Origin of the sequence: Pseudomonas brassicacearum (assembly GCF_918698105.1) — a bacterium.
Taxonomy (GTDB): Bacteria; Pseudomonadota; Gammaproteobacteria; order Pseudomonadales; family Pseudomonadaceae; genus Aquipseudomonas; species Aquipseudomonas brassicacearum_F.
This window is the reverse complement of sequence record NZ_CAKKMI010000011.1, coordinates 55,836-98,089: the sequence shown is the minus strand read 5'-3', so window position 1 is coordinate 98,089 and position 42,254 is coordinate 55,836. Positions and strand designations below refer to the sequence as shown.

The window sequence follows — 42,254 nt, the reverse complement described above, 5'->3', positions numbered from 1 at the left end:
AGAAAGGCACAGCAAAGCCACGCACAACCTCGCCCAAAAGGCGGGTGAGGACATGTTCGATCCCTCGAGCGGAAAGTGACATCAAAATAGTGGCGCGATATTAATGAGCCATCATTTTGACGTCAACCAAATGTTCCGCCTTCAGGCTAACTTGCACAAACCATTCATCTGATCTCGACCAACCGCACTGCCTGTGATCCGTCCAGCGACAGGTGAATCACGGAGGCCCTGCTTGGGAAATTCGGCGCGTCCTCGTCGGTGTTCTCCATCACGGGAATGTCGATCAGGGTCTGCTCCCCGGTCGGATCGCTGACCAGCTTGGCATCGAGTTTGTCGATGGCACGCCAGCTGTCGCCACCGATGCGCATCACGTCCAACAGGCTGTAGTGCGGCACGCCTTCTTCATTCTCTTCGGGCGTAAAGGCCGCCAGGTATTGGCTGTAGTTGTTGCCCATACCGAAACCCTCGATGGTGAAGACCGCCAGGGTGACCTGGCTGTCCTCGCCGGTGTCCAGCGTCTGCACCAGCGTCGCTTCAGGATAGCCAGTGGCATAGCTGTCCTTGATGAGCGCTACCAGATGCCCGATCTGTTCTTCCAGGGCTTTCGGAACGGGTTTCGATTCAGCGGCGTGAGTCAGGGTGCAGGTGAAAAACAAGGCGGCGGTCAGCAGGCGCAATTTCATCAAAGTGAGGTCCGGGGTATTGGGAGATCAGCGTCCGATGGTAGCGGTTAGCTAGGGATTTGGTAGCCATTGTTGACCGGTTTGTGGCGGGGTGCACAACCCTGTCCTGCATCAGGCCGCCAAGCGAATGCGCTCGACCAAACGCGCCTGGAGTGCTTCCAGCTCCTGGGGATCGGCCTTGCCCCTGCCATGCACACCGGGCGCTTCACCTTCCCAACGAGGAATGATGTGCATGTGAATGTGATAGACCGTTTGCCCGGCCACCGCACCATTGAACTGCGCGACCTGGACCCCGTCCGGCTGCAATTCGTCCACGATGATCCGCGTCAGGCGCTGCACGGCAGACATCATCGCACCCAGGACGACGGGCTCGACCTCAAGGATATTTCGCGCCTGGGAGGTTTTGGGGATAACCAGGACATGGCCGCGCGATTGAGGGAAAAGATCCAGGAAGGCCAAGACATCGGCGTCTTCGTAAATCTTGTAGCACGGCGCATCGCCGCGAAGGATCAGCGCAAAAATGTTCTGCGGATCGTAATGACCGTGGAGACTCATGATCACTCCTTGGAGTTTGGGGAGGTTGGTTACCGGTAAGAGATTTAGCACAGTCAGAGGCCTACTTGAAGCCAAGGGCTGGGCTTGCTCGCGACGGTGTTGTATTCGTTGGCGATGAGATTGCCTGTGCCACCGTTATCGCGAGCAAGCTCGCTCCCACATTGGATCAGCGGTGGAGCTTGATTGAGTGACCACCGCAAATCCCTTGTGGGAGCGAGCTTGCTCGCGAAGGCGGCGGGTCAGTCGACATCGGTGCTGGCAGCCAAGCCGCTTTCGCGAGCCTCCGTCAGCGTAACGGCAATTTTCTGCTGCAGCTCACTTTGCGAAAACGGCTTGTGCAGGACCGGGCAGGCGGCGTATTCGGCTGGCAGCCCGCTGGCGCCGTATCCGGTGCTGAACAGGAAGGGAACATGGCGAGCGCGAAGGATCTCGGCCACCGGAAACACACGCTCGCCAGCCAGGTTGACGTCGAGGATGGCCAGGTCAACCTGCACCGAGCCGGCCATGTCACGTGCTGCAGCGAGCCGGGCGACTGAAGCCACCACCTCGCATCCCAACTCCTCGAGCATGTCCTCGATCAACAGGGCAACTGCCCCTTCGTCCTCGACGACCAGCACCTTGACGCCACCAAATGGGGTCATGCCCCGGTCACCCCAATCAGGAACGAAAAGCGGCAGCAAACGCCTTGCGCAGCGTAGGTAAGGTCAAACTTGCCGGCCAGGTCGCGCTCGATGCAACGCTGCATCAAGCGCGAACCCAGCCCTTCGCGTTCCGGCGGTGACACGGGTGGTCCTCCTTGTTCGCGCCAGTCGAGGGTCAGCAACGTTCCGTCCGCCTGGGCTTGCAGGTGCCAGGTGACGGCAAGCGTCCCGGTCTCGACCGACATCGCCCCATATTTCAGCGCGTTGATCGCCAATTCATTGAGGGTCATCGTGAGGTTGAGCGCCACGCGGGTGCCGACGTCTATAGAAGGGCCTTCAATCACGAGGCGGCCAGGCTCATGCCCAAACACCGGCTTGAGCACTTCGTGGGCCAGGGTATCGAGCGGCGTCTGGCCCCAATGCCGTTTCGTCAAGAGATCGTGTGCCCGTGACAACGCCAGGAGCCTTGCCTCGAAACGCCTGTAGCCGTCTTTGGCATCCTCTGCGTTGCGCGCCGTCTGGGCTGCCAGCGATTGCACCGTGGCCAGGGTGTTCTTGACCCGGTGATTGAGCTCATCGATCAGCGTTTTCTGGCGGTTTTCCGCCTGCTTTCGCTCGGAGATATCCACCAGCATGTTGATGGCGCCCACCAGGTTTCCATCAGCGTCATGCAAAGGCGTGGGAAAAGGCGTGAACGGAACACGGCTGCCGTCCGGCCGCTCTGCAACGGCCTCGACGCCGCGTATCGGCCGATTTTCCTTCAGGGCCACCGCCATTGGGCATTGGTCGTGGGGCAGGAAACTGCCGTCCGTGTTGAACAATTTCCAGGTCACGCACCACTGGTCGCCCAGCCGAGGTGTGCGCCCGGACAGTTCGACAGCGGCGCGATTGTAGAAGGTGATGCGGCCATCGGCGTCGGTGGTGTACACCGCGGCAGGCAACGCCTCGAGAAGATTGCGCATGTGCCGTTCGCTTTCGCGGACCTGGTTTTCCATTCGCCGCGCCAGGGTGACGTCCTGCAGCACTCGCACGCCATAACGAAACGTACCATTGGCGTCCCTCACCGAAGAACTGTGGATGTCGAGGTAAACGACCTCGCCATCAGGCTTCACGGCGCGCTTGCGAAGCACGTAGTTATCCAGTTCACCGGCCACCTGGCGGGCGTACAACTCCGCGTCCTGCGGGATGCAATCGGGGTGGGTATAGTCCAGGAATGTCATCGACAGGAGCTCTTCGCGCGAGCGACCCAGCATGTTGCACAGGGCATCGTTGACGCGCAGCAAGCGACCGTCGACGCCGGCCTCGGCAATGCCGATGGTCGCCGCCTCGTAGGTCGCCGAAAGCCGGTCATCGCTGTCCTGGCGCGCCGCCTCGGCCGCATGGACACCGCTCCTGTCGATGGTGAAGCAGCGCGTATTGAAGAGCTTTCCGTCTTCAAAGCGGCCATTGGACGTGATCATGACATGCTTGATCGAGCCGTCCTTTGCCCTCAGTCGCGCCGGATAGCTCTCCAGGCAGTCGCCGCTGCCCAGCTTGGTGAGGATGTCGCCAATGACCGGCTCGTCGACATGAAACTCGGTGATGTGGCGGCCAATGTACTCGTCGGCCGAATAGCCCAGCAGCGTCAGCTCCGCCTTGTTGGCGCGCAGGATGATGCCTTCGCCGCTGACGATATGAAGACCCACCGCGCTGTTATCAAAAAAGTCTTCCAGGTCGGCGCTCTTGCGCCGAAGCTCTTCGGCCATGGCGTGGTGCGCCGAGACGTCCTGGAAACAGTTGATCACCCCTTGGATGACACCCCGCCAATCCCTGAGGACGCGAATGTTCATCAGCGCCACGAACCGCGAGCCATCCGGGCGCTGGATGAGCACTTGCTGATTGCGCGAGGCAATGCCGGTACCGAGTGCCGAGGCTGTCGGGCAGTGTTCGAATGCCAGCGGCGTACCGTCAGTCAGGAACAGTCGATGGGCGCCGCAGAAACGGTCACCGTTCTCTCCAAGTGCCGGCGCCCTTCCCCACAGCTCGGCCGCCTCACTGTTGTACCTGACGAGCCAACCCTGGCGATCGCAGAGGTACACCGCACCAGGGATGGCATCAAGCGCGTTCGTCCCCATCGCGATCAAGCTTTCGTACTCGCTTGGCGCACGCGTGTCCATGGGTAGCTCTTCAATGTTCGACATCAATCATCCTCAAACCGCCTGGCTGAAACCTTTCACAGGGCATCAATGGAGTCTAGATCCCTATTCATCGGGCGAGTTCAGGAAAACTCAACGTCACAAGCCTCGCGCCTCAAAATCTGAATAATGCCTGGGGTGCCTGGACCATTAACGCACGCATCAGCGACGCCGAACACTCCAGCGCGCGCAACTGCTCCATGACCGTTTCGAAACCCACATGTGCTTCATGCTGGGTGTGCGGCCAGTCGCTGCCCCACACCAGGCGCTCAGGGCCGAAGTGGTGTTCCAACAGCGTCAACGAGGCGCGGGCGAACTCAAGATTGCGCGGGGCCGTTGCGCCCAATCGATAGATACCGGACACCTTCATCCATACCTGCCCACCCTGCCCCAGTTCCATCAATGGGGCAAAGCCAGGTTGATCCAGCCCCAAACGCGCATCCGGGCGACCGAAATGATCGACCACCAATTTGATGCCCAATGGCAATAGCTGCCCCACCAGCCCCGGTAAGTCCACCAGGTTGGCGTGCAACTCGACATGCCAATCCAGCGCCGCGATGTGGCCCAAAAAGCCTTTCCAGGTGGGGTCGCGAAAATCAGGCATGGCTGCGCCCATCAGGTTCAAGCGAACACCGACCACGCCCAAGCGGGCCATGTCGTCCAGCTCGGCTCGGCTGACGTCTCGGGCCACGACCACGACCCCGCGCAATTGCGCTGGCGCTTGCCGTAGCGCGGCCAGCAGGTAGCGGTTATCCGTGCCAAGAAAACTCGGCTGCACCAACACACCATGGCTCAAGCCGTGGGCGTGCAGGTGGCCCAGGTACTGGGCGAGCGTGGCGTCATAGTCGGGTGTGTAGCGCCGGACCGCGGCCAGCTCCAGCGCGCGGCTGAATACGTGGGCGTGACAGTCAATGCCGGTAATCGGCGTAGAACAGGTATCAACCATGGGTTTCATCTATCGAAATAAGGGAAATCAGGCTCGGGCGCCCTGGCTGTCACTCTCCACCGCAGGCGCCGATGCAGCAGCGTCTTCCAGGCTGCGGCCGCGGGTCTCCGGCAGGCAAAGCGCCGCGATCACCGCCACGCCGTAGGCAATCCCGGCGTCGATGCCAATGGCCGAGCCCAAGGACATGGCGTCGCTCATATGCCCGACCAGGAACGGGAACACCGCCGAGAGCACGCGACCGAAGTTGTAGCAGAACCCCACACCGGCACCGCGCACATCCGCCGGGTACAACTCGTTGAAAAACGCCCCGAGGCTCGCCGGAATACCGGCCGCGAAGAAGCCGAGCGGGAAGCCCAGGAACAGCATCTGGGTGTTGCTCAACGGCAGGAACACATAACACTGCACGGTCACCACGCAGCACAGCGCGAACAGCAGGATGTTTTTGCGCCGGCCAATGCGATCGATCAACAGGCCGCTGACCACGCAGCCGCACCAGAAGGCAAAGATGATCACCGCCAGGTAGCCGCCGGAGTTGAGCACCGACAGGTTGCGCTCGGTCTTGAGGAAGGTCGGCAGCCACGTCATCACCGCGTGGTAACCGCCGTGCGCCCCCAGCCCCAACAGCCCGCCAAACAAGGTCACGCGGATCAGCTCGGGGCGAAAGATGCCACCCAGGGATTTGAAGAAACTCTGCGGGATGACATTTTCTTTTTTCAGGCGCTGGAAACTGTCGGGTTCTTCAACGTTGCGCCGCACCCAGATGATCAGGAACGACGGCAGCAGGCCCACGATGAACATCACCCGCCAGGCCATGTCTTGCGGCACAAAGGAGTAGATCAGCGTGAAGACGCCGACCGCCAGCCCCCAACCCACCGCCCAGGCGCTTTGCACCGTACCCATGACTTTGCCGCGGTACTTGGGATTGATGGTCTCGGCCATCAGTACCGCACCGGCAGCCCACTCCCCGCCGATGCCGAAGCCCTGCAGCGCCTTGACGATCAACAGCGAGTGGAAGCCGGTGACGAACGCCGACAGGAAGGTAAAGAAGGAAAACCACAGGATCATCCACTGCAGCGTACGCACCCGCCCATAGCGGTCCGAGAGCGTGCCACCGACCCAACCACCAATGGCCGAAGTGACCAGGGTCACGCCGCTGATCAGCCCGGCATCGCCCTTGGTCAAGGCGAACGCGGCGATCAACGCCGGTATCGCCAGGCCGAACATCTGTACTTCCAGCGCGTCGAGCGACCATCCGCCGAAACAGGCCCAAAACGTTTTGCGCTCCCGCGCAGTGACTTGGCGATACCAACTGAACATGATTTTTATCCTTATGGGTGGAACGAAAGGCAGCCGAGAGCGAACCGCGCCGCTACAGGGCCAGTCATGGCAAACAAAACGATACGGGCTGCGGCGACCGACTCGCCGCTAGCCCGGTAGGGTCAGCGGATTTCCACGCGGTAGCGGAAATGCTCGGCATGCCCACGCGAGCGTCGCCACTCCAGGGGATGGCCGGCGTAGTCGCGCGCCAGACGCTCGATCACCACCACCGGGCTGTTGACCGGTACTTGCAGCAATCGCGCGTGGACCTCATTCACCGATTCGGCGGTGAGGGTTTCTTCGGCATAGGCGACCACCTGACCGCAGGTTTCTTCATAGATGGGATAAAGCAGCGGGCCCTTTTGATTCAGGTCGATTTCGAGCAAGGGTTGGAAACGGCTGCGGGGCAGCCAGATTTCTTCGGCGAGCACCGGCGCTACTTCCAGCAGACGCACCCGCACGATGCGAATCACCGGCGCATCCACCGGCAGCCCCAACGCCTGGGCCACCGCCGAAGGCGCGGCCACCGGCTCCACGGACAGGATCCGGCTATCGGGAACCCGGCGTTCGCCTGAAGCGCTTTGAAAGCGGAAAAAACGGAACAGCGACGATTGAAATTGCGGTCGGCGAATGAAAGTGCCGCGCCCCTGCTGACGCTCCAGCACACCCTCGCTGACCAACGCATCGATGGCCTTGCGCACCGTGCCGGTAGACAACTGATATTCGGCAGAGAGTGCCGCCTCAGTCGGGATCGCCTCCCCCGGACGCCAGCGGTTATTGGCGATCTGTTCAGCCAACTGGTCGCGCAGACGTTGATACAGCGGCAGGCGGACATCACTGGAGAGAGGGTTCATCGAGCTTATGCACCTTATTATCTAGTCATATATATGAATATGGGCGCGAGTATTTGCTCAAGGTCGATTGCTTGTCAAGAATGCCCAGGCTCGCTGGCTGACGAATGGCCGCCGGCAACGTTGGCAAGCGGTAGCCAGACCCGCACCTCGAACCCCTCCTGCCGGTCCTTTGCCGGGGACAACAGTTCGATTCGTCCATTGATCCCCTGCACGATCGTCTTGACGATCGCCAACCCCAATCCCGACCCACTGGTTTCGCTCTGGCCGCGCACGAACCGTTCGGTCAGCCGCTGCAGGACGGCCACCGGCACCACCGGTCCGCCGTTGATCACCCGCAGCAGGGCCTGGTCCGTGAGGGTGACTTCGATGGATTGATCCATCGCACCGTACTTCAATGCGTTCTCGATCAGATTGCGCAACAGGATCCCGAAGGCATCCGGGTCGACGGTCGAATACACCTGGGCCTGGACAGGAAGTTGCAGCGCGATCTGGCGGGTGCTGTTGCGCCGCCACTCATCCACCACGTGAGCCAACAATGGGACCAGGTCCTGGGGCGTTTGCGAGAGCAGTCCGCCCCCTTCCGCCTTGGCCAATTGCATGAGCTTTTCCGATAACCGGGCCAATTCGCGCAAAGCGCTTTCGATCTTTTTCGCACGCAACCGCAACGGACCTTCCGGGGCCTCCTGGTACAGCCGCTGGACATGCGCCAATGTCGCGGCCAAGGGTGTACGCAGCTCATGGGCGCTATTGGCGGTGAAGCTGCGCTCGGCCTCCAGGGCCTTGCGCAAGCGCTCCAGCAGGCGGTTGACCGCATCCGCCAGGGGGGCGATTTCTGCCGGCAGGCGCGACCCCTTGATCGGCGACAGATCACCCACGCCACGGGCCTCCACGGCATACCGATAGGCCAACACACTTTTCAGACTCATGCGCACCAATAGCCAGGTCCCCAACAGACTGATGGGGACCAGCGCCAATAACGGCCACAACAAGGTAAACACGGCCTGTCGTGCGGCCTCGCGGCGATGGCGCAACGGTTCGGCGACTTCGATGAATACCGTCTCACGTAGCGCACTGGCGCCATACAGACGGTACTTTCCAATCGTGGAGAACCCCTCGGCCGGGTGTTTGCTGAAGATCTGCGGGTTGGCATCGTGGGACTGCATCAGAACATTGCCTGCGGCATCGCGCACCAGATAAGTGAGGTGCTCCTTGTGCATCTTCAGGGTGGCAACCTGTTGCACCTCCCCGGGGTTTTCCCGGTTGCTGATTTCCAGCACGGCCAGGGGGAGGATGCGTTGGGCGGTCTCCTCAAGTGCGCTGTCAAAGGCCTCGTTCAACTCATGCCGTACCCCGCGCCAAGCGCCGACCGTCGCCACCAGCCAGAGCAAGGTCATGCCCAGCGTCAGGCCCAGGCCCAGACGTTTTTGCAGGCTGAAAGTCGTCTTCATGCCGACACCATCCGATACCCCATGCCCCGCACCGTTTCGATCAGGTCGCGCCCGAGTTTCTTGCGCAATCGACTGATATAGACCTCGATCGTGTTGCTTTCGATTTCGGCGCCGAAAGCGTACAGCCGATCTTCGAGTTGCCCCTTGGACAGCAGCGCGCCGGGACGCTGGATAAAGGCCTCCAACAGCGCCCATTCCCGGGCCGTGAGGTCCACGGCCACGTCGGCCCGATGCACCGTGCGGGCAGCCATGTCGACGTGCAGCTCACCGAGCCTGATCTGGGGATTGGGGTTGCCGCTGTAACGACGGGCCACCGCAGCCACGCGGGCCGACAGTTCAAACAGGTCGAAGGGTTTGACCAGATAGTCGTCGGCACCGGCATTGAGGCCGGCGATGCGATCGGATATCTGGTCCTGGGCCGTCAGGATGATCACCGCCGTCGCGTCGCCTTCGCTGCGTCGCTGACGCAGGAAGTCCAGCCCGCGGCCGTCCGGCAACATCAAGTCAAGCAGGATCAGGTCATAAACGGTCGTGCTCACACTGCTGCGTGCATGGGCCAGGTTCTGTACCCAATCAACGGCATGACCGTCATCGGCGATCTGCTCGCGCACCGCCTCCCCCAGCCTTGGCGAGTCCTCTACCAATAAAACCCGCATCGGGCAGCTCCTGTGATCGTGGTTGTGCCGCACCTTAGCGGCCTTACCTGACGTGAATCTGAAGATTCAGCTGGCTGTCAGGAATGCCCCGTAGGGTATGCCCACAACGAAGCCCCCGGCAGGAGACAGATCATGAAATCAGGTTTTATCGCCAGCACTGCGCTGATCAGTGTGCTGGCCAACGGTTACGCCTTGGCCGATGACGACTGCAGCGAACCGGTCAACGACTGGCAGCCACGGGAAACACTGCGCCAGCAGGTGCAACAGCGATATGGCTGGACGGTGCAGCGCATCAAGGTCGACGACGGCTGCTACAAGCTCAAGGGCCTGGACCGCCAGGGCAACGTCATCGAAGCCCGCTACACACCGGCGACGCTGCACCTGCGCGAGCTCGAGATCTACTTCCGGGACGATGACGACGCCAGCGCTTACCTCGCCCCCGCGCCCGCGCCGTGACACTTCGACGCATTGGCCCTGCCGTTCAGGTTGCTGTCAGCCAGCAGGTCCAGGCTTTCGCCCCAACGATCAAAAGGACAACCCCCATGAAAAAAATCATCGCTGCAACCTGCCTCGCCGGCGCCATCATCCTGCCGGGGCTGGCTCAGGCCCGTGAAGTAACCCTCACCACCCAGCTCAAGCGCTACAGCGGCAACGATGCGTACCTGGCGATCTACGTCACCGACGCCAGCGGCCAGTACCAGAAAACCCTCTGGGTGGCCGGCAAAAAGACCAAGTACTACAAGCACCTGGCCGACTGGGCCCGTGGAAGCAAGATGAGCCCGAGCGAGTACGACGGCGTCAGCGGTGCCAGCGTCGGCAGCGGCGACACCCTCAAAGTCAGCGTCGAGCTGGCCGACACGCTGATCGATGCCGGGTATCAGATCCGTATCGATAGCGCCGTCGAGGATAAGCGTGATGCCCGCGCCGACGTCAGCGTGCCACTGACCCGCGAAGGCGCAGGCAAGCCGGCGGCCGGTAATACCTACGTCGAATCCTTTACTTACGATTTGTAGCACCTACCTGTTCGGAGGCCGAACATGCTTCGCCAGCTCCACTCCCTGCCCGGTCTGATCGCCGCCCTGTTGGTCATGCTCTTGGCCATCAGCGGCGCGATGCTGTCTGTCGATCCGGCCCTTGAACGCCTGAACAACACGTCCACTGCGGCCGGGCAAGTCAATGTCGGCCAGTTGGCCGGACGCGTTGCCAGTCACTTTCCGGGCGTGGAACAGATCCAGCGCACAGCGTCCGGGACCGTCATCGTCTACTTCAATCAGGACGGCCGGGTCGGGGCCGAAAAGGTCGACCCACTGACCGGACAAGGCCTGGCCCCCTACGAACCCTCCGCTTTCTCGCGCTGGATGAAAGACCTGCACCGCTCGCTGTTCCTTGGCACACCGGGCCACGGGGTGTCAGGCGTCGGCGCGCTGTTCATGCTGATGCTGTCGGTGTCCGGGGCACTGCTGCTGGTTCGGCGGGTGGGTGGCTGGCGCAACCTGCTGCGGCCATTGCGGGGCAACTTCAGCCAGCGCTGGCACGCTGAGGTCGGTCGCTTCGCGTTGCTTGGGCTGCTGTTATCGGCACTGAGCGGGCTCTACATGTGCGCCACGACCTTTGAATTCATCGCCGATGGCAGTCAGAGCGAGCCTGCATTCCCCGACCACATCAGCGCAGGCTCGGCCTCGCCCGTGGCGAGCCTGCACGCGTTGCAGGCCACCGACCTGACTGACCTGCGCGAGCTCGTCTATCCCAGCCCGAATAATCCGCAAGACGTGTTTTCCCTGCGCACGGCCCAGGGTGACGGCTACGTGGACCCGGTCAGCGGGGCCCTGTTGTCCTATCAAGCTCACGACTCGATGCGCAATGTCTACGAGTTGATCTATCAATTGCACACCGGTGAAGGGCTCTGGTGGCTGGGCCTGTTGCTGGGCCTCTGTGCCCTCGGCGTGCCCGTGATGAGCGTCACCGGCATCCTGATCTGGTGGCGTCGCCGCAAGGCCGGGCCGAATATCCGCCACAACAGCGCAGCGCAATCCGCCGACACCGTAATCCTGGTAGGCAGCGAAACCAACAGCACCTGGGGCTTTGCCACTACGTTGCATGAAGCCTTGCATCAGGCCGGCCACCGCGTTCACAGCGCAGCAATGAACCAATACACCAACGACTACGGGAACGCTCAACGCGTGTTCATCCTCACCGCGACCCACGGTGACGGCAATGCCCCGGCCTCGGCTTCGCAGTTCCTGGCACGGCTGGCCGAAGCCGGCCTGAAACCGGGTCAGCCGTTTGCCGTGCTGGGTTTTGGCGACCGGCTGTTTGCGCAGTTCTGTCAGTTTGCCCACCAGGTTCAGGACGCCTTGTTGCAGGCCGGTGGCACGCCGTTGATCGGCCTGGAAACCATCAACCGCCAGTCGGCCCAGGAGTTTGCTCGCTGGGGCCACGCCGTGGGTGAAGTGCTGGGGCATGACCTGACGCTGGTCCACACCGCGCAGCCGCCCCGCACCCATCGACTGATCCTGGCCGAGCGCATTGTCTACGGTGAACAGGCCGGCGCTCCCACCCACGTATTGCGTTTCAAAGCGTCGGGGACATTACCCGCCTTTGAAGCCGGTGACTTGGTCGGCATCCTGCCGCCCGACAACCCCATCCCACGTTTCTATTCCCTGGCCAGTAGCTCACAAGACGGCGTGCTGGAGATCTGCGTGCGCAAACACAAAGGAGGTCTGTGCTCGTCATTCCTTCACAGCTTGGACATCGCGGCGCCCATCGACGCCTTTATCCAATCGAACCCACAATTTCGCCCGGCATCGGGCGCTCATCCGGTGATCCTGATCGGCGCCGGAACCGGTATCGGGCCGCTGGCCGGTTTTATCCGCAACAACAAGGCCCACCATCCCATGCACTTGTATTGGGGCGGGCGTAACCCGACCTCGGACTTCCTCTACGAAGCCGAACTCAACCATTACCTGGCAGACCGTCGCCTGACGGCATTGCACGCAGCCTTTTCCCAGATCACGGACCGTTCCTACGTGCAAGATCGGCTGATCAGCGACGCCCCGGTGTTGCGTCGGCTGATCGAAAAAGGCGCCCAGGTATTGGTGTGCGGCGGCCGCGAGATGGCCAAGGGCGTGATGCTGGCGCTGGACGAAGTGCTGGCCCCCCTCAACCTGAATGTGCTGACCCTCAAGGCACAGGGACGCTACCGTGAAGATGTCTACTGAATGGCGACGCTACAGCCTGAACGGCGAAACCATGGGCACGCGCTACACCGCCCTGTTCCATGCCCAGGGCGACCCCGATGTCCCCGCCATCAGCCACGCCTTGGCCAGCGCCGTGGCCCGGGTGGACCAGCAAATGTCGACCTGGAAACCCGATTCCGACCTCAACCGCCTCAACGCGGCGCCTTTGCACAGCTGGATACCGGTTCCTGATGAACTGGTCACGGTACTGGCAGCCGCATTGCGCGTCAGTCAGCAGTCCAACGGCGCTTTCGACATCACCGTCGGCGACCCGGTAGACGCCTGGGGGTTTGGTCCCGGCGAACGGTCCGTGACCACTATTGCCCCCACGGCGCTCGCGTCGCAAGTCCGGCTGTCGACCCGCGGAACGCTGATCATTGACCCAAGGCATCGGCAAGTACGCAAACGCGCGCCGTTCAAGCTCACGTTGAACGGCATCGCCAAGGGCTTTGGTGTCGATGAACTGGCCCGCTGCCTGGAAAGTTTTGGCATCACGCGCTACCTGGTGGGCATAGACGGCGAAATGCGTGCCGGTGGGCTTAAACCTGATGCAACACCTTGGGTCGTGGCCATTGAAAAACCCTGTCGGGGCGTGCGTGAAGTCATGGGTGTGATGGAGCTCAGTGACGCGGCCATCGCCACATCCGGGGACTACCGGCATTGGGTGGACATCGAGGGCCAGTCCTACAGCCACACCATGGACCCGAAAACCGGCGCGCCGCTGCGTAATCGACTCGCCGCCGTGACCGTGGTGTCATCCTCCTGCATGCTCGCCGACGCCTGGGCCACGGCGCTGATGGTACTGGGCGAAACCGAAGGCCCTCGCCTGGCGCAAGAGCGCGGGATGGACGCCTTGTTCGTCGTGCGCGACGGTGAGCAGTTCAAGGAAATTTCCATCGTCGGTGGACAGCTGCAGGCTCAGGTCCAAACGCTGACGCCGACGCTCGGAAGTTGAGGCCTCCAGCAGCAAGGCTACGCCTGGTTTAACAGCGCGAGCGATTGGATTTCACTCGATCATCGGCACCTTGGCTGCCCGTTGACAAGCCGCCATGTGCCAAATGAGTGCAGCGCACCGCGCCACACCTGAACGCAATTAACAACGTTTAACTCGCACGTTCGCGCCCCGCGTCCAAGAATAACGCCCCTCTGCCCAGACCTGTTTTCTCAAGCGGGAAGCTGCCAGCCCACCGTGCGGTGCGCCGGACATTTCCCACCTGGCTGCGCGTAATACCGCCCCTTCGCCCGCCCAATTTCACATGGAAATGAAGCATGTCGCCTGCACCACCCCACCCAACCGCCGCTCTGAAACCGCTCTGGCTGCTTGCCCTGCTCACCGGCAGCACCGCACCGGCGCTGGCAGCGGAACACGCGCAAAGCACACCTGGCTTTCTCGACGGGGCGACGCTGGAAGTTCTCAGCCGCAACTTCTACCTCAACAACGACTATCGCACCGCGGCCCCGGCAGGCAAAAGCTACAAACAGGAATGGGCCCAGGGTTTCATCGCCTCGTTCGAGTCCGGCTTCACCCCCGGCACGATCGGCGTAGGCATCGATGCCCACGCATTCCTGGGGCTGAAACTGGACGGCGGCAGGGGGCATTCCGGAACGGGATTATTGCCGCTGGATGAGAACGGGCGAAGCGAGGACCACTACTCCAGTGCGGGTGGCGCGCTGAAATTCAACACCTCACGCACCACCCTGGCGGTCGGCGAAATGACTGTGCAGAGCCCGGTATTCGATACCGCAGACAAGCGCCTGCAACCCGAATACGCCAGCGGCCTGCTGCTCTCCAGCCGCGAGCTTGAAGGGGTCGACCTGCAAGCGGGTCACTTCAGTGCATTCAAGAATCAGGACGCCTCGACCAGCCAGGGTGACTTTTCCGGGTATGGGGCGACGACGCGCAACAGCGCCATCGACTTCATCGGCGCCGACCTGCTCACCGGCCAACCCCTGGGCGGCGCGCTCTACGCCTCCGAACTGAGCGATACCTGGCGCCAGTACTATGCCAACCTGCATACCACCCTTGGCGCACTGTTCCTCGACGGCAACCTGTATCACACCCGCGACTATGGCAAGGCCAACGCCGGGGCCATCGACACCACGGCCTATAGCCTGAGTGGCAAATACCGGCTCGATGCCCAGGCGTTCACCCTGGCCTATCAGAAAATCAATGGCGACACGCCCTTCGATTTCGTCGGCGGCGACTCCATCTACCTGGCCAACTCGATCAAATATGCCGACTTCAACGGCCCGGGTGAACACTCATGGCAAGCGCGCTACGACCTTGACCTGGGCACCTTGGGCATCCCCGGCCTGAGCTTCATGGCCCGCTATGTGACCGGACGCGGGATCGACGGCAGCCATGCCCCCCAAGGCGGTGTCTACAACCCGTTCGATACGGATACCGGCGGCTACCGTCCACAACAAGGGGACGGTGGACGCCATTGGGAGCGCGACCTGGACCTGCACTACATCGTGCAGTCAGGCCCGGCAAAGGACTTGTCGCTGCAACTGTCCCATGTCACCCATCGCGCCAATAGCAGCCAGGGCGGCGATGACATCGACCGGCTGTATATCGTCATCCAGTACCCACTCAAGCTGGGGCCGTTCTAACCCAGCCACAATGGATACCCAGTACTGTATCCGTCATGGCGGCTTCATCGGTTTAACCGCGACTGACCGAAGCCGGCCTGACTGTCACTTCCCAATTCACCAGCAAGCCAGTCGAGCAGCGCGCCCACCTCAACCCGACCTTCCCCGCCCGGCCGACTGAATACCGATATCGCATCAGGCAAAGGGACGCTTTCTGCGCAAGGTCTTACCAAGGCACCGCTCTCAAGCAGCCCTTGGGCGGTGCGCCGCCACCCCAACGCGATGCCATGTCCCTCGACCGCCGCCTGGAGCATCAAGGGGTAGCTATCGAACACCGAACCCTCGGAAGAGTTGTCGAACGACTGTCCAAACGCCTGGAACCAGGCACCCCACTGCATCCAATGAGGCGGCGTAGCGTGATAGTGCAAAAGGGTGTGGGACTTCAGGTCACGGACTTGCAACGCTTCGTGGGTACGCAGGTAATGAGGACTGCATACCGGAAACACTTCATCAGCGGCGGTAAACATCAAGCCGTGGACGCCGCTGGGCCGTCCCGTGCTTTGCAGGGCCACGTCAAAATGCTCATTGAACTCAGTCAGCGGCCCGGTGGATGTGGCCACCTGGATCTCGATTTCCGGGTATCGCTGGTGGAACGTCGAGAGCCGCGGCATCAACCAGTAGAACGCTTCGCATAATTGGCACAGCAAAACGACACGGTTTTTACCTGGCGATTGACGAAGGCTGACGGCACTGGCACTGATACTTTGCAACGCGTTACTCACCACACGTCCCAACTCACGCCCTTGGGGTGTCAGGAAGACGGCGCGATTACGCCGACAGAAAAGCTTCAGCCCCAAGTCCTCTTCGAGCCCACGGATCTGCCGACTGATCGCCGCTTGGGTGATGTGCAGTTCCTCGGCGGCCTTGGAAAAACTTTCCAGGCGCGCAGCCGCTTCGAACGGCAACAAGCTGGCAAGCGGCGGCAATGACTTTCCAAGGGTATTCATAATCAGAGGTAATGCATCCAGGGCCGAGAACTCGTTTGTAGCATAGCTGCGACGCTGTGCAACATGCGCTCAATGCCTTAAGGATATGCATGAATGCCCAATGCCCACTCGAACACCCTCGCCGGCGTGAGCCTTGCCGTCGTCGCGACGCTGAGCTGGGCGTTGAATTTCATTGCGCCTTACGTCGTCGGTGCCTACACGATCCACGATCTGATGATCATACGGTTCCTGATCGCCGGGGCGCTGGGTGTGGCTGTCGTGACGGGCTATCGAACCCAGCTCCGGCGTATGCGCCGCAGCCAACTGCTACTTGGCGCCAGCCTGGGGATCATCGGGTATCTCGGCTACAGCAGTTGCATTGCCGCAGGCGTCATGTTTGCCGGGCCGGTACTGACCCCGGCGTTTATTGGCATGGTGCCGGTCTTGCAGGCACTGCTCGGCAACGCCACCCACAAAACCCTTCAATGGCGAAGACTGGCGATACCGCTGGCTTTCTTAACGGGAGGGCTAGTGCTGTCGAACATCAGCAGTATCCAGCAGCCCCTGAGCGACGACGGTTCATGGTTGACGGGCGTATTTTTCTCGATCGGTGCGGTGCTCCTGTGGCTCGTATTCAGTTGGTTGAACCAGGGCGCCTTGGTCAACCTGTCGGCCAGCGCTTCGGGGGCCTGGACCGGCCTCATGATGGTCGGCGCAGGGATCGGCACCTTGTGCTTGTTACCGGCGGCGCAAGCATTTGACCTTCTCAAGCTGCCAAGTCTGGGTTTCAGTGTTTCCCTGGCGGGACACCTGTACGCCTGGGGTCTTGTGATTGCGCTGATATCGTCAGTCATCGGGGCCTGGGCGTGGAACGCGGCGTCCCGTCGCCTTCCCATGGTGCTTTCCGGGCAGTTGATATCCCTGGAATCACTATTTGCCACACTACTGGGCCTGTTGTTTCACCAGCGGCTGCCAACGCTTCTAGAAGCGTCCGGTCTTGCTGGCGTGCTGGTGGGGGTGGTGATGGCAGTTCGTATCATTCTGACGTCCACTGTTCCTGATAGAAAGGCCTCCTTCATCCGCTGATTACTTGCGAGTGGCCTTATCGGTCATCCGAGTGGCGCGGATGCTTGCCTCTTCGGCGGTACGTTGCACCTGCTCGGCCATTATCTCGGCCTGCTCAGCCTTCCTGTAGGCCTCATCCGCCCTGAGTCTTGCCGTTGCGGCGTTATTTTCCGCCGACTCCAGTTGGGCATCCACTTCTTGGGCGAGCTTATTACAGCACCCGGCAGTGGTCGCCAGAAAAATGCTCATTAATACGACAGGTAAGTATCTATTCAAGGCCATGGTTATTTCCTCGGTTAAGCGCAGCAGGAAAAACGGCTAACAACTGGCTCGAGTATCTGGCAACACCCTCTGCCCACTCTGATCTTTGTCAACTGCATGGCTCGTCCGACGCCCACGCCGTGGCTGACTTGAACCTAGTTGATTTAGCTCAATGTCTTTGCAGCCCTCAGGCGTAGAAAAAACAAACCGGGGAGCCTGCGATCTCCCCGACCATTTATGCACGGCCTGTTCATCCGAGGCCTTTTATTGAGTCGAGGCCATGAAAAAAACCCACCAATGGAACCTGTCCTACTTCTTCATTGCACTGGCCGTGTTCAGCCTGGTGCAGTTCCTGTTTTTCGAACGCCCCGCGGTGCAGGTCATCCCCTATAGCCAGTTCCTACAGCTGTTGAGCAATCAGAAGGTCAGCGATTTACGCGTCGAAAAAGAACACATCAGCGGCAAATTGCAGGAACCGATTGAGGGTCACAACCTGTTCTCGACCGTACGGGTCGATCCGGCTCTGGCAACGGACCTTGCCCAATCAGGTGTCGGTTTTACAGGCATCAACGAAAACACTTTTTTGAACGGCTTGCTGGGCTGGTTGCTGCCCTTCGTGCTGATCATGGTGGTCTGGCATTTCCTGTTTCGTGGGCTGGCGGAAAAACAGGGCATGGGCGGCTTGATGAACATTGGCAAGTCTCGCGCCAAGGTGTTCGTCGAACGCGATACCGGGGTGACCTTTGCCGACGTCGCAGGCATCGACGAAGCCAAGGCCGAGTTGGTGGAAATTGTCTCCTTTCTCAAGGACAAGGCGAAATATGCGCGCCTGGGCGCACACATCCCCAAGGGGACGTTACTGGTCGGCCCACCCGGCACCGGCAAGACCCTGGTCGCCAAGGCCATCGCTGGAGAGGCCGGCGTGCCCTTCTTCTCGATATCGGGGTCGGAATTCGTCGAGATGTTCGTCGGTGTTGGTGCCGCTCGCGTGCATGACTTGTTCGAACAGGCCCGGCAGGCAGCGCCGTGTATCATTTTTATCGATGAACTCGATGCGCTGGGCAAAATGCGCGGTGTCGGCGCCTTCGGGGGCAATGACGAGAAAGAACAAACCCTCAACCAATTGCTGTCAGAGCTCGATGGGTTCGACCCGCGTGAGGGTGTCGTGCTGCTCGCTGCGACCAACCGGCCTGAGGTGCTGGACCCGGCGCTGTTGCGAGCCGGTCGGATCGACCGGCAGATTCTGATCGATCGCCCCGATCGTAAAGGCCGGCAGGCGATCCTCAAGGTCCACCTGCAGAAAATCGTCACCAGCCAGGACCTCGATAGCGAGCGTATCGCCGACATCACCACGGGTTTTACCGGCGCAGACCTGGCCAACCTGGTCAACGAAGCCGCCATCATCGCCACTCGACGGGGTGCCGAAACGGTCAGCCTCGACGACTTTACCGCGGCCGTGGAGCGCATCGTTGCCGGGATCGAACGCAAGAGCAGCCTGCTGCACCCCGATGAACGCCAAGTGGTGGCCTACCACGAAATGGGCCATGCACTGGCGGCCAGCAACCTGCCGGACATGGACCCGGTCCATAAGGTCTCGATCGTGCCGCGTGCCATTGGCTCGCTGGGCTATACCCTGCAGCGACCGACGGAAGATCATTTTCTTGTCAGCTACCAGATGCTCAAGGACCGCATGGTCGTCCTGATGGCAGGACGTGCCGCCGAATGCCTGGCCTATGGCCAAGTCTCGACCGGGGCCGCCGATGACCTGGCCCACGCCACGGATATCGCGCGCCAGTTGATCACCCGCTTTGGCATGAGTGCCGAACTTGGCCTGGCGGTGCTGGAACGCAAAAGCGCGAGCTATCTGGGCGAGCGCATGGAAATCGGTGACAAGGACTATTCGGAACAAACCGCCAGGGAAGTCGACCTGGGTATTCGCGCCTTGCTCGATGAAGCCTATCAACGCGCCAGGACACTGCTGGAAAGCCATCGGGAAGACCTGAACGCCGGGGCCCACCTGCTGGTGGAAAAAGAAACCCTGACACCTGAAGAATTTTCCCCACTCCTGCCGCTTAAACACGCTACCCTGGCTTTGCGATTGGTTTGACAGCCATTTGACCGTCGCTCGGCCCGTCTCGGCTTGAGCGGCTCCAGCGCGCCCGCCCACGATGCAACCTAGCCTCGTCTTGCTAACCACTTGGTGAAGGTTTGCCCCCCATCATTCGTGCCCATTTTGCGTTTATCGACAGTCGGTAGTGCTTTGGGCGACAAAAAACAGGCACGGCTGAGCTGGTCCTCTATGCTTGCTCGAATTAAAGGAATTTTTCCCATGGTCGAGCTTCAACCGCAACTTCTGCAGGTGCATGCCCTCAAGACCGCTTGCTCGAACTGCAGCGTGCTTGAACTGTGCCTGCCGATTGGCCTGACGGGCGGTGAAGTCGAGCGCCTGGACACGCTGATCGCCCAGCGGGTGAAGGTCAAGAAAGGCACAGCGCTGTATCGCACCGGCGACCCACTGCGCTCGTTGTATGCCGTGAGGTTGGGCTTCTTCAAGACCAGCGTCCTTTCGGTAGACGGTCGCGAACAGGTCACCGGTTTCCAGATGCAAGGCGAAATGCTTGGCCTGGACGCTATCAGTACCGATCACTACGCCTGCAATGCCATTGCCCTGGAAGACAGCGAAGTCTGCCCGCTGCCTTTCAACCTCCTGGAAAAACTGGCCCACGATTTACCGTCGTTGCAGCACAACCTGAACAAACTCCTGAGCCAGGAAATCGTGCGCGACCACAGCATGCTGTTGATGCTCGGCAACATGAACGCCGACGAACGCCTGGCGGCGTTTCTATTGAACCTTTCCCAGCGGCTTAACATGCGCGGTTATTCCTCCAGGGAATTCGTGCTGCGCATGAGCCGCGAAGCCATCGGCTCCTACCTGGGCCTGCGCCTGGAAACGATTTGCCGGGGCATCGCCCACCTGCGCCAGGAAGAACTGGTAGACATGCATGGGCGCAATGTCACCATTCTGGACTTGCCCGGCCTCAAGCAAAAAGTCGCCGGTTGCCATCGTCATGCGGATCTGTGATGTCTGCTTCGCATGACCTCTGATCTACGTCAATACCCCTCAACGCCTCCAAGCCGAAATTAAGACTCAGCGTTCGAACCTTTGTATCGACGAAGGTTACCGAACCTCCCGTCTCATGGAGGCTTTGATCATGGCAACGCACCTGCAAGGTACCAAACCGGTCATCCCGACCGTCACCCCCCACCCTTTGGCCGGCAGTTTGCGAAAGGTCGAACCCCGGCGCCTGTCGCTGAGCCTGCTGATCGCCCTGGTCGTCGGTTCGATGATCGGCAGCGGCATCTTCAGCCTGCCCCAGAACATGGCAGCCAGCGCCGGCGCCGGCGCGATCCTGATCGGCTGGCTCATCACCGGCGTGGGCATGCTCTCGCTGGCCCTGGTCTACCAGACCCTTTCCAACCGCCAACCGGAACTGGACAACGGTGTGTTTGCCTATGCCCGTGCCTTGGGCGGCGAATTCCTCGGTTTCAATTCGGCGTGGGGCTATTGGATCAGCGCCTGGATCGGCAACGTCAGCTACCTGGTGATTCTGTTCGCTGCGCTCAGTTACTTTTTCCCCGTGTTTGGCGAAGGCAATAACAAAGCCGCGATCCTTGGCGCGTCCGTGGTGCTGTGGGCGTTGCATTGGATGATCCTGCGCGGCATGCGCACCGCCGCCAAGGCCAACGCCCTGACCACGATCGCCAAGGTGGTGCCGTTGCTGTTGTTCATCGGGCTGGTGATTGCCGCTTTCTCCAAGGACACCTTCATGGTGGATTTCTGGGGTACGCCGGCGCTGGGCAGTACGCTGGACCAGGTCAAGAGCACCATGTTGGTGACGGTCTGGGTGTTCATCGGTATTGAAGGCGCCAACGTATTCTCCGCCCGGGCCGCCGAACGGGCCGACGTCGGCCGCGCCACCGTGATTGGCTTCGTCCTCACATTGTTGCTGCTGATCGCCGTTTCCCTATTGTCGTTGGGTGTCCTCAGACAGCCCGAACTGGCCGCGCTGAAGAACCCTTCCATGGCGGGTGTACTGGAAGCGGTGGCCGGGCCCTGGGGCGCGGTGCTGATCAGCATTGGCCTGATTGTGTCAGTGGGCGGTGCGTTGCTGGCCTGGACGCTGTTGGCAGCCGAATCGGTGTTCACCCCGGCCAAGGAAAAGGTCATGCCGCGCCTGCTGGCCACGGAAAACCAACATGGCGCACCGGCCAACGCGCTGTGGATCACCAATGGCTGCATCCAATTGTTCCTGTTGCTGACCCTGTATTCGAGCGCCAGCTACCTGGCGCTGATTTCACTCGCCACCTCGATGATCCTGCTGCCGTATCTGTTCAGTGGCCTGTATGCACTGAAGATGACCTGGCAAGGCCAGACCTACGCCGGCCATCGCGGCCTGCAACTGCGCGACATGGCCATCGCGGTGGTCGCGACGGGCTATTGCGTCTGGCTGCTCTACGCCGCCGGCCCCCGGTACATGCTGCTCAGTGCCCTGCTCTATGCCCCCGGCTCGCTGATCTACCTGAGCGCTCAACGGGCGAGGACGGGCCGGGCCTTCAATGGTTTTGGCTGGGGCCTGCTGCTGGTGATCTGGGCGGCGGCGATTTTCGCCGGCTGGATGCTCTGGTCCGGCCAACTGTCTTTGTAAGTTCGCAAGCGTGCATTGATCCGTTCGGCAGCGGTATCTGGTCATCCAGCCAGGTACCTGCCCGGACATCACCCAAGAGGAAAATCAAATGTCCAATTCAGTGAAAAAAATGCCGGTCAAAACCGAAGAAAACGCTCCACATCCCGCCAAGACTGACCTCAGGCATCCGTTTGAAAAGCTCCGCCAGCAGGTGGATCGCCTGTTCGATGACTTCAACCGGGGCACGGGGATTTCTCCTTTCAGTCGCGGGCTGTTCGATGTCGAGCCCTTCTGGCGTCGCGAGTTCTCCACCAGCAGCCTGCCGGCCGTTGACATCAGCGAGAAGGAAAAGAGCTTTGAAATCACCGCCGAGTTGCCCGGCATGGATCAGAAAGACATCGAAATCCGCCTGGCCAATGGCAACCTGATCATCAAGGGGGAGAAAAAAGAAACCAAGGAAGAAAAGAAAAAGGGTTATCACCTGTCCGAGCGCCATTACGGTTCCTTCGAACGCGTGTTCAACCTGCCAAAAGGCGTCGACAGCGACAAGATCGAAGCCCAGTTCAGCAAAGGCGTGTTGACGCTGACACTGCCCAAAAAACCGGAAGCACTGAAAGCGGAAAAGGTCGTGCCGATCAAGGCCGATTGATCGCTCAAACCCCGCCCCTCGCCGGCCAACGACGAGGGGCTTTTTTTATGCCTGCGCTTATTTCAGGCCAAATGCATCGTTGAACCGGCCGGCCCCTTCGCGAGCAAGCTCGCTCCTACATTGGGTCGTGGCGGACACAAATCCCGCGACCACTGAAAATCCCCTTGTGGGAGCGAGCTTGCTCGCGATGGCGGTGGGTCTGTTGGCTTTGATTTCGGCTGGGCCGCCGCCTTCGCGAGCAAGCTCGCTCCCACACTGGGCCGTGGCGGGTACAAATGCGGCGACCACTGAAAAATCTCCTTGTGGGAGCGAGCTTGCTCGCGATGGCGGTGGGTCTGTTGGCTTTGATTTCGGCTGGGCCGCCGCCATCGCGAGCAAGCTCGCTCCCACACTGGACCGTGGCGGGCACAAATCCCGTGACCGCAGAAAATCCCCTTGTGGGAGCGAGCCTGCTCGCGATAGCGGTAGGTCTGCTGCTTTGATTTCGGCTGGGCCGCCGCCTTCGCGAGCAAGCTCGCTCCCACACTGGACCGTGGCGGGAACAAATCCGGCGACCACTGAAAATCCCCTTGTGGGAGCGAGCCTGCTCGCGATGGCGGTGGGTCTGTTGGCTTTGGTTTCGGCTGGGCCGGCCCCTTCGCGAGCAGGCTCGCTCCCACATTGGGTCGTGGCGGGCACAAATCCGGCGACCACTGAAAATCCCCTTGTGGGAGCGAGCCTGCTCGCGATGGCGGTAAGTCTGTTGGCTTTGATTTCGGCTGGGCCGCCGCCTTCGCGGGCAAGCTCGCTCCCACATTGGGCCGTGGCGGGCACAAATCCCGCGACCACTGAAAAATCCCCTTGTGGGAGCGAGCCCGCTCGCGAAGGCGGTGGGTCTGTTGGTTTTGATTTCGGCTGGGCCGGCCCCTTCGCGAGCAGGCTCGCTCCCACATTGGGCCGTGGCGGGCACAAATCCCGCGACCGCAGAAAATCTCCTTGTGGTAGCGAGCCTGCTCGCGATGGCGGTGGGTCTGTTGGCTTTGGTTTCGGCTGGGCCGGCCCCTTCGCGAGCAGGCTCGCTCCCACTTTGGGTCGTGGCGGGCACAAATGCGGCGACCACTGAAAAATCTCCTTGTGGGAGCGAGCTTGCTCGCGATGGCGGTGGGTCAGAGTTCGACGCTATCGCGGTACTCCGGCACCGATACCGACCAACCCAACTCGTCGCTAATGCGATGGCGCAAGACATCGGACGCATTGGGCTCGCCATGCACGACATAGGTGTGCCGGGGTGGGGTCTTGAAGCCGCGCAGCCATTGCATGATTTCGTCGGCATCGGCGTGGGCCGACAGCGTTTGCATGGGCACCACTTCGGCGTTGATCGGCACGTCCTTGCCATGGATGCGCACCGACGGTTCGCCCGCCACAATCCTCGCACCTCGCGTACCGCCTGCCTGGAAACCGGGCATCAGCAAGGTGTTGATGGGGTTGGGCGCCAGGCTCTTGAGGTGGTGCAGCACGCGCCCGCCGGTGGCCATGCCACTGGCGGCGATGATCACCGCCGGGGTGCGTTGCAGGTCCAGGGCCATGGAGTCCTTGACCGAGCGCACCGGATGGGCGATGTGGCACATGCCTTCGCATTCCTCCCTGGAGAGGCGATGCTCGTCACCAAAGCGCTGGTACAACCGGGTGACGTCGATGGCCATGGGGCTGTTGAGGAAGATCGGAATATCGGGGATCGCCCGGCGTTGTTTCAGGCGATACAGGTGGTACATCAGCAACTGGGCCCGGCCGACCGTGAACGAGGGCACCAACGTGATGCCACGGCGCAGCGCGGTGCGAGTGATCACCTCAGCCAATTGGTCTTCCGGCAACTCGTGTGGGTGTCGACGGTCGCCATAGGTGGACTCGACCAACAGGACATCTGCCTGTTCGATGGTCTGTGGCGCGAACATCACCGGGTCCTCGGGTCGCCCCAGGTCGCCGGAACAGACCAGCGTCACCCCACCGGCCTGGACCTGTACCGTCGCAGCACCGAGGATGTGCCCGGCGCGACGCAGCAGGATGGAGATACCCCGGGCGATCTCCACCGGGTGTTCGAAGGCAATCGGGCGCAGCAGTTTCAGCGCGCGTTCAGCGTGTTCGCGGGTGTACAGCGGGAAGGCCGGCGAGTGCTTGGAAAACCCTTTGCGGTTGGCGTATTCGGCTTCTTCTTCCTGCAAGCGGGCGCTGTCGCGCAGCAGGATTTTCACCAGCTCGCAGGTCGCCGGCGTGGCGTAGATGGGGCCGCGATAGCCATTACGCACCATGACCGGCAAGTACCCGCTGTGATCCAGGTGGGCGTGGGTCAGAACGATCGCATCCAGGTCACGCATCGGCAGTTCGAAGGGATCCCAGTTGTGCAGGCGCAACTGCTTGTAGCCCTGGAACAGGCCGCAATCGATCAGGATGCGCTGATCGTCGTGTTCCAGCAGGTACTTGCTGCCGGTAACGGTGCCTGCGGCCCCGAGAAATGTCATGCGCATGGCGGTGCTCCTGGACAATCGATGGGATAGCTATTGGTCGCATTGTTTGCCCAGGCAGGCTTTGATTCCCGTCAATCAGGTAGCCGCCAGGGCCCATTTCATCACACCGCCAGAACACTGCACGACACCTGGTACAGGATGTGCTCGGTGGTGCTGCCCAGCAGCCCATACAGATCGTCGTGCTGGAATCGCCCCATGACGATCACGTCCACTTCATGCTCCAGGGCAAATTCACTCAGGGCCGAGACCGGATGCCCCAGCAGAAAATGCCTGCGCTCGGCCGGCACACCAAACAGGTTCGCCAGCTCCAGGAAGTTTCTCTCCAGGCTCCTGCGCAGTTCCTTGCTGAGCTGCGACAGCGACAGGCCGCCACCGCCGACATCCCCCAGATAAACCGACGACACCTCATAGGCGTGAACCAGGTGCAGCTCGGCATCACACTGCAAGGCCAGCCCCATGGCCTGACGGATGATCCGGTCGTTCAGCCCGCTGTTCTGGGCAAACGCACTGGAAGGGTCCACCGCCGCGACCACGGTGCGCGGCAGCGCATGACCGGTGGCCCCCACCAGGTACATCGGAACAGCACAGTTGCGCAGCAGTTGCCAGTCCAGTGGGGTGAAAAAAGCCCGCTTGAGCATGGGCTCGTGTTGTACCTGCTTGATCAGCAAATCCGGCTGGATCTGCGTAACGTGTTGCAGGATCTGCTTGCCCATTTTCTGGGTCCATTCCACCTCCGTGGTGACCCGCAAGCCACGGCGACGCATCTTGTCCGCCTCGTCCTCCAACCAATCGCGATGGTCCTGGAGATAGTGCTGCCGCGCTTCCTCACGAGGCCCCTCTTCGAGCAGCGAAAGAATGTCCAGCGAGGGAATCAAGGCGGTGATATGCAAATGTGCCCCGCTGGCGGCCGCCAAGGCGGCGGCGTGATGCAGGGCGGGTGAATGACGTTGTGCCGGGTTGAGGATCAGCAACAGGCGTTGGTACTGACTCATGATGGGTCTCCAAAGTCGGGCTCGAACGCCACGACGCAGCGTCGATGCCATGAGGCATGTTGGCCGTCATTGCGGCGTCGGCGTCCAGCGCCAATTCAAGACTTCGGGCATGTCCTGCCCATGCTCGATGAGGTACAGCTGATGCTTTTCCATGGTTGCCCAGTAGCGATCCCGAGCGCTGTCCACCAACGGCTGCAAGCGTGGCACGCGCTGGATGACATCGAGCGCCAGTTGGTAGCGATCCAGGTGGTTGATGACCGCCATGTCGAACGGCGTCGTGGTGGCGCCCTCCTCCATGAAACCGCGGACATGGAAGTTATCGTGGTTGTGGCGCTTGTAGACCAGCCGATGGATCAGCGACGGATAGCCGTGGAAGGCGAAAATCACTGGCTTGTCCACGGTAAACAACCCATCGAACTCGGCGTCCGGCAACCCGTGGGCATGCTGTTGTGGCGGTTGCAGGGCCATCAGGTCGACGACATTGACCACCCGCACGCGCAGGTCGGGCACGTATTCACGCAGCAGCGTGACAGCGGCCAGGGTTTCCAGGGTCGGCACGTCACCGGCACAGGCCATCACCACGTCCGGGTCTTCGTCGTTGTGGCAGGCAAAGGCCCAGCGACCGATCCCGACCGAGCAGTGCCGAATGGCCGAATCGATGTCCAGCCACTGCCATTCCGGCTGTTTGCCGGCCACGATCACATTGATGTAATCGCGGCTCTTGAGGCAGTGATCGGCAACGGACAACAGGCAATTGGCGTCCGCTGGCAGGTAGATGCGCACCACATCGGCGCTCTTGTTCGCCACCAGGTCGATGAACCCCGGGTCCTGGTGGGAAAAGCCGTTGTGGTCCTGACGCCAGACATGGGACGTGAGCAGGTAATTGAGCGAAGCAATCGACGCCCGCCACGGGATCTGGGCGGCGGTCTTGAGCCATTTGGCGTGCTGATTGAACATCGAATCGACGATGTGGATGAACGCCTCGTAGCAGGAAAACAGCCCATGCCGGCCAGTCAGCAAATACCCTTCCAGCCAGCCTTCACACACTTGTTCGCTGAGGATTTCCATCACCCGGCCATCGCACGCCAGGTTCGTGTCGCCCGCCTCCAGCGCCGCCATCCAGGTCTTGCCACTGACCTCGTACACCGCATCAAGGCGATTGGAGGCGGTTTCGTCGGGGCCGAACAGACGGAAATTGGCTGCCCGCAGGTTGTGCTTCATCACATCGCGGACAAAACCGCCCAACACCCGGGTGGCCTCCGCCTGCACGCTGCCGGGCGCGCAGAATTGCACGGCGTAATCGGTGAACCGAGGCAGTTCCAAGGGTTTGAGCAGCATACCGCCATTGGCATGGGGGTTGGCGCCCAGGCGCCGATGTCCCGTCGGCGCCAACGCGGCAATGCCTGGCAGCAACGCACCGTTGTCGTCGAACAATTCCTGTGGACGGTAGCTCTGGAGCCATTGTTCCAGTTGCGTCAAATGCACCGGCAGCTCGAAGTGGCTCAGCGGTACCTGGTGGGCGCGCCAGGTGCCTTCGACCTGCTGGCCATCGACGAATTTCGGACCGGTCCAGCCCTTGGGCGTGCGCAACACCAGCATCGGCCAGAGCTGGCGTTCCAGGGTGCGTCCCGAGGAATCCGCGCGGGCCATGCGCTGGATTTCGCGAATCTTGAGCAACATGCCGTCCAGGGTCCTGGCCAACGCTTGGTGCACCGCTTGCGGATCGTCGCCCTCGACAAAATAAGGATCGTAGCCGTAGCCATACATCAGGGCCGACAGCTCGTCTTCACTGATGCGCGAAAGCAGCGTGGGGTTGGCGATCTTGAAGCCGTTGAGATGAAGAATGGGCAGTACGGCGCCGTCACGCCTGGGGTTGAGGAACTTGTTGGAGTGCCAGCTCGCCGCCAACGTGCCGGTTTCGGCCTCACCGTCGCCGATGACGCAAGCCACGATCAGGTCAGGGTTGTCGAACGCTGCGCCATAGGCATGGGCCAGGGAATAACCCAACTCGCCACCTTCATGGATGGAGCCGGGAATCTGCGCCGAGACATGGCTGGATAAGCCATAGGGCCAGGAAAATTGCCGGAACAGGCGCAACATGCCGTTTTCGTTCATCTCCACCGAGGGATAACACTGGGTGAAGCTGCCCTCCAGATAACTCTGGGCAACGATGGCCGGGCCGCCATGGCCGGGACCGGTGATCAGGATCATGTTCAAGTCACGGGACTTGATCAGGTGATTGAGGTGCACGTAAATCAGATTCAGCCCCGGCGTCGTGCCCCAGTGGCCCAGCAGGCGCGGCTTGACGTGATCGCGTTGCAGCGGCTTGCGCAGCAACGGATTGTCCTTGAGGTAGATCTGACCCACGGCCAGGTAATTGGACGCTCGCCAGTAGGCGTCAATGCCTTCCAGTTGGTCGGGGCTGAGAAAATCGCTCATCACGTCCTCCGCAAGAAACAGGGTTGCCATGCCTGATTCTGGAGCGGGGGAATAAGGGTGACTTGATTTACATCAGAACCAGGGACGCTAAGGTCATACAAGGTGCTTGCTCGATGCCTTGGCGCCGCTTACTGGCAGGGCGGGCGCCCGTTCACACAGGAGAATGCTCATGCGCGCCATGGTCCTGCACACGATTGGCCAGCCCTTGCAACTGGAGGAGCGCCCTCAACCGACGCCGGCCGCCGGGCAAATGCTGATCAAGGTGCACGCCTGCGGTGTGTGCCGCACCGACTTGCATCTGTTCGACGGTGAACTGCCCCAGGCCCGGTTGCCTCGGGTGCCGGGCCACGAGATTGTCGGTGAGGTCACCGCCGTTGGCGCGCAAGTAGCCTCGGACTGGATCGGCCGACGGGTGGGCGTGCCCTGGCTGGGGTGGACGTGTGGCGTGTGTGAGTTCTGCCGCTCGGGGCGGGAGAACCTCTGCGACCAGGCGCTGTTCACCGGCTGTCAGCTGGACGGTGGTTATGCCGATTACACCGTCGCCGATGCGCGGTTCTGCTTCCCTCTGCCCGATACACTGGAGGCCGCCGAAGCCGCACCCCTGCTGTGTGCAGGGCTGATCGGTTTCCGCGCCTTGCAAATGGCACAGAACGCCCCTCACTTGGGCCTTTATGGTTTCGGCGCCGCTGCGCACCTGGCGATCCAGGTCGCCGTGGGCCGGGGCCAGCACGTCTATGCCTTCACTCGCCCCGGTGATGACAGCGGCCAGGACTATGCCCGCTCGCTGGGCGCGACCTGGGCCGGGGCATCGGATCAGGCTCCGCCACATCTGCTGGACGCCAGCCTGATCTTCGCCCCCGTCGGCGAACTGGTGCCGCTGGCCTTGCAAGCCACCGCCAAAGGCGGTTGCGTGGTGTGCGCCGGCATTCACATGAGCGACATCCCTGCCTTCCCCTATCGCCTGTTGTGGCAGGAGCGCAGCGTGCGCTCAGTGGCCAATCTGACCCGCGCGGACGGCGTGGCGTTTTTCGAGCAGATCCAGCGTACGCCCGTGCATTGCAACGTGACCTGCTACCCATTGGTCCAAGCCAACCAAGCCCTGGAACGCTTGAGGAGCGGCCAGGTCAACGGGGCCATCGTCCTCATCCCTTGACCGCCAGCACACTGCCCGGCACCGAATACAAGGCACGTTCTGTCGTGCTGCCAATCAAACGCTCGAGGCCGGCGCGGTGCACCGTGCCCATCACCACCACGTCAGCCTCGAATTCGTCGATGAACTCACGGATGACCGGCACCGGCAGGCCAACGACGAAGTGTCGACGTTCCGCCGGTACGCCACAGCGCTCGGCCAGGCTGATGAACGCCGCATGCAGCGATTCGCGCAGGGCGTCGGCAAAGTCGTCATCCCAGGCACCGGCCAGCAACGAGGCTTCGCCATTGAAAGCCGGCGACAGGTCGCAGGCGTACAACAGATGCAACGGGGCGTCGCATTGCCGGGCCAGCGCGGTGGCCGTCTGGACGATGCACTCGTTCAAGGCATTGGCCTCGGGGTCCGAGGGGTCCACCGCCGCCACGACCCGGCGCGGCAAGCCGTGCACCGCCTGGTTGACCAGGTGCACCGGCACCGGACAGTCGCGCAACAAGTGACAGTCCAGGGGCGTGGCGAACACACGCTTGAGCAACGGTTCGAGGGTGACGTCCTTGATCAGCAGGTCGGGCTGGAACTGCTCGACATAGCGCAGGATCTCCAGCAACGGATGAAGCGTCCACACCACGTGCGTCGTCACATCCAGGCCTTCCTCCCTGAGCAGCGCCGCCTCCTCCAACATCCAGCGGCGGTAGCGGTGCAGATAACGTTGCACACTCGCTTCGTCGGTTTTTTCACCCCATAAGTGGGTGCGCGCCGGCGGTTGGACGAACGCGCACAAGTGCAGCGCCGCGCCGCTGGCCCGGGCCAGGGCACAGGCCCTGCGCATTGCTGCGGAGGGGTGCAGATCAGGTTCGACGATCAATAGCAGACGCTGGTATTGCCCCATCGCACACCTCCATTGGGTTGCCCACACGAAATCCAAAACCTTGCACCGGCCCTTTCCGGCGCGATCTCCAGCGTGCGCCCATCAAGGCCCCGAACGGTTTGATCTGAATCAAAGGCAGGGCAATCGATGGACGGATACGCGGGCACTGATCCAGATCAGAATCGATCGTCGTGGCGGGCGTAGAACAGTACCGAATGCGTAGATTTTTATCGCACCGCACGTGCACATCCGAGGGAGGATCGCACCATGCTCACTATCAAAGACCACAACGAACGCGCCGCTGCCCTGTATGCCAGCATCAGTGGCAAGCACTGGATCAAGCCACTCAAGGACGGCCGGCATGTCTTGATCCGCCCGCTCAGGGAGGAGGACCGCCAGCGCGAATACGACTTCATCATGCGCCTGTCGCCGGAGTCCCGGCACATGCGCTTCCTGGCGCAAATCAATGAGCCAGGCGCGGCGCTGCTCGATCACTTGATGGAAGTCGACTGCAAGACACACATGGCCTACATCGCCTTGGTCCATGACAACGGCGAGTTGATCGAGATCGGTGTCAGCCGCTATTGCGCGACCCAGGAACACGAATGCGAATGCGCAGTGACCGTCGCCGACGCTTGGCAGCATCTGGGGCTGGGGACGTTGTTAATGGAGCGCCTGATCGAGGCCGCGCGTAAAAATGGCTTCCACCAGATGTATTCCATCGATTCCGCCAGCAACGCCCCGATGCGCGAGCTTGCCCACAGCCTGCATTTTGAAACCCGCAGCGATCCCGACGACACCCGGCAGGTCATCCACCGGCTCTACCTTTAGCCCCGGACGCTGGCGCGAGGCCTTGGCATGGCCTCGCGCAGCGTTGCGCCAATCACGCTTGCGGCTTGATCGCCAACACGCTGCAGGGCGCCCGTTGCAGCAGTAGCTCGGCGGTGGTGCCCAGGCGCTTGTCCAGGCCACGATGCTCCGTGGTGCCCATGACGATGACGTCGATCTGGTGATCGCTGGCGAACGTGCAAATGCTGTTCAGCGGTGAGCCTTCGATGAAGTGGCGCTGCAGCGGTGCGACCCCATGCCGCTCGGCCAGGGACTCGAACACCTCATGCTGTGCCTGGCCCAACGCTTCGTAGAGCCCGGTGGCCAGGGGCAGCGCACCAATGCCCATGTCCGAGGCGTAGACGGCCGTCCAATCGAAGGCGTGCAGCAACTCGACCTGGGCGTTGCATTGCTCGGCCAGCTTGACCGCGGCGTCGACGATCTGATCGTTGAACACCAGGTCCTGGTCCTCGCTGCGCAACACATCGACAATCGCCAGGACTCGCCGCGGCCGCGGGTGACGCGAATCCGTGACCAGATGCACCGGCACCGGGCAGTCACGCAGCAAGCGCCAGTCCAGGGGCGTGAAAAACACCCGCTTCATCGCCGGCTCCGGCTGCGCGTCCTTGATGATCAACGCCATCGGCATCTCCTTGACGTATTGCTGCAAGGCTTGGAAGGCATCCTTGCTCCAAACCACCTCGCTGGTCACCTCGACGCCGTGCCGGCGCGCCAGTTCGGCCTGTTGCCACAGCCAGTGCCGATGGGTTTCCAGATAGCCCTCGCGCGCTCGCTTGACCTGCTCCGGGGCGAACAGACCGGCCACCGAGAGCAGCTCCAGGTAGTCGAACGCCACGATGTGCAGGGGCAGGTCAAGCGCCAGGGCCAACTCGGTGGCGCGATCGAACGCCGGCGTACGGATCATGGCGTCAGGCGCCACTAGCAATAAACGTTGAGTCTGGGACATGGAAAGCCTCGGCACGTGGCGACAGCCACTTAAAGGATTGAGGTTTCCAGAATGAACATATGCCAGGGGCGGGACTTGATCTTTATCAAACGGCCATCATTCAAGCTGACAAACTCGGGAGCAACAGCCCCGCCCACATCGCCAGCGTTATCAGCACCTGGCCGGGAATTACATACGCGGCAAACCTTCGCCCGCCGCTGAGCCAGGCCACCACGCATTTGCTCAGGGAGTTGCTGCTAAACGCGATCAAGATCGGCACGGCGACGCCGTCGAAGGGCAACAAGCCGCCCTTGGCCAGGGAAGCGAGGGAGGCTGTCGAGGCATGGGCGTCGAGCAACCCGCTGAAAATCGCGGTGACGGTCACCCCGGCCTGGCCAAACGCATCGAGCATCGCCGACGACAGGACGGTGATAGCGGCCATCGCCAGGACTATGGTCAACGCCAGCTTGAGGCTAAAGGCGCTGCCGTGCTTGATGGTTTCATCGGACCGCGCCCTTGGCCGGGGAAACGTCAGCAGGCCGGCGTAGAGCAATACCGTCAGCATCCCGCACACCAACGGCCCCCACATCCAACGCAACAGCGCGGGGTCTACGGCCGCGAGAATCAGGCCCATTTGAACCACCGTTGCCAGATTGGATAACACTGCCGCGGCGCTTACCACCTTGAGATTGATCGGGTCTTTGGCCGCGATGCCCCCCATGGTCGCGACAGTCGCCGTGGCGGAAGCGAACCCCGAGGCAATCGCGCTGAGGGCATAGCCGTAGCGGGTCCCCAGGGTCCGAACCGCGACATGCCCCAGCGCCCCCACCGCCATCAGCATGACGGTGAGCGTGCACAGATTACGCAGGTTGATGGCGTCGTAAGGCCCGAGGAAGCGATCCGGCGCCAGCGGTAGCACGACCAGCGCGGCGATCAACAGCACCAGGCCGTCGCGCATCTCGGTAGCGGTCAACTGCTTGCGGGCAAAATGGTGCAACGCCTGGCGGCTGGCGAGCAACCCGGCCATCACCACCCCAATCGCGGTCGCCAGGCCCGGGGCGCTCGCACAGAGCGCGCCCAGTGCCAATACCGCGAACAAGGCCACCTCGCTGGTAATCCCCGGGTCTTTATCGAGATTGCGCCAATAGGCCACGGTCACCAATGCGCCCAAGGCAAGGGTCATGCCCCCCAGCAACAAGGGACCGCCCGACTGGATCGCCAGGTAGCCGAGCACCGACGTGATGGCAAAGGTGCGCAGGCCGGCGAAGTCGCGCCGGTCACCCTCGCCTTTGCGTCGTTCGCGTTCAAGCCCCACCAGCAGGCCGATTCCCAGCGCGGCGGCGGCATTGGCAAAGGCCAGGGTTTCAGTCATCGGGTTTCAGTCATTGTTACGGCTCTCTGGCACTGCCTGCGGTTGTCACTCAATCCAGCGGCCCGAGCCGGCTGCGCTCGTGCCCTGGGGCGATGGATCATGCTCAAACATAGCGCGATTGGCTCGCCGTTGCCGCCTTCGATGCAACGCGTTGAAGCGGGTTTGATGCAAATCAAGTTAGCGAGCGCCATGGCGCTCATGATCAATGACAGACACCACGCCGCGCGAAACCTCGCCCGGCGCCAACAGGTCCTTGCCCGGGAGGTTTGTCATGTCTACGCAATCACGCTTGATGCTGGTCGTCTCGCCACTGATGGAACACAGCCCGGCGTTCGACCGGGCCGCCGCACTGGCCAAGGCCGAAGGCGCGGCGCTGCATATTGTCGCTTTTGACTACCTCGAAGGCCTGGCCACGGCCGGCCTGGTCAACGAGCAAGCACTGGAGCAGATGCGCCTGGGCTACATCGAGCGCCATCGGCAGTGGCTGGAGGAACAGGCCAGGCCCCTGCGCAACCTCGGTATCGAGGTCACCACAGAAGTAACGTGGGTCGAGCGCCCCTTGCAGGAGATCCTGGTCCACCTCAAGGAAGCGCCCATGGATGCGCTGATCAAGTCGGTGGATCCTGAGTCGTGGTTCTCCCGACTGATGTTCACGCCGCTGGACGTGCATCTGTTGCGCGAATGCGAAGTGCCGCTGCACTTCGTCAACAAGGTCGCCCACGCGCGTCCGCGCAAGATCCTGGCCGCCATCGACCCGTTTCATCAGGACGGACGCTACGAAGGCCTCAATGACCGGATCCTGAGCGAAGCCAACAAGCTGGCCATCAGCTGCGACGCGACGCTGGAAGTCATCTACGCCTATGACCTTTCGTCCATAACCGCCGCTGAATACGGTTTTGGCAACGGTTCGATGTTCTTCTCCTCGACCCTGGCCCGCCAGCTCTACGAGTCCCAGGGCGCGGCCTTCGATGCACTGGCCGAACGCAATGGCATCGCCCCGGAGCAACGGCGCATGATCATGGGTGACCCGGCCAAGGTCCTGGCGAGCTACGCCGCGTCCCATGACATTGATGTCATCGTCATGGGGCGCGTGCGCTACGGCAGCCTGGACAAGCTGATCGGCAGCACCGTCGAAGGCCTGCTGTACAAGATGCCCTGCAGCCTGTGGGTGATTGCGCCGCAGCAAGTTGACTGAAGGCAGGCCTGTGCCGATGGCCTGTAGAACAACCGCTTCGTATCCACAGGAACGTGGCTGATGAACCGACCGAGCAACCTACCAGCGGCGCACCCGACAACGCCCTCGCAGGGCCTGGCCTGGTACACGTTGCCTGCCGAACAGGTGCTCAAACACCTGGGTGTCGATGAGCAAGCCGGGCTGGACATCGCCGACGTCCAGGCCCGGCTTGGGCGTACGGGTTTGAACCGGTTGTCAGCGTCGGCCCGGCGGCCGGCGTGGCGGCGATTTCTGCTGCAATTTCATAACATCCTGATCTATGTGCTGCTGGGTTGCGCTGCAATCACCGCAACGCTGCAGCACCTGTGGGACACGGTGGTCATTCTCGCTGTCGTGGTGGCCAATGCGCTCATTGGCTATGTCCAGGAAGGCAAGGCCGAACAGGCCATGGACGCTATCCGCAACATGTTGGCGCCCCGGGCAACGGTGATACGTGCCGGCGAACGCCTGGGCATTGCAGGTGAAGAACTGGTACCCGGCGACATCGTCTTGCTGGAGGCCGGCGACAAAGTCCCGGCGGATCTGCGCCTGCTGCATGCCAACCGGTTGCAGGTCCAGGAAGCCATCCTGACCGGAGAATCCGCACCCGCTGAAAAAAATACCGAACCGGTGCCCATCGAAGCGGCCCTGGGTGATCGTGCCTGCATGGCCTTCAGTGGCACCCTGGTGACCTGCGGACAAGCCTCGGGGGTTGTTGTCGCCACCGCAACCTCGACCGAAATCGGGCGCATCAGCAACTTGCTGGCGGAAGTGCAGTCGCTGACGACGCCCCTGATACAGCAAATGGATGTCTTCGCCCGCTGGCTGACGCTCTTGATTTTGCTGATCGCCGGCCTGCTACTCGCTTATGGTCACTTTGTCGGGCATTACGTCTTCACCGAGATATTCATGGTCGTGGTGGGCATGTCGGTCGCGGCCATACCCGAGGGGTTGCCCGCCGTACTCACCATCACCCTGGCGGTGGGCGTGCGGGCGATGGCGCGTCGCAACGCCATCGTTCGGCGCCTGCCTGCCATCGAAACCCTGGGCTCGGTGTCGGTCATCTGCACGGACAAGACCGGCACCCTCACCCGTAACGAGATGATGGTGGCGTCCGTCGTCACCAGTGACCTGACCTTCACGGTCGACGGTGTCGGCTACCAGCCTTCGGGCAACATGAATCTTGCCGATCAGTTGATCGACACCTCCCATCACCCGGTGCTGGCCGAACTGGGGCGCGCGACCAGCCTGTGCAATGACGCAAGCTTGAGACAGCACGAAGACGCCTGGAAGGTCGAAGGAGATCCCATGGAGGGGGCATTGCTGGTGTTCAGCGCCAAGGCCGGCATCAACGGCGACGAGGAACGCGGCACCTGGGCCCGCACCGATGCCATTCCATTCGACGCCAAACACCGCTTCATGGCGACGCTGCATCACAACCATGACCGACAAGCCGCGATCTATGTCAAAGGCGCGCCGGAGCAGATTTTGGCCATGTGCGCGTGCCAACGCAGCGGCACAGGGGCAACGGCCCCGCTCGATGCCGACTATTGGCACGCGCAAGCCAATGCCATCGCCCGCAAAGGCCAACGCGTGTTGGCGCTCGCCGTCAGGTCCGTCCCGCCCGAACACGCCATCCTGGAATTTGCCGATGTGCAAGGGACACTGACCTTGCTGGGCCTGGTGGGCATGATCGACCCGCCCCGCCCGGAAACGATCCAGGCGATCAAGCAATGCCAGGCGGCTGGCATTGCCGTGAAGATGATCACAGGGGACCACGCCGGCACCGCCTGCGCCATCGGTCATCAGATCGGCCTGGACAACCCCGACAAGGTACTGACCGGCCACGACCTGGACGCCATGAACGATGCCACCCTCAGGGAATCGCTCAAGCAGGTGAACATCTTCGCGCGTACCAGCCCCGAACATAAGCTGCGGCTGGTGACGTTGCTGCAACTCAACGGCATGACCGTGGCCATGACCGGCGACGGCGTCAACGACGCGCCCGCGCTCAAACGCGCAGATGCCGGCATCGCCATGGGCGGCAAAGGCAGTGAGGCCGCCAAGGAAGCCGCAGACCTGGTGCTGGCGGACGATAACTTCGCCTCCATCGTGGCCGCTGTGCGTGAAGGCCGGACGGTCTATGACAACATCAAGAAAGTCCTGAGCTGGACGTTACCCACCAACGCGGGCGAGACAATGACCCTGATTGTCGCGCTGCTGTTTGGCCTTACATTGCCCGTCACGGCGATACAGATCCTGTGGATCAACCTGATTACCGCCATCACGCTGGGTATCGCGCTGGCGTTCGAGCCGACCGAAGACAACACCATGCGCAGGCCACCGCGCTCACGACAGGAGCCGTTGATCAGCGGCGCATTGGTCTGGCATATGGTGCTGGTTTCCATTCTGTTCCTGTGCGGCGTCTACGGCATTTTTACCTATACCCTGGACCGGGGCTACTCCGTCGAACTGGCGCGCACCCTGGCGGTGAACACTTTGGTCGTGATGGAAATTTTCCACCTGTTCTTTATCCGCAATCTCTATGGCACGTCGCTGACTTGGAAGGGCCTTCGAGGTACGAAGGTGGTGTGGGCGACCATCGCGGTGGTGACCGCCGCCCAGTTCGCCATCACCTACGCGCCGCCGCTGCAAGCCGTGTTCGCGACCCAAGCCGTGCCCTTCAAGGACGGACTGCTGATCATCGCGGTGGGCATTGCGCTGTTCGCCATCATCGAAATTGAAAAACAGCTTCGACTGCGTTTAACCGAGTCCGCTCGTCAACCGTGACGATCCCACTCCCCGCTCCACCCGCCTGCAAGGAACTGAACCATGAACGCACCCAGACTCGCCGCCCTCGCTCTGACCGCGGTGCTTTTCCCCACGCTGACCTTTGCCCAACAAGCCACCGACGCCACCAAGGCGCCGCAGTCGTCCATGGGCGTGGAGCAATTCGATCAGCAAATGGCGACGGCCCAGGAAAACCTGAAAAAAATGCAGGAACAGATGACCCAGATCCAGAACACCAGCGATCCGGCGCAACGCCAGAAACTCATGCAGGATCACCAGGCCACGATGCGGCAAAGCATGCAGATGATGAATGGAATGATGGGGTGTTGCGGCGGCGGCATGATGGGTGGCCACATGAAAGGGAATGGTCCGATGATGGGCTGGAAACAAATGGGCAACCACTATTCCCAGATGACGCCTGAGCAGATGAAGCAGCACCAGTACATGATGGACAGGTACATGGGCATGCAACAGATGATGATGGAGCAGATGATGCAACAACAGCAAATGAGCCCGCCAGCTCGCTAGGCCGGCCTCCAGTGCCCCACTCACCTGCCGCGTCGGCAGGTGAGTTTTTTTGATCATCGCCCAGCCATCGCCGGGCTTCTCGTCAGGCTTCAGTGCAACAACGTCAACCCGCCGGCAAGCGCCAGTGCCATCAGGCAAGTCCAGCCTGAGAACAGCCTTCGCCAGACAAGCCCGCGGGGAATGAACCCCACCCCTCGGACAAACCCCACGCTCATGGCAATGAACAACGCCGTTGCCAGCGCATGGTCGGCTTTCCCATCCGGCGCCGTCATCAGTGGCGGGTAGAGCGTACAGGCCAACATGATCGTCACCGCAACGACAAGGCTCAGCCGATGCAGCCGTGACGAGGGCTGGACCTCTGCGCCATCCGGCGTCATGGCTGCGCCTCGTCACGGTCGCTCATGGCTCGACCGGCCTCGTTCTCGCCCCACATTGCATTGAGTATCGCCAGCAGCAGTGCGAAACCGACTCCCAGCATCCAGGCGAAATACCACATATTGCTTCACTCCTCTGTCGACACTAGTACGCCGAATGCTCGTTGGCGTTGATTTGGGTGGCCGTGACCTTGCCGCGCATGACGCGATACGCCCAACCGGTATAGATCACGATCAACGGCATGAAGAACAACGTCGCCCAGAACATGATGGCCAGGCTCAGGTGGCTGGAAACACTGTCCCACACGGTCAGGCTTGCCGCGGGCATCGATGACGAGGGCATGACAAAGGGGAACATCGATACCCCTGCCGTACTGATGACGCCCACCACCGCGAGCGAAGACGCGACGAACGCGCAAAGGGTATGGCGCTTCATCAGCAACAGCGCCGCACCGGCTGCGCCGGCGAGTCCCAGCGCGGGCAGCAGCCACAGCCAAGGGTAGCGACCATAATTGGCCATCCAGGCCCCCGCCTCCCTCACGACCGACTTGCCGAGAATGTCAGGCAACCCGGCGGTGTCCACGAGCGACGTGATGCGATAGCCCTCGATCCATTGCAGCCAGATGCCCGCTACGACAAACGAACACACCAGCACGATCGCAGCGGCTACCGCGCCTTTGATCGCCCGGGACTGAATGCTGCCCTCGGTGCGATGGGCCAGGTATGTGCCCCCCTGCAGCGTAATCATGGCGCTGCTGACCACGCCGGTCAGCAGCGCGAAAGGGTTGAGCAACTGCCAGAAGCTGCCGGTATACGTTGACACCAGGTACTCATTGAAGTGAAACGGTACGCCCTGCAACAGGTTGCCAAACGCGATGCCGAACACCAGCGGCGGCACGGTCCCACCCACGAACAGCCCCCAATCCCAGGTGCTGCGCCACGTCGGGTTGTGGATCTTGCTGCGATAGTCAAAACCCACCGGGCGGAAGAACAACGCCCAGAGCACCAGAATCATCGCCCAATAGAATCCGCTGAACGCGGTGGCATAGACCACCGGCCATGCGGCGAACAAGGCGCCACCGGCCGTAATGAACCAGACCTGATTGCCATCCCAATGCGGGCCCACGGTGTTGATCACGACCCGGCGTTCCATGTCATCGCGCCCCACGAACGGCAGCAGTGTGCCGACGCCCATGTCGTGGCCGTCCATGATGGCGAAACCTATGAGCAGGACGCCGACCAGCGCCCACCAGATGATCTTGAGCGTGAAGTAATCAAGCATGGTGAAGCTCCTTCAACTTGGCGTCGTAGACATAACGACCGGTACCGAGGCTGCCGGGCCCCTGGCGGGCGAACTTGACCATCAGGAACATTTCCACCGCCAGCAGCACCGTGTAGAAAACGACGAACCCAGCCAGCGAGCCGTACAGGTTATTGACGCTGAGGGTGGAAACGCTCATGTGGGTCGGCAACACGCCGTAGATGGTCCAGGGTTGGCGGCCATACTCGGCCACGAACCAGCCCAGTTCGCAGGCAAGCCACGGCGCAGGCAGCATCAACAGTGCCCAGCGCAGCAGCCCGCGATGATATGCGCCGCTGGACTTCAAGGTGCTCCAGAAGGCCAGCCCGAACAGCACGAGCATGGCAAAGCCCAGGCCGACCATGATCCGGAACCCCCAGAACATCGGGGTCACCCGCGGCACGGTATCGTTCACCGCTTTGTCGATGATGGCCGGCGTGGCCTGGTTGACATCCTCGACGTACTTTTTAAGCAGCAGGCCAAAGCCCAGATCGGCCTTGTACGCTTCGAAGGTATCGAACGCGGCCTTATCGGTGCGATCGGCGCGCAGCGCTTCAAGCGCATTGACCGCGGTAATGCCCCGCAGAATGCGTGCGCGGTTTTTCGCCTTGATGTCATGGATGCCTGGAATCTGCTTGCTGACCGAGCGCGTGCCGATCAAGCCCATCACCCACGGCACATCGAGTTCCCAGTTATTCCGGGATTCGGCTTCATTGATGCTAGCCACCAGGGTCAGGCCCGCCGGCGCGGGTTTGGTTTCCCACATGGCCTCCATGGCCGCCAGCTTGGTTTGCTGCGCCTCGCCCACCGTGTAACCCGACTCATCCCCCAGTACGATGACGCTCAGCACCGAGGCCAGGCCGAAGGCGGCCGCCACCCGAAAACTGCGCTTGGCGAACTCGACATCACGCCCCTTGAGCAAGTACCAACTGGAAATCGACAACACAAACATCGAGCCGGTGACATAACCGGCAGACACCGTGTGGACAAACTTGGCCTGCGCCACCGGGTTGAAGACCACGGCCCAGAAATCCACCATCTCCATGCGCATGGTGATGTAGCTGAATTCAGAACCCACCGGGTTCTGCATCCAGCCATTGGCGACCAGGATCCACAGCGCCGACAGGTTGGTACCGATGGCCATCAGCAGCGTGACCAGCAAATGATGTTCTTTCTTCAGGCGATCCCAACCGAAGAAGAACAAGCCGATCATGGTCGATTCAAGAAAGAACGCCATCAGGCCCTCGATGGCCAGCGGGGCCCCGAAAATGTCCCCGACGTAGTGCGAGTAGTAGGCCCAGTTAGTGCCGAACTGAAACTCCAAGGTGATGCCGGTGGTCACGCCCAAGGCGAAGTTGATGCCGAACAATTTACCCCAGAAGCGAGTCATGTCTTTCCAGATGACATTGCCGGTCATCACATAGACGCTTTCCATGATGACCAGCAGCCACACCATCCCCACGGTGAGCGGTACGAATAGAAAGTGGTACAGCGCTGTGGCTGCGAATTGCAGCCGTGACAGATCCACCAGTTGTTCTGAGATCACTTGCTTGCCCCTTGAGCCGAGGTGGGTACGCCGAACCTGTCACTGATGGTGTTCGAGTCGACGCTGACGCGCGAATCCTTGATGAACAGCCACCACAGCACTGTCAGCACGACCAGTTTGATCAGCACTGCTGTGAGCAGATGGCGACGCAGTCGTTTATCGGAAATAGTCATGGAGCAAGCATTAGCACGGCGCATGCCAACGCTTCGATTGATTATTTTGTCTAATAAAACAATGAGTTAAGGACAGGTGTCGAACACGCCGCTTGGTTTGGAGGGTAGAAACCCTGCCAAACTGCCAGGGGCTGGCAGTCATTGGCAGTGCCGGCTCGATGGCGCTCAGGCCAGGCCATGTTCCTTCAACCGCCGGTACAACGTGCGTTCACTCACGCCCAAGTGCCTGGCCAGTTCGCTGCGGGTGCCTTTGAAAGTGGCCACGAGCTGTTCCAGGTCCCTGCTATCGGGCGCAGGCGCCAAGGCTGGGGCGGACAACGCCAAGGGGGGCACGGGCAGATGCAAGGTGTGAATGACGCCGTCGTCGGCAAACAGCGCCGCTCTTTCCAGGACATTGCGCAGTTCGCGGATATTGCCCGGCCAGGCAAACCGCTGCAGTTGCATCAGCGCCTCGGGATCGATGGTCAGCCGGCGCTTGCCAGTTCCGGA

At 61.5% G+C, this 42,254-nt stretch carries 38 protein-coding genes (1 of these 38 only partly in view); 15 read left to right on the top strand and 23 right to left on the bottom strand.

The features are described 5' to 3' along the window. Nucleotides 1-164: 164 nt before the first annotated feature. The 9 genes from LQ215_RS07085 to LQ215_RS07045 form a co-directional block, all read right to left on the bottom strand. Nucleotides 165-683, bottom strand: coding sequence for a hypothetical protein (locus LQ215_RS07085; RefSeq protein WP_230148319.1), 519 nt, complete (start codon nt 681-683; stop codon nt 165-167). Nucleotides 684-794: 111 nt separating this feature from the next. Continuing rightward, the gene (locus tag LQ215_RS07080) at nt 795-1,238 is read right to left on the bottom strand and encodes an HIT family protein (protein WP_230148317.1); all 444 of its coding nucleotides are present in this window, start codon (nt 1,236-1,238) and stop codon (nt 795-797) included. A 239-nt stretch (nt 1,239-1,477) separates the two neighbouring features. Further along, entirely contained in the window at nt 1,478-1,879 is a 402-nt protein-coding gene (locus LQ215_RS07075; RefSeq protein WP_230148314.1) for a response regulator, read from the bottom strand. Then, nucleotides 1,876-4,059 carry a PAS domain-containing sensor histidine kinase gene (locus LQ215_RS07070; protein WP_230148312.1) on the bottom strand — a complete coding sequence of 728 codons (2,184 nt, stop codon included), beginning with the start codon at nt 4,057-4,059 and terminating at the stop codon, nt 1,876-1,878. Before LQ215_RS07070 ends, LQ215_RS07075 begins: the two co-directional genes overlap by 4 nt. Before the next feature lie 109 nt (nt 4,060-4,168). After that, nucleotides 4,169-4,999, bottom strand: coding sequence for an amidohydrolase family protein (locus LQ215_RS07065; RefSeq protein WP_230148310.1), 831 nt, complete (start codon nt 4,997-4,999; stop codon nt 4,169-4,171). 27 nt (nt 5,000-5,026) lie between these two features. Continuing rightward, a complete protein-coding gene (locus tag LQ215_RS07060) occupies nt 5,027-6,316 on the bottom strand; it encodes an MFS transporter (RefSeq protein WP_230148308.1) in 1,290 nt (429 codons plus the stop codon). Nucleotides 6,317-6,438: 122 nt separating this feature from the next. Further along, nucleotides 6,439-7,170 (bottom strand): GntR family transcriptional regulator, encoded by a 732-nt coding sequence (locus tag LQ215_RS07055; RefSeq protein WP_230148306.1) that lies wholly within the window; start codon nt 7,168-7,170, stop codon nt 6,439-6,441. A gap of 74 nt (nt 7,171-7,244) precedes the next feature. Then, on the bottom strand, nt 7,245-8,618 hold the full coding sequence (locus LQ215_RS07050) for a sensor histidine kinase (protein ID WP_230148304.1): 1,374 nt from the start codon (nt 8,616-8,618) through the stop codon (nt 7,245-7,247). Further along, nucleotides 8,615-9,274: a response regulator gene (locus tag LQ215_RS07045; protein WP_230148302.1), complete on the bottom strand. Its 660-nt coding sequence runs from the start codon at nt 9,272-9,274 to the stop codon at nt 8,615-8,617. Before LQ215_RS07045 ends, LQ215_RS07050 begins: the two co-directional genes overlap by 4 nt. Before the next feature lie 132 nt (nt 9,275-9,406). On the opposite strand from LQ215_RS07045, the gene LQ215_RS07040 reads away from it, so the two are divergent. The 5 genes from LQ215_RS07040 (at nt 9,407) to LQ215_RS07020 (ending at nt 15,123) form a co-directional block, all read left to right on the top strand. Continuing rightward, nucleotides 9,407-9,730 (top strand): PepSY domain-containing protein, encoded by a 324-nt coding sequence (locus tag LQ215_RS07040; RefSeq protein WP_230148300.1) that lies wholly within the window; start codon nt 9,407-9,409, stop codon nt 9,728-9,730. Between the two features lie 86 nt (nt 9,731-9,816). Then, nucleotides 9,817-10,287: a DUF2271 domain-containing protein gene (locus LQ215_RS07035; RefSeq protein WP_230148298.1), complete on the top strand. Its 471-nt coding sequence runs from the start codon at nt 9,817-9,819 to the stop codon at nt 10,285-10,287. Nucleotides 10,288-10,311: 24 nt separating this feature from the next. Further along, nucleotides 10,312-12,492: a PepSY domain-containing protein gene (locus LQ215_RS07030; protein WP_230148296.1), complete on the top strand. Its 2,181-nt coding sequence runs from the start codon at nt 10,312-10,314 to the stop codon at nt 12,490-12,492. Further along, nucleotides 12,482-13,465 carry an FAD:protein FMN transferase gene (locus tag LQ215_RS07025; protein ID WP_230148325.1) on the top strand — a complete coding sequence of 328 codons (984 nt, stop codon included), beginning with the start codon at nt 12,482-12,484 and terminating at the stop codon, nt 13,463-13,465. Before LQ215_RS07030 ends, LQ215_RS07025 begins: the two co-directional genes overlap by 11 nt. Nucleotides 13,466-13,779: 314 nt before the next feature. Next, a complete protein-coding gene (locus LQ215_RS07020; protein ID WP_230148294.1) occupies nt 13,780-15,123 on the top strand; it encodes an OprD family porin in 1,344 nt (447 codons plus the stop codon). A gap of 44 nt (nt 15,124-15,167) precedes the next feature. On the opposite strand, the gene LQ215_RS07015 is transcribed toward LQ215_RS07020, so the two are convergent. Then, nucleotides 15,168-16,109 (bottom strand): LysR substrate-binding domain-containing protein, encoded by a 942-nt coding sequence (locus LQ215_RS07015; protein ID WP_230148292.1) that lies wholly within the window; start codon nt 16,107-16,109, stop codon nt 15,168-15,170. Between the two features lie 93 nt (nt 16,110-16,202). Here LQ215_RS07015 and LQ215_RS07010 point away from each other — a divergent pair, with 93 nt between their 5' ends. Beyond that, nucleotides 16,203-17,174 carry a DMT family transporter gene (locus tag LQ215_RS07010; protein ID WP_230148291.1) on the top strand — a complete coding sequence of 324 codons (972 nt, stop codon included), beginning with the start codon at nt 16,203-16,205 and terminating at the stop codon, nt 17,172-17,174. Here the strand turns inward: LQ215_RS07010 and LQ215_RS07005 are convergent, their stop codons facing one another. Then, complete coding sequence (locus tag LQ215_RS07005) at nt 17,175-17,435, bottom strand: Lpp/OprI family alanine-zipper lipoprotein (protein ID WP_230148288.1); 261 nt, start codon at nt 17,433-17,435, stop codon at nt 17,175-17,177. Nucleotides 17,436-17,694: 259 nt separating this feature from the next. On the opposite strand from LQ215_RS07005, the gene ftsH reads away from it, so the two are divergent. The 4 genes from ftsH to LQ215_RS06985 all read left to right on the top strand — a co-directional run bounded on the left by ftsH (nt 17,695) and on the right by LQ215_RS06985 (nt 22,748). After that, nucleotides 17,695-19,521: an ATP-dependent zinc metalloprotease FtsH gene (gene ftsH / locus LQ215_RS07000; RefSeq protein ID WP_230148287.1), complete on the top strand. Its 1,827-nt coding sequence runs from the start codon at nt 17,695-17,697 to the stop codon at nt 19,519-19,521. 222 nt (nt 19,522-19,743) lie between these two features. After that, nucleotides 19,744-20,496 carry a fumarate/nitrate reduction transcriptional regulator Fnr gene (gene fnr / locus LQ215_RS06995; protein ID WP_230148285.1) on the top strand — a complete coding sequence of 251 codons (753 nt, stop codon included), beginning with the start codon at nt 19,744-19,746 and terminating at the stop codon, nt 20,494-20,496. Between the two features lie 130 nt (nt 20,497-20,626). Next, nucleotides 20,627-22,120 (top strand): arginine-ornithine antiporter, encoded by a 1,494-nt coding sequence (gene arcD / locus LQ215_RS06990; protein WP_290369098.1) that lies wholly within the window; start codon nt 20,627-20,629, stop codon nt 22,118-22,120. 88 nt (nt 22,121-22,208) lie between these two features. Then, the gene (locus tag LQ215_RS06985) at nt 22,209-22,748 is read left to right on the top strand and encodes an Hsp20/alpha crystallin family protein (RefSeq protein WP_230148283.1); all 540 of its coding nucleotides are present in this window, start codon (nt 22,209-22,211) and stop codon (nt 22,746-22,748) included. A 1,145-nt stretch (nt 22,749-23,893) separates the two neighbouring features. Here LQ215_RS06985 and LQ215_RS06980 read toward each other — a convergent pair. The 3 genes from LQ215_RS06980 to LQ215_RS06970 form a co-directional block, all read right to left on the bottom strand. After that, a complete protein-coding gene (locus tag LQ215_RS06980; RefSeq protein ID WP_230148281.1) occupies nt 23,894-25,249 on the bottom strand; it encodes an MBL fold metallo-hydrolase RNA specificity domain-containing protein in 1,356 nt (451 codons plus the stop codon). Between the two features lie 101 nt (nt 25,250-25,350). Further along, nucleotides 25,351-26,241, bottom strand: a complete 891-nt coding sequence (locus LQ215_RS06975; protein WP_230148279.1) for a universal stress protein — start codon at nt 26,239-26,241, stop codon at nt 25,351-25,353. A gap of 66 nt (nt 26,242-26,307) precedes the next feature. Beyond that, nucleotides 26,308-28,680, bottom strand: coding sequence for a phosphoketolase family protein (locus LQ215_RS06970; protein WP_230148277.1), 2,373 nt, complete (start codon nt 28,678-28,680; stop codon nt 26,308-26,310). Between the two features lie 169 nt (nt 28,681-28,849). Between LQ215_RS06970 and LQ215_RS06965 the strand changes: the two genes are divergently transcribed. Then, the gene (locus LQ215_RS06965; RefSeq protein WP_230148275.1) at nt 28,850-29,833 is read left to right on the top strand and encodes a zinc-dependent alcohol dehydrogenase family protein; all 984 of its coding nucleotides are present in this window, start codon (nt 28,850-28,852) and stop codon (nt 29,831-29,833) included. Here the strand turns inward: LQ215_RS06965 and LQ215_RS06960 are convergent. Continuing rightward, nucleotides 29,823-30,716 carry a universal stress protein gene (locus LQ215_RS06960; RefSeq protein ID WP_230148273.1) on the bottom strand — a complete coding sequence of 298 codons (894 nt, stop codon included), beginning with the start codon at nt 30,714-30,716 and terminating at the stop codon, nt 29,823-29,825. The genes LQ215_RS06965 and LQ215_RS06960 overlap by 11 nt on opposite strands. Before the next feature lie 246 nt (nt 30,717-30,962). On the opposite strand from LQ215_RS06960, the gene LQ215_RS06955 reads away from it, so the two are divergent. Next, nucleotides 30,963-31,526 carry a GNAT family N-acetyltransferase gene (locus LQ215_RS06955; RefSeq protein ID WP_230148271.1) on the top strand — a complete coding sequence of 188 codons (564 nt, stop codon included), beginning with the start codon at nt 30,963-30,965 and terminating at the stop codon, nt 31,524-31,526. 52 nt (nt 31,527-31,578) lie between these two features. Here the strand turns inward: LQ215_RS06955 and LQ215_RS06950 are convergent, their stop codons facing one another. Together LQ215_RS06950 and LQ215_RS06945 are read right to left on the bottom strand one after the other, a co-directional pair. Then, nucleotides 31,579-32,490 carry a universal stress protein gene (locus LQ215_RS06950; protein ID WP_230148269.1) on the bottom strand — a complete coding sequence of 304 codons (912 nt, stop codon included), beginning with the start codon at nt 32,488-32,490 and terminating at the stop codon, nt 31,579-31,581. Nucleotides 32,491-32,590: 100 nt separating this feature from the next. Continuing rightward, nucleotides 32,591-33,841: an MgtC/SapB family protein gene (locus LQ215_RS06945; protein ID WP_230148267.1), complete on the bottom strand. Its 1,251-nt coding sequence runs from the start codon at nt 33,839-33,841 to the stop codon at nt 32,591-32,593. A gap of 271 nt (nt 33,842-34,112) precedes the next feature. Between LQ215_RS06945 and LQ215_RS06940 the strand changes: the two genes are divergently transcribed. The 3 genes from LQ215_RS06940 to LQ215_RS06930 are packed head-to-tail and all read left to right on the top strand — an operon-like array spanning nt 34,113 to nt 38,372. Beyond that, the gene (locus tag LQ215_RS06940; protein WP_230148265.1) at nt 34,113-35,036 is read left to right on the top strand and encodes a universal stress protein; all 924 of its coding nucleotides are present in this window, start codon (nt 34,113-34,115) and stop codon (nt 35,034-35,036) included. 60 nt (nt 35,037-35,096) lie between these two features. Then, nucleotides 35,097-37,844, top strand: a complete 2,748-nt coding sequence (locus LQ215_RS06935) for a cation-transporting P-type ATPase (protein WP_230148263.1) — start codon at nt 35,097-35,099, stop codon at nt 37,842-37,844. A 42-nt stretch (nt 37,845-37,886) separates the two neighbouring features. Beyond that, nucleotides 37,887-38,372 (top strand): hypothetical protein, encoded by a 486-nt coding sequence (locus LQ215_RS06930; protein WP_230148261.1) that lies wholly within the window; start codon nt 37,887-37,889, stop codon nt 38,370-38,372. Between the two features lie 89 nt (nt 38,373-38,461). On the opposite strand, the gene LQ215_RS06925 is transcribed toward LQ215_RS06930, so the two are convergent. The 6 genes from LQ215_RS06925 to LQ215_RS06900 form a co-directional block, all read right to left on the bottom strand. Beyond that, complete coding sequence (locus LQ215_RS06925; protein ID WP_230148259.1) at nt 38,462-38,749, bottom strand: cyd operon YbgE family protein; 288 nt, start codon at nt 38,747-38,749, stop codon at nt 38,462-38,464. Next, entirely contained in the window at nt 38,746-38,868 is a 123-nt protein-coding gene (gene cydX / locus LQ215_RS06920; RefSeq protein WP_003201151.1) for a cytochrome bd-I oxidase subunit CydX, read from the bottom strand. Before cydX ends, LQ215_RS06925 begins: the two co-directional genes overlap by 4 nt. A 23-nt stretch (nt 38,869-38,891) precedes the next feature. Then, entirely contained in the window at nt 38,892-40,028 is a 1,137-nt protein-coding gene (cydB, locus tag LQ215_RS06915; RefSeq protein WP_230148257.1) for a cytochrome d ubiquinol oxidase subunit II, read from the bottom strand. After that, nucleotides 40,021-41,592: a cytochrome ubiquinol oxidase subunit I gene (locus LQ215_RS06910; protein ID WP_230148255.1), complete on the bottom strand. Its 1,572-nt coding sequence runs from the start codon at nt 41,590-41,592 to the stop codon at nt 40,021-40,023. Before LQ215_RS06910 ends, cydB begins: the two co-directional genes overlap by 8 nt. Further along, nucleotides 41,589-41,765, bottom strand: a complete 177-nt coding sequence (gene cydP / locus LQ215_RS06905; protein ID WP_014338536.1) for a cytochrome oxidase putative small subunit CydP — start codon at nt 41,763-41,765, stop codon at nt 41,589-41,591. Before cydP ends, LQ215_RS06910 begins: the two co-directional genes overlap by 4 nt. Before the next feature lie 165 nt (nt 41,766-41,930). Further along, a protein-coding gene (locus LQ215_RS06900) for a sigma-54 interaction domain-containing protein (protein WP_230148253.1) crosses the window boundary here: on the bottom strand, nt 41,931-42,254 show its final stretch. 999 nt of this gene lie beyond the right edge of the window; 324 of the gene's 1,323 nt are visible here — the last part of the coding sequence; its start codon lies off the right edge, out of view — the gene reads right to left on this strand; the stop codon is at nt 41,931-41,933.

What these genes read in the sequence shown, in the direction of transcription:
- LQ215_RS07055 (WP_230148306.1), bottom strand. Translation starts at nt 7,170, where the DNA reads ATGAACCCTCTCTCCAGTGATGTCCGCCTGCCGCTGTATCAACGTCTG.
- LQ215_RS07070 (WP_230148312.1), bottom strand. Translation starts at nt 4,059, where the DNA reads ATGTCGAACATTGAAGAGCTACCCATGGACACGCGTGCGCCAAGCGAG.
- fnr (WP_230148285.1), top strand. Translation starts at nt 19,744, where the DNA reads ATGGTCGAGCTTCAACCGCAACTTCTGCAGGTGCATGCCCTCAAGACC.
- ftsH (WP_230148287.1), top strand. Translation starts at nt 17,695, where the DNA reads ATGAAAAAAACCCACCAATGGAACCTGTCCTACTTCTTCATTGCACTG.
- LQ215_RS06925 (WP_230148259.1), bottom strand. Translation starts at nt 38,749, where the DNA reads ATGACGCCGGATGGCGCAGAGGTCCAGCCCTCGTCACGGCTGCATCGG.
- LQ215_RS07020 (WP_230148294.1), top strand. Translation starts at nt 13,780, where the DNA reads ATGTCGCCTGCACCACCCCACCCAACCGCCGCTCTGAAACCGCTCTGG.
- LQ215_RS07005 (WP_230148288.1), bottom strand. Translation starts at nt 17,435, where the DNA reads ATGGCCTTGAATAGATACTTACCTGTCGTATTAATGAGCATTTTTCTG.
- LQ215_RS06960 (WP_230148273.1), bottom strand. Translation starts at nt 30,716, where the DNA reads ATGGGGCAATACCAGCGTCTGCTATTGATCGTCGAACCTGATCTGCAC.
- LQ215_RS06965 (WP_230148275.1), top strand. Translation starts at nt 28,850, where the DNA reads ATGCGCGCCATGGTCCTGCACACGATTGGCCAGCCCTTGCAACTGGAG.
- LQ215_RS07025 (WP_230148325.1), top strand. Translation starts at nt 12,482, where the DNA reads ATGTCTACTGAATGGCGACGCTACAGCCTGAACGGCGAAACCATGGGC.
- LQ215_RS07010 (WP_230148291.1), top strand. Translation starts at nt 16,203, where the DNA reads ATGCCCAATGCCCACTCGAACACCCTCGCCGGCGTGAGCCTTGCCGTC.
- LQ215_RS06940 (WP_230148265.1), top strand. Translation starts at nt 34,113, where the DNA reads ATGTCTACGCAATCACGCTTGATGCTGGTCGTCTCGCCACTGATGGAA.
- LQ215_RS06945 (WP_230148267.1), bottom strand. Translation starts at nt 33,841, where the DNA reads ATGACTGAAACCCTGGCCTTTGCCAATGCCGCCGCCGCGCTGGGAATC.
- LQ215_RS06955 (WP_230148271.1), top strand. Translation starts at nt 30,963, where the DNA reads ATGCTCACTATCAAAGACCACAACGAACGCGCCGCTGCCCTGTATGCC.
- LQ215_RS06950 (WP_230148269.1), bottom strand. Translation starts at nt 32,490, where the DNA reads ATGTCCCAGACTCAACGTTTATTGCTAGTGGCGCCTGACGCCATGATC.
- LQ215_RS07045 (WP_230148302.1), bottom strand. Translation starts at nt 9,274, where the DNA reads ATGCGGGTTTTATTGGTAGAGGACTCGCCAAGGCTGGGGGAGGCGGTG.
- LQ215_RS07075 (WP_230148314.1), bottom strand. Translation starts at nt 1,879, where the DNA reads ATGACCCCATTTGGTGGCGTCAAGGTGCTGGTCGTCGAGGACGAAGGG.
- LQ215_RS06980 (WP_230148281.1), bottom strand. Translation starts at nt 25,249, where the DNA reads ATGCGCATGACATTTCTCGGGGCCGCAGGCACCGTTACCGGCAGCAAG.
- arcD (WP_290369098.1), top strand. Translation starts at nt 20,627, where the DNA reads ATGGCAACGCACCTGCAAGGTACCAAACCGGTCATCCCGACCGTCACC.
- LQ215_RS07065 (WP_230148310.1), bottom strand. Translation starts at nt 4,999, where the DNA reads ATGGTTGATACCTGTTCTACGCCGATTACCGGCATTGACTGTCACGCC.
- LQ215_RS07050 (WP_230148304.1), bottom strand. Translation starts at nt 8,618, where the DNA reads ATGAAGACGACTTTCAGCCTGCAAAAACGTCTGGGCCTGGGCCTGACG.
- LQ215_RS07015 (WP_230148292.1), bottom strand. Translation starts at nt 16,109, where the DNA reads ATGAATACCCTTGGAAAGTCATTGCCGCCGCTTGCCAGCTTGTTGCCG.
- cydB (WP_230148257.1), bottom strand. Translation starts at nt 40,028, where the DNA reads ATGCTTGATTACTTCACGCTCAAGATCATCTGGTGGGCGCTGGTCGGC.
- LQ215_RS07085 (WP_230148319.1), bottom strand. Translation starts at nt 683, where the DNA reads ATGAAATTGCGCCTGCTGACCGCCGCCTTGTTTTTCACCTGCACCCTG.
- LQ215_RS07060 (WP_230148308.1), bottom strand. Translation starts at nt 6,316, where the DNA reads ATGTTCAGTTGGTATCGCCAAGTCACTGCGCGGGAGCGCAAAACGTTT.
- LQ215_RS07030 (WP_230148296.1), top strand. Translation starts at nt 10,312, where the DNA reads ATGCTTCGCCAGCTCCACTCCCTGCCCGGTCTGATCGCCGCCCTGTTG.
- LQ215_RS06975 (WP_230148279.1), bottom strand. Translation starts at nt 26,241, where the DNA reads ATGAGTCAGTACCAACGCCTGTTGCTGATCCTCAACCCGGCACAACGT.
- LQ215_RS07080 (WP_230148317.1), bottom strand. Translation starts at nt 1,238, where the DNA reads ATGAGTCTCCACGGTCATTACGATCCGCAGAACATTTTTGCGCTGATC.
- LQ215_RS07035 (WP_230148298.1), top strand. Translation starts at nt 9,817, where the DNA reads ATGAAAAAAATCATCGCTGCAACCTGCCTCGCCGGCGCCATCATCCTG.
- LQ215_RS06985 (WP_230148283.1), top strand. Translation starts at nt 22,209, where the DNA reads ATGTCCAATTCAGTGAAAAAAATGCCGGTCAAAACCGAAGAAAACGCT.
- LQ215_RS06935 (WP_230148263.1), top strand. Translation starts at nt 35,097, where the DNA reads ATGAACCGACCGAGCAACCTACCAGCGGCGCACCCGACAACGCCCTCG.
- LQ215_RS06970 (WP_230148277.1), bottom strand. Translation starts at nt 28,680, where the DNA reads ATGAGCGATTTTCTCAGCCCCGACCAACTGGAAGGCATTGACGCCTAC.
- LQ215_RS06930 (WP_230148261.1), top strand. Translation starts at nt 37,887, where the DNA reads ATGAACGCACCCAGACTCGCCGCCCTCGCTCTGACCGCGGTGCTTTTC.
- cydP (WP_014338536.1), bottom strand. Translation starts at nt 41,765, where the DNA reads ATGACTATTTCCGATAAACGACTGCGTCGCCATCTGCTCACAGCAGTG.
- LQ215_RS07040 (WP_230148300.1), top strand. Translation starts at nt 9,407, where the DNA reads ATGAAATCAGGTTTTATCGCCAGCACTGCGCTGATCAGTGTGCTGGCC.
- cydX (WP_003201151.1), bottom strand. Translation starts at nt 38,868, where the DNA reads ATGTGGTATTTCGCCTGGATGCTGGGAGTCGGTTTCGCACTGCTGCTG.